Source organism: Pseudonocardia sp. (assembly GCF_029263155.1).
Classification (GTDB): domain Bacteria; phylum Actinomycetota; class Actinomycetes; order Mycobacteriales; family Pseudonocardiaceae; genus Pseudonocardia.
The window spans coordinates 1-49897 of sequence record NZ_JAJCYB010000121.1 but is presented as its reverse complement, the minus strand read 5'-3'; the positions used below and the strand labels follow the sequence as shown (position 1 = coordinate 49897).

Genomic DNA, 49897 nt, shown 5'->3' with positions numbered 1-49897 from the left:
AGGCGGACACGGCAGTGCTCCAGGTGATCGTGCAGGCGTAGGAACCCGCGATGATCACCCGTGCTGCCGTGTCCGCCCTACACCATCACCGGCGTGTCACCCCGCAGACATGCCGTCGAGCGCGACCTTGCCGGGCCCCTGGCTTCGGTACCTCATCGGATGCGCCATGTCTTCTCGCCGGTCCGGGTCAGCGTGCGCCGCCCCTCTCCCATCTCCGCGTCGCGCTTGCCCTTTTGGTAGCCCTCGTGGCGGCCCTGCGCACGGCCCGCGTCGCGGCCCTTCTCGTAGTCGTTCCCGCACTTGCACTGCCGGTACAAGTGGCCGCACTCGGCGCATTCCTTCAGGTTGCCGCCGTACTTCTTGCCGCTGTCCCTAGGCATTCCGATCTCCCATCGGTTCTAGACCTTTCAGCCGCTCCGCAAGCCGAATCGCCACATCAGCGATTCGCACAAGAAGAGCGATAAGCACGCCGCGCATGACCCCCACCCCCTACGTGTTCACGGTCGGGCGTACCGAGAGGCACCCGACGCAGATCGACGCACACACGACGACGGCCGCGACGTTGAACGCGACGGTCCCGACGGCCGCGCGCTGGAAGTGCACGCCGCAGAAGTCGCAGGTCACCGTCGGCAGCTTCGCGCCGCGCCCGAGTTCCGCCGCGCGGCGATGCGCGCACGCATGGCAGTGCGCCCGGTTCGGCTCGCACCCGAAGATCGTCAACACTTGCGAGTTGTTGCCGTGGGGACACTTCCGCAGAAAATCCCGCTCCATCGCGTACCGGAACCGCCACTGCTGGACGCTCTCCGGCGCCGGTTCCTCATCGGTAAACGCGAGAGCCGACCACTCCGCGCCTGCGGCCTGCACGATGGACCGTGCCTCGCTGATCGCTGCCTCGTACTGCTCTTCGCGCGGGTTCATGGTTCCTCCAAGTTCGATCGGTGGGGTGCCCCGGCCCGCCCGTAGCCGAGGACGGGCGGACCGGAGCGGTTGGCCGCCGCACCGACCGGCGACGCGCGAACCGGTCGGAGCGGGGGTCAGTGCGCGCTACCGCGCGATCTTGCGGGGAGGGGGTGGCCTGTATCCGACGATGCCCTTCACGAGCACCCCCGAGCCGTTCCGGAAGTCGAACTCCGCACCCGTCTTCACCCCGACGTAGTTGCCGCCGCGCCCGACTACCGTGTGCCGTGCGACGGAGCCCCGGACGTACTTCGGCCGGAACCGCCCCCGCGCGTCACGCGGGTGCTTCCCGGGGCTCCACCTCCGCCGACCCACGGCTACAGCACCACGCCGGCCAACTCGGCGGGCGGCGTGTAGAGCGCGGACGGCGTGATCTGGAGGACGGCCGCCGCGCCCCGGTGCCGCACTCCGACGCCGAACGCCCGTGCGTAGAAGCTCTCCACGAGCGGGTAGCCGTTCTGGTTGCCCGGCATGAGGCGCAGCCCCTGGAAGGCGGGGGTGGGGTGTTCCCTGAACCCGACGGCGTTGAGCGAGCCGTTCGGGCCGTCCGTCGCCGCCATGATCAGGTAGCCCGGCGGCAGCATCTCGACGGGTGCGATCCACACGTCCCCGTAGGAGCCCGCGATGCGGAGGCCGTTGAACTCCCCGGGCGGCCGGTCGCCCACGAGCGTGTCCGTCGCCAAGTAGGCAGGCGCCCCTTCCGACGTGATGAAGTCGTAGGTGGCCCCGTTGTCCCCGGCCCGGATCGACGCCACGGCGGGCAGATCCTCCGGGTTCACGAACAGCAGCAGCCGCGTCCCCGGCAGCGAGCCGTAGCCGTGGTGCGAGACGTGCCGAGCCAGGTCGTCCAGATCCTTGCCGTCCAGCGTGTCGCTCTCCGATGTCAGGTAGTGGTCGTGTCCGGCGGTGAACGTCTGGAACCCGGAGCGCGGCGGGGCCATGTCATCGCCGTTGTACAGCCCGAACGCCGGCACGCCGTCTTCGTTCTCGCCCGGCGTCGGGTTGAGCACCCGCGCCAGGATCGCCTCTGTGGTGAGCTTGTTGTCGGCCGAGAGCGCCGCCCGGTGCGTCGCCTGGACCTGCTCCGTCGTCGCGTCACGTAAGAACCTCCACGTGGCGCGCGACGCCTTGTCGTAGTCGCGGAAGCTGAAGCCGACCTTGATCAGCGGGTGCTCCGGACGGAGCGCAGTCGGGACACCGAACTCGGACGCAAGGTCGAAGCCGCTGTCCTCAGTGGACTGAGCGACGAGATCGGCGGAGCGGGTGGTGCGGAAGGACAGCAGGTTGGTGATGGTCGTCCGCTGCGAGTTGACGATCTGCAAGACCGCCTGGAACTCGTCCCAGAGGCCGTTGATGTCGCGGCCGTCGATCGTCTCGCGGACGATGTCCCCGGCGGTGTGGTAGCCGCCCTCCGCCCCGTAGATGGGCACGATCGGCGTTCCGTCCCGGAGGTATCCGAGGACACGGAAACGGCCGTCAGCGGCAGTCGTAGGACGCGGAGCGGGCGAACGGGTCGGACGCCCGTCGCCGTTGAACTCCGATTCGGGGAGCGTTGTCGTCTGCATCGCGTACTTCCTCTCAGCGCCCGGCCGTGGCACGGCGACGGCGCTTCTTGGTGGGTGAGGGAGCGGGGGCGGTCTCCATCTCGGACAACCACCGATCCAGGTCCGCCTTCTCGAACCAGAATGGTCCGAACTGTCCAGCCTTGAAGGAGCGCAGACGCGGCGGGTCGCACTTCGCTGCGTAGGAGATCGTCCCTGTGGGCATCCCCGTGTAGGCGCTCGCCTCCTTGATCGTGAGCTTCGGCTCAGCCATCTTGGTACCTCTCGGTCGCGTTCATCGGCATGATCAAGTTTACGCCGAAACGGTCAACTTCCGGTAGCTACTCGACTTACTAGACCGTCTCTGAGCTGCGCGAACTTGCTAATGCCGCGGAGAGCGTCTATTGCATGCCGCGCTCCGCGTCTATTCACCGCTCACCTAGCGTCACCGCTCTTTACGCCGCCGATCGGGGCGCGTACGGTAATGAGAGCGTCGCTCGACGGAGAGCGACCTACCGCTGTTCTCTCGCCCTGTCGGAGCGCGAGGGACGTAAGCGGCCGAGTGAGCCGGTCAAGGCGCAACGCGCCCCACTACACCGGCGCGGATCAGGCCGAGCAGCGACAGAACCCACCGCTGGGATATGTCGCGCTCGTGGCTATCCGTGTTCCGAGGAGAAGCAATGTCCCGCAGGCGTGAGATGCTGCCCGTAGAGGCAGTCCAGGAATACTCCGGCTACACACGCGACATTATCAAGGGCGCCTACAAGCGTGGCGAGTTGCGCGGCGAACGGCCGTCCGGCTTCGAGCGCGGGCGGGTCTACTTCGACCGCGCGGAAGTTGACCGCTGGCTCGCTTCGCTGACCGAGTCGGCATGAACGGCACGCTGACCAACTTCCGCCGATACGCCTTCGACTCCCCGGCCGGGAACCCCTCCGGCCGCGCGCCCCGCTTCTACGTCGTGCGCGCGGACGTCACCGGCGACCCGGACCGGCGCCGGACGTTCTACTGGGAGGTGCCGAACCCGGCACAGCCGTTCAACCGCCGCGCCAACCTCAGCGGCCACCCGTCCGAGTTCGGCGTGCCGTTTCGGGACTGCCTCTACAACGCCGGTCCCCTGCGCTACGCGCTCGACACCCTCCCCCCGGTGATCGTTTGGGCCGAGGGCGAGAAGGACGCGGACGCTGCCCGCCGCGCCTACGGGGTGCCGGCCACAACGCACTTCGCCGGAGCGGGCAAGGCCACCGACGAACAGGCCGCCCACTTCGCGCCGCTCGCAACTCGAAAGGCCCGCCGCGCGGGCACGCGGGTCCTGATCGTGGCGGACCGCGATGACGCCGGACTCGCGTGCGCCGCGCGCCGGTACCGGCTGCTCCGCGCGGTCGGCCTGAACCCCAGTCAGCTCCACGTCGTGCGCGCGGCGGATGCCGTGCTCGGTGGAGGGGGAGGGTGTGGACTCGACGTGCGGTGCGAGTGCGACGTGGCGTGCCTGCCGCCCTCCAAGCAGTGGATCGGGGCCGATCTCGCCGACCACGCCGCAGCGGGCTACGGGCTCCGGGACCTCGTGCGCGTCCCGAGGGCAGACCTCCGGGCCGCCGCAGCCGCAACGGCCGCGAGAGGCAAGCAGGGATGGGTCTACGGGGCTCCCGAGGAACCGCCCGCCGACCGCCGGTAGCGGGGCGCGAATGCATTCAAACCATTCACGCGCATTAGCGCATAAAGCTACGAACAATCTATAGTTGGTAGCTGATCTGAACGGGGCGATCGGAAGCGTTCCGTAGTGCGGGGAGCCGCGCCACCATTTCGGAAGAAGTGGCGCGGCCCTCGTAACCGCTGCTCGCTGCAGAGCTGAGACCGAAGGACGCCTCAACATGAATCCTACCCCCGAAAACCAACCGGCCGCTACTCCGCGTCGAAGGCGCCGGGCCGCCACTAATCGCAAGAAGCCGCGCCTCACCGAGTCGTTCGCCAACATCAAGCCAAAGTCCGTCCAGTTTCTATGGTGGCCGTGGATCCCGCTAGGCAAACTCACGATCCTGGAAGGCGAACCAGACGTAGGAAAGTCGACGATGACGTTGGAGTGGACCTGCTTCACGACGCTCGGTGAGCCGTTCCCCGCGACGACTATCCGAGGGACCCACGACCCGAGATCGGATCAACACCTGCCGCCGTCGGATGTGATTCTCGTTGGAATCGAAGATGACGCGGCCGACACGGTGGTGCCGCGGCTGATCGCCAACGGTGCGGATCTTGAACGCATCCACCGGATGCGTGTCGAGCGGGATGACGACGGGATCACGATTCCATGGATCGTCCCTGACGACGTCAACAGGCTCCGCGACGCGATCCGCGAGACGCAAGCCAAGCTCGTGATCATTGACCCGATCGCAGCGTTCATGTCGGAGCGCGTTCGAGCAGGCAGCGACAGCTCCAACCGTCGGGCGCTGGGCTATCTCGTCGAAGTCGCGGCGGAGACCGGCGCCGCGATCGTGCTGGTGCGCCACTTGAACAAGGCGGCCGGGATGGACGCGAAGAGTCGGGGCGGGGGCTCCATCGCCTTCACTGCGCTGACGCGGTCGGTAATCGTGGCCGGACGGCAGCCGCTGAGCATGCAGGACGAAGAAGACATAGACGAGTACCCGCGTCACGTTCTCGCGAGCACGAAAGGCAACCTTGGTCCCGATCCGGATGCGGTGAGCTACTCGCTCGAACCGGCGCCGTCCAACAACGACGTGGCCGTTGTCGCCTGGCACGGATCAGTGACGATATCGGCCGACCAAGTAGTCGGAGCGGATCGAGCGCGACCGGACGCCCGGAAGCGCGCTCCGGAGCGCGATGAGGCTGTGCGGGTGCTACTGGAGATTCTCGCCGATGGGCCGATGCCAAGCACGAAGGCCATCAAGCAGGTTCGCGAGGAGACAGGCGTCAGCGACAAGACGGTTCACGCGGCGCGACTGCACGCCAAGGTCGAGACCAAGCGGGTCTATGGCGAGAAAGGGATCACGAGTTACTGGGAGTGGGTGTTGCCAACGACGGCGCGACATAAGTAGAACTCCCTACCTCCCTCAATAGGTATATCTAGGGGTAAGTGGGGGGTTCTAGGGGGTTCTGGGGGAATCTGGGTCCGACCAGCCTAGGCACCCCCAGTTCCCCCAGAACCCCTCGGTTGAGAGAGCGGGGCACCTAGCCCCTGCGCCCGCCGCGACGAATCGACAAGGAGCACATCGGTGGATGAAAAGCTAAGGACAATGGTACCGATCAACAACCCCAAACACGCCAATATGCCGGAAGAGCGGAGGTGCCGGGGACACAAGAAGAACGGCGACCGATGCCAGCGGCCGTCGATCCTGGGCGCCACGGTCTGTCGACACCACGGCGGCGCGGCGGGACACGTGAAACGAGCCGCCAAGGCGCGACTGGAGAACGCGGCGGACCGCATGGCGGCGCTGCTCTTGGGTATCGCGGAGGACACGACGATGAAGCCTGAGACGCGCCTCGCAGCGATCCGTGATGCGCTCGACCGCGCGGGCCTGTCCCCGCGCCAGGCGCTCGACGTGGTCCACGACATGAAGAAGTACGAACAGATCTTCGACGGCATCGACCGTGGCGCGATCGACGGCCCGACGGTCGTGGAAGGGGAGATCGTCTCCACCGACTTCGCCGAGTGGGACGACGGGCGGACGGCATGAGTACGCCCTCCCCCCATGCGTGCGCCTCGTGCGGGCGCCGGTGCCGCGCGTGCGAGGACGGGGCGCCGTGTACCCGGGCCACGTGGTGCACCTGGTGCACGGAGGTCTACCGCGACAACGCGCCCGACCCGGAGACCGGCCGCGTCCACTGCGCCGAGTGCGACGGGTACCTGCCGAAGCTGGCCGTGCTGATCGAGCGCAAGTTGCCCCGGTACCCCCGGCACTGCGGCTCGTGCCGCCCGGCCGTCGAGCAACGGGAAGCCGAGGAAGCCGCCGCGCGCCGCGCCGAGGAAGCCGCCTTCCGGGAGTACCAGAACACCGCCGGGGCTGACTCCGTCGTGGCCGGCAACGGCGACAGTCCGAAGAGGACGCGGAAGGGACGCACCCCGAAGCTCCCGGCCGGACCTCCGCCCGCGTACCGCGAGGAACAGGAGCAGCGCGCGATGTCCCGGGCGGAGCAGGTCGCGGCCGCCTCCCGGGAGCAGGCCGCGCGCGACCCCGACGCACACGCCGTCCGGGGCGGGTTCGTGCCGCGCCCGGCCCCGGGGCAACGCGAGTTCCCCGACCACGGCGAGTTCGCCTATGGCAAGACGGAGTGGCCGGGGACGCGCATGGGAGACCTCTACAGCGGCTCCTAGCTGCGCTTGCTCCATGCTAGCGGGAGCAAGCATGATCAACTACGGTAGGCGTAATCCGCCCGCTACGCCTTACGCCTGACAGAGGAGACCTCCGATGAAGTCCACATTGGATGCCGAGACCGTGCGAGCCGAAGACCTCCGTCCCGGGGACCTCGTGCTGCGGGTCGGGCTGACCGGCCCGGCGTGGTGCGAGGTGACCGCCGTCGCCACCTACCCCGTGCCCGAGTTCCCCGGGGAGGTCGTCTGCGTCGAGTTCGCCGGAGCCGACGCGCGCCGCTACGTCGCGGGCTCGACGTTCGCCCGCCGCATCGAGACGGCGGACGCTCGATGACCGCCCGTACGGCTCGCTCCCTTCCCGGGGGTACCCGGGGCGCCTCCCGGCGCCGTTCGGCAGGGAGCGGCACGCAGGGGGCGCAGGACGGGGCCGCCCGGCCGGTGATGATCGGGTACGTCCGCGTCTCGACGGCGGGGCAGGCGGAGTCCGGGCTTGGTCTCGACGCGCAGGAGGCCGCGCTGCGCGAGGAAGCCAGCCGCCGGGGCTGGGACCTGGAGATCGTGGCCGACCGGGGCAAGTCCGGGAAGCGCGTCAACCCGGCGCTGCGGTCCGCGCTCGACGACCTGTCGGCCGGGCTCGCTGACGGGCTCGTGGTTGCGAAGCTGGACCGGCTCGCGCGCTCCGTCGTCCACGCCGCCGACATCATGGAAGCCGCCCGCGCGCAGGGCTGGAACCTGGTCGTGCTCGACCTGGGCATGGACCTCTCGACCCCGCAGGGCCGCGCCCTCGCACAGACGATGGCCGTGTTCGCGGAGTTGGAGCGGGAGCTGATCTCGATCCGCACCTGCGAAGCGATGGGCGCCGCGAAGGCGCGCGGCGTGAAGCTTGGCCGGCCACGGCTCGTGCCGACGTCGGTCGCCCGCCGGATCGTCCGCGCCCGCGACGCAGGCGAGAGCTTCGGCGCCATCGCCCGGGACCTCACCGAACGTGGCGTGCTTTCCCCGTCCGGCCGCCCCTCGTGGCAGGAGTCGACGGTCCGCCGCATCTACACGTCGGCACGACAGACCACCCCCACCCCTCGCACCCGGAAGGCGTCGGCATGAAGATCCACACCACGACCCACAGGACGGCCCGCCGCGAGGGGAAGCCGCTGAAGACGTTCAAGCTCCGGTGGGAGGAGACGTTGCGCGACCCGCACACGGGGCAGCCCGAGCGCACCGCCGACGGCGCCATACGCAAGCGCTCCCGGTCGGAGACGTACCCGACGTTCGACGCGGCCGACGCCCGGCGCCGGGAGATCGAGAACCAGCGCGCCGCCACCGGCACGGTCGTCGGGCGGGAGGCGAAGTTGGAGCCGTTCGGGACGTTCGCGGCGGCGTGGCTGGACTCGCTGACGGGGATGGTGAAGGCGCGGACGCTCGCCGAGTACGGGCGGCTGTACCGGACGTACGTGGCCCCCGAGTTCGGGACGCGCCCGATCGGCTCCGTCACGACCGCCGACGCCCGGAGGTTCCGCGCCGGGCTCGTGAAGCGGGGGCTCGCCCGGTCGACCGTGAAGCAGGTGTTCGACGTGTTCCGGCGCGTCCTCGACGTCGCGCTCACCGACGGCGCGATCCCGGCCAACCCCGCCGCGTCGGTCCCGAACCTCCGCCGCTCCGCCACCGGCGACGACGAACCGTTCACCCCGCACCCGCTGTCCGGCGACCAGGTCGGCGCCGTCGCCGAGTCCATCCGCGCGCGCGTCCCGCTCTACGGGCTCGTGGTGCTGTTCCTCGCGTACACCGGGCTCCGCGCCGCAGAGCTGGCCGGCTTGGAGATCAGGGACGTCACTCTGGAGACCCCCTCCCCCTCCATCTCCGTCCGCCGCACGAAGCGGAAGGTGCGCGGCGGGTGGGAGACGGGGACGCCGAAGAGCCGCAAGAGTCGCCGGGTGGTGCCGCTCGACGGATGGTTGGCGGACGACCTCCGGGCGTACCTCGACACCCACGCACGCGCCGACGAACCGACGGCCCCGCTGTTCCCGGCGCGCTACGGCCGCAACGCGGTCGGGATGCTGCGGAAGGTGGCGGAGGCACCCGACACGTTCAACTGGGCCGCGCCGCTCGAACCGGGGACGTTCTACGCCCACTACCTGATGCCTGCGTTCGCGGCGGCCGGGCTCCCGGTCTCGACGCCCGCGCGGTCCGAAGAGGACGGAACGGAGGTAGCCGCCGTGCGCGGCGTCCGGCTCCACGACCTCCGCCACACCTTCGCCGTGCTCTCCCTGACCTCCGGGGCGCACTACATGCAGGTGTCGAAGTGGCTCGGACACGAGAGCTTCGTGACGACGCTGACGATCTACGGCGACTACATCCCCGAGGACGAAGGCGGCAAGGCCGTCCCGCTCGCCCGGCCGTCCGCCCCGGCGCCCACGCCGACCGCCGCACCGAACGGGAACGTGATCGCGTTCCGGCGGAGGTCTGCGGGGTAGCGGGGGCGCCCCGCCATCGGAGGGGGTTTGACGGCGGGGCGCCACGTGAAGTCGCAGCCCGACTGCACCCCGTTACCGACGCCCGCCCGCCCACGGAGCATGCCGCTCCCGGCCCGAGAGCCCCGGCCCGTCGAGAAGGCGGTCACCGGGGCTCTCGCGCGTCTACGGCAGTCCTACGCGGTGTCCGTGTCGTAGTCGTCGTACCCGTTGCTCCGCTCGACTTCGTTGATCTTGCGGCGGACCCACGGCTGATCGACCAGGCGCAGCGTTTCGCAGTCCCGCCGACGACAAGAACACCCGTTCCGGGTCGGTTCGTGGTGCTTGGCGATCTGCGCGAGAACACGGATGTACCCGTCACGGGAACGGAACGCCGCGATCATCTTCTCCTTGGCGTCGCCGTTTCGAACCTTGATCTCCTCCACCTGCCGCAGGGCCGATTTGGCCTGCTCGTCCTTCTCCTCCGCGAACTCCCAGAACCACTTCGCGTGATCCTCAGCGCGGCGGACACGAGATTCGTCGTCGTCGCCCCGGTGGGCGGCGCAACGGCTACAACGCTTCGGAACGGTATTCGACTGATGCATTCGATCTTCGACGTTCGCGCTCGGAGGGCGCACGATCGGATACATCAAGCCGCAGCACTTGTCGCAGACGTAGTACCCGCTAGGCACGTCGATCGCCAAGACGACCTCCTGTCGCTCGTGTGCGAATCATCGAAGCACAGGGGTCCGACAGTCTCGGGTCGGCACGCGTCGGCGTCGCCCTACACGCCGATCATCGCGCGTACGCCCGCCGAGATCACTCCGCCGAGCAACGCCTTACCGGCCGCGTCGAACAGCCCCGGCGCGCGCTTCTTCACGCCCAACCAGATGTCCTTCTGCTGCTTGTCGGTCATGGTCCCGTCGTCGGCGCGGAGCCGGTCCATCTGCTCATCGATCCACAGCCGGTCGACGTCGTCGATCTCCTCCTGGTCCAGGATGTTCTGGAGTTCGTAGAGGCGTTGATCTCGCGTCGCCCACGGGTGCGCTGCGCCGCATCCGTCGCAGAACGGGGGCGGGGAGAACCCGGACGCCGACACCACTCGCGGTCGGTACTTCCGGCCCCGAATCCGAAGGCCGCAGTTCGTGCACCGCGAGCGCACGTCCGCGCCGCAGCGCGAGCACTTCCCGAGATCATCGGGCTCTGGTTCCTCCTTGAGGGAGTACGCCTGGACGTGGCCGCGTCGACACACCGTCGCCGCCTGCCAACCGGGCGTGTAGTCGCCCCCAGGCTCTCCCGGTCGCCAGAACGGCCGGTCCGCTTCGACTGACATGGACAGCAAGGTATTCGGCCCGCTCGACAGCGATGGCAGTTACTCGGGTCGTGGCGCGAGGACACCGCCCACGGCCGCCACCGCGCGCTCCACCGCGTCGGGCTCCGTCAGCATTCGCAAGCACCAGCCGGCCAACTCCGGGCCGGGCTCGCCGTGCAAGAGCATCAGCACGCAGACCTCCCGCAGCAGGGCCGCCACCTCCCCCTCCCTCACGAGTCGCGCGGCTTCCGACGCTTCCCCGAGCGCGCGCCCCGGGCGGTGCCCCGGAGATCGACGCTGCCCGCCGCGTCGGGGCCGTGGCGTCCGCGACGGCGGAGCGCCTGGAACCACCTCCTGAGAAAGTTGATCATGCGCCGGACGCTACCGGCGGCCGTCACGCTCCGTGGTCGCCCTGCACGCTCTGTCGCCGAGCGGTCAGGCGCCCCACCGGTACGCGACCGGTACGCGGACCGCACCACCGACGGGCGGATGATCGCTCTACGGGGCCGCTACCAGCGGGAAGAGGGGGGGGCGACCGGCGCCAGCGCTACGGACGTCCCGGTTATGAGTCCGCTGCTCTGACCAGCTGAGCTACCGCCCCGGGCAGCACGGGACCCTACCGGAGCAACCAAGCCCGCTGGCCGCGTCGGCTTCGTACTTCACCTGCCCTGCATCCACACAGGTGGCGGAGCACTCGACCAGACCGGGAGGGCGGGCCGCACCCCGGCGTCGACCTCGGGCCGGGAGGCAGCCGTTCCCCGACGATGGCCGTCACCATCGACGCGCCCCGAGCAGGTGTGGGCCTGCGGCGGACCGGCGGCGATCAGCGCGGCGCCATGCGGATCGCGCCGTCGAGGCGGATCGTCTCGCCGTTGAGCATCGGGTTGGCGACGATGTGGGCGGCCAGTGCGCCGAACTCGGCCGGGGCGCCGAGGCGGGAGGGGTGCGGGACCTGCGCGCCGAGGGAGTCACGGGCCTCCTGCGGCAGGCCGGCGAGCAGCGGGGTGTCGAACAGGCCCGGCGCGATGGTGACCACGCGGATCTGGTGACGGGCCAGGTCGCGGGCGACCGGCAGCGTCATGCCCACCACCCCGCCCTTGGACGCGGAGTAGGCGGCCTGGCCGATCTGGCCGTCGAACGCCGCCACCGACGCGGTGTTGACGATGACCCCGCGCTCGCCGTCGATCTCGTCGGTGGCGGCGATGCGCTCGGCGGCCAGCCGGATCACGTTGAACGTGCCGATCAGGATGATCTCGACGATCCGGCGGAACTCGTCGAGCGGGTACGGGCCGTCCTTGCCGATGGTGCGGAACGCGTTGCCGGTACCGGCGCAGTTGACCGCGGCACGGATCGGGCCCATCCCGGCGGCGACGTCGAGGGCCGCGGTGACGTCGTCCGCGCTGCGGACATCGCCCGCCGCGTACGCCACGCGGTCGCCGAGCTGCGCGGCGACGGCCGTGCCGTCGGAGCCGGGCAGGTCGAGGATCACGACGCTCGCGCCCGCGTCGAGCAGAGCGGTGGCGGTGGCCAGCCCGAGGCCGGAGGCGCCGCCGGTGACCAGGGCGACGGAACCGTTGATGTCCATGGGGCCGGACCCTAGCCAACCGGCCTGATCGGGTGGTCCCGACTCCGAGCGGTGGAAGACCCTTGCATTCCGTCACCCCGACAGGCGACCATTTCCGGGCACCGTCCGAAGTTCATCGGTCACGGAGCGTCAACGTGTCAACTGGGTTCGGGACCTGAGGAGACGACCATGCCGGTCAACGATGATGCCAGCGGTGACTATGGATACGACCTGGCGCACGAGTTGAGGTCCGTGCTCGCGATGCCCCTGCGCCGGCGCCCGCCGCTCGCGCCGTCCGGTCGCATGGGCCGGGAGTCCGACCACGACGGCGACTTCGGCTACGACCAGGCCCACGAGTCCTGAGCCCGAACGAACGTTGCTCGCCGGGGCGACGGCGGGCGGATCGTGCAGGATGGACCCATGAGCACCCCGACGAGAAGCGGTCTGGATCTGCGGTGGGTCGATCCCGCCGTCCGACCGCAGGACGATCTGTTCGCCCACGTCAACGGCGTGTGGCTGCGCACCCACGAGATCCCCGACGACCGCGCGCAGGACGGCGCGTTCCGGGTGCTGCGCGACCGCGCCGAGGACGACGTCCGCGCGATCGTCGAGGACGCGGGTCCCGGGCAGATCGGTGACCTCTACGCCTCGTTCATGGACGTCGACCGCATCGAGGCCGCCGGTGCCCAGCCGCTGCGCCCGCTGCTCGACGAGGTCTCCGCGGCCGACGACCGGGCCACGCTCGCCGCGGTGCTGGGGCGGCGGCAGCGCGAGGGGCTGGTGTCGCTGCTGGGTGCGTTCGTCTCCACCGACGCGAAGGACTCCACGCGCTACCTCGTGCACCTGAGCCAGTCCGGGCTCGGACTGCCCGACGAGTCGTACTACCGCGACGACGCGAACGCCGAGATCCGCACCGCCTACGTCGAGCACCTGCGCCGGCTGGCCGAGCTGGTCGGGCTGCCCGCGGCGCACGCCGACACCGTCATGGAGCTGGAGACGGCGCTCGCCGCCGAGTCGTGGGACCGCGTCACCAACCGCGACGCCGAGAAGACCTACACGCTGATGACGCTGGGCGAGCTACGCGCGCACGCGCCGGAGTTCGACTGGGACCCGTTCCTCGACGCGCTCGGCGCGCCGGAGGGCGCGTTCGACGAGGTCGTCGTGCGCCAGCCGAGCTTCGTGGCGGCCGCGGCGAAGCTCTGGGCCGAGCGTCCGCTTCCGCAGTGGCAGGCGTGGCTGGCGGTCCACACCGCGTCGGCGTGTGCGGAGTACCTGCACGACGCCGTGGTGGAGGAGGACTTCGCGTTCCACGGCCGCACCCTGTCCGGCACGCCCGCACTGCGCGAGCGGTGGAAGCGCGGCGTGTCGCTCGTCGAGGGGGCGCTGGGCGAGGCGGTCGGGCAGATCTACGTGGAGCGGCACTTCCCGGCGGCGGCCAAGGAGCGGATGGTCGAGCTCGTCGCGAACCTCGTGGAGGCCTACCGGGAGTCGATCACGGACCTGGACTGGATGAGCCCCGCCACCCGCGGGCACGCGCTGGAGAAGCTGGAGCGGTTCACGCCGAAGATCGGCTACCCGGACGCCTGGAAGGACTACTCCGACCTGGAGATCCGCGCCGACGACCTGCTCGGCAACGTGCGGCGCGCCGGCGCGTGGGGCACCGACTTCCAGCTGGCGAAGATCGGACAACCGGTGGACCACGACGAGTGGTTCATGACGCCCCAGACCGTGAACGCCTACTACCACCCGCGGATGAACGAGATCGTCTTCCCGGCCGCGATCCTGCAGCCGCCGTTCTTCGACGCCGAGGCCGACGACGCCGCCAACTACGGCGGCATCGGTGCCGTCATCGGTCACGAGATCGGCCACGGCTTCGACGACCAGGGCTCCCGCTACGACGGCGACGGCAACATGACCGACTGGTGGACCCCGCAGGACCGCGCCGAGTTCGACCGCCGATCGCAGGCGCTGATCGCGCAGTACGACGCGCTCTCCCCGATGGGGCTGCCCGAGCACAAGGTCAACGGTGCCCTGACCGTCGGGGAGAACATCGGCGACCTCGGTGGCCTCACCATCGCGCTCAAGGCCTACCGGATCGCCACCGAGGGCACCGAACCGCCGGAGCTCGACGGGCTCAGCGGTGAGGCGCGGGTGCTGTTCGGCTGGGCTCAGGTGTGGCGGGCCGTGACCCGCGACGCCGAGGCGATCCGGCGGCTGGCGATCGACCCGCACTCGCCCCCGGACCTGCGCTGCAACGCGGTGGTGACCAACCTCGACGCCTTCCACGAGGTGTTCGACGTGCGCCCCGAGGACGCCCTCTACACCGATCCGGAGCGCCGCGTCCGCATCTGGTGAGCCGCACCTGATCGGAGAACCGTTCCCGCACGGCACCCGTCGGGCGAGGTCGTTCGCGCAACCGGTCCACGCACGAAGGAGCCGGGCATCCGCTACGGATGCCCGGCTCCCGGGACGATCAGCTGCTGAGCGCGTGTGCCCGCTTGCGGGCGTCCTTGGCCGCCAGCTCCGCCTGGTGGGCGACCTCGGTGCCCGCGGCCGTCGCGCGGACCGCGACGTCGTGGCCGAACCGGGCAGCCTGCGTGGTGACCGAGTCGATGACGCCGGGAGCCTTCTTCTCCAGCTCGGCGCGCCTCGCGGCGGCCGCGTCGGCCCACGCCGAGCCCTTCTTCGCCGCCTGCTTCGCGAGGCGCTTGCGCTGCTTCTCCGTACGCTTGAGCAGTTCGGCGCGGCGCTTGTCGGCCTGCTTCTGCAGTACCGCTCCCCGCTTCTCCGCCTTCTTGGCGGCCTTGGCGGCGCGCGCGGACCAGTCCTCGGACAGCTCGCCTGCACGCACCGACAGGTCCGATCCCCTGCGCGACGCCAGGTCGGCGGCCTTCGTGGCCCGGGCCGAGATCGCGGCACCGGCGCCGGGCGCCATCCCGACGACACCGGCCGCGAGACCACCGACCGCACCGGAGGCGTCGTGGGCGGCGCCGCTGACCCGCTCGCCGAGGGCGGGGCCCGATGTGCCGGTGAGGTCGGAGAGGGTCGCGGACGCCTGGCGGGCCGCGCGCCTGCCCCGCCACGCGACCGACGGCTTGCCGTGGGTGTCGGCCGCGGCGATGAGCAGCCCGCCCAGCATGCCGACGTTCTTGAGGAAGTGGATCTGCTGTTCGGCCTTCTTGGCCTCGTCGGTCTCCTCCCAGAACCGGTGCGCCGCGAGGGTGGTGGGGACGAGCGAGGCCGCGAGGGCGGTGGAGGCCAGGCGCGGGAACTTGCCCAGCGCCAGCATCGAGCCGGCCACGATCTTCACCCCGGCGTCGATCTTCACCAGCATCTCGTCGTCGGGCCGCTGGTCGATCGGGGCCACCTCGACGGCCTTGTCGACGGCGGGTGAGACCGCGTCGAGGACGGGCCTGGCCGCCTCCACGTGTCCCTGCGGCGCCTTGAGCGCGGCGATCCCGCCCTGGATGAACAGGGCGGCCAGCATCGGTCGTGCGACTCGTCGAAGGAGCATGTCGTGCAGTTCCCCGTCCTGCGGCCGACGAAACCCCGTCCGGTGCCATCATTCCCGGGTGATCACACAGCGGGCGATCGGACTGGACATCGGCGGCACCAAGATCGCCGGGGGGGTCGTCGACGGCGACGGCACCGTACTGGTCGAGATCGTGGAGCCCACCCCCGAGGAGTCCGACGCACCCGCCGTCACCGCGGTGCTGCTCGACGTCATCGCCCGGCTCCGGGCCGAGCACGACGACGTCGCGGCGATCGGGGTCGGCGCGGCCGGGATCGTCGAGTGGCCCGCGGGCCGGCTGGTGTGGGCCCCCAACAACGCCTACCGCGACTGGGCCGTGCGCGAGGAGCTGGAGGCCGCCACCGGGCTCCCCACCGTGGTCGACAACGACGCCAACGTGGCCGCGCTCGCCGAGGCCCGGCTGGGCGAGCGGCGCTACCGGGAGCTGGTGCTCATCACCGTCGGCACCGGGATCGGCGGCGGTCTCGTGCTGGACGGGCAGATCTACCGCGGGCCCACCGGCCGCGGTGCGGAGCTCGGCCACATCGTCCTCAACCCGGACGGCCCGCGGTGCGGGTGCGGCAACCACGGCTGCTTCGAGGCCTACGCCTCGGGGACCGCGCTCACCCGGATGGGCCGCGAGGCCGCCGACGACGACCCCACCGGCCTGATCGCGCGACTCGGGGCGGAGCACGGCGAGGTCACCGGGCAGACCGTGACGGCCGCGGCCGCGCAGGGCGACGCGGTCGCCGAGGTGCTGTTCGGGCGGCTCGGCCGCTGGCTCGGGGTCGGGATCGCGTCGCTGGCCAACATCTTCGAGCTGGAGGCCGTGGCCGTCGGGGGCGGGCTGGTCGAGACCGGCGAGCTCCTGCTCGGGCCCGCACGCATCGCGGCCCGCGAGTTCGCCTACGCCCCGCAGGCCCGCGCGACCGTGCCCATCGTCCCCGCCACCCACCGGGGCGACGCCGGGATGATCGGTGCGGCGCTGCTCGCGCTGGACGGCAACCCCGCTCAGTAGGGTGATGGGGTGCTCGTACTCGGACCCGTCCTGCGCCACGTCGGCGAGACCACCGCGCAGGTCTGGGTGCAGACCGACCGCTCCGCCACCGTCCGCGTGCTGGGCTGCGAGACCCGCACGTTCGAGGTCGCGGGCCACCACTTCGCGCTGGTGCCCGTCACCGGGCTGCCGCCGGACAGCCGCACCCCCTACGAGGTGCACGTCGACGGCCAGCGGGTCTGGCCGCTGCCGACGAGCCCGTTCCCGCCGAGCCTGATCCGCACCCGCGGGCCCGGCTGCGACGAGCACAACCGGATCATCTTCGGGTCCTGCCGCTACTCGAAGGTGACCGACCGCAAGCTCGCCGCGAAGTTGGGTGTGGACGCCCTCGACGCCTACGCCGCGCGGATGGCGACCCGGCCGCCGCAGGAGTGGCCCGATGCGCTGCTGCTGCTCGGTGACCAGGTCTACGCCGACGAGCTGACGCCCGCGAACCGGCGCCACATCGCCGCCAACTCCGCGCGGCGTCCGGACTGGCCCGACGACGAGATCGTCGACTTCACCGAGTACGTGGGCCTCTACCGGGACTCCTGGTCCGACCCGGAGATCCGCTGGCTGATGTCCACCGTCCCCACCGCGATGATCTTCGATGACCACGACGTCCGCGACGACTGGAACACCTCGGAGCCGTGGCGCGACGAGATGCGCGCGACCACGTGGTGGCGCGACCGCATCCGCGCGGGCCTCGCCTCGTACTGGGTGTTCCAGCACATCGGCAACCTCCCGCCCGGGGAGCTGGCGGGCGAGTCCGACTACCAGCAGGTGATCGCTGCCGACGGCGACACCTGGCCGCTGCTGGTCGCCATGGCCGACCGCGCCGACGCCGAGACCGACGGGGCTAAGGGCGTGCGCTTCAGCTTCCGCTGGGACCTGGGCCGCAGCCGCTTCGTCATGATGGACTGCCGCAACGGCCGGATCCTCGACGACGGACAGCACCTCATGCTCGGCGACCCCGAGTTCGACTGGATCGAGGCCGCCGTGCACGCCCCGGGCGAGGTCGACCACCTCGTGCTGGGCACGTCGCTGCCCTGGCTGATGCCGCACGCGATCGGCGAGCTGGAGACCGTCAACGAGATCGCGGCGGCCCGGCCCGGATGGCGCGGTCGGCTCGGCGAGGCGATCCGCCAGGCCGCCGACCTGGAGCACTGGGCCGCGTTCCGCGAGTCGTTCGACCGGCTCACCGCCATGATCGATCGGGCCGCCCGCAGCGGCGTGGCGTCGGTGAACGTGCTCTCCGGCGACGTCCACCACAGCTACGCGGCGCGCGCCGACCTCGGGCCCGGTCGGGGGGACCGCACGCAGCCCCCGGCCGCGGTCCACCAGCTCACCTGCTCGCCCGTGCACAACAAGGTCGACTGGTTCGTGAAACCCGGGTTCCGGCTCGGCTGGTCGCGGGCCATGCGCCGGCTCACCGAGAGCTGGTCGGTACGGGCCGGGGCGCCACCCAAGGCCGTCGACTGGGAACGGCTCGCCGGACCGTTCTTCGGCAACACCATCGCGACGCTGGAGATCGACGGGCGGCACGCGCAGGTGCTGTTCGAGCAGCCCGTCTCGGCCGCCTCGCTCGCCGGGCGCGCGCGCCTGGACCTGACCGCACCCGCTCCCGTGGAGGTTGTCCCGTGACCCCGTCGGCCATCGCCGGGCAGACCGTCGTGCTGCGGCCCACCACCGCGGCCCACGTCCCCGCGTTCCTGGACATCCTCTCCCAACCCGAGGTGGCCAAGTGGTGGGGCGGCTACGACCTCGAGCGCGTGCGCCGCGAACTGCTCGGCCCGCAGGGCTACGCGGTGGAGCTGCACGGCGAGGTCGTCGGCCTGATCATCTACTACGAGGAGGACGACGCCGACCACCGCCACGCCGGCATCGACCTGGCCCTGCACCCCGACGCGCACGGCCAGGGCCTGGGCGCCGACGCGATGCGGACGATGGCCCGGCACCTGTTCGACGCGCGCGGCCACCATCGCATCGTCATCGACCCCGCCGCCCACAACGAGCGCGCGATCCGCAGCTACACCCGCGTCGGGTTCCGGCCGGTCGGGATCATGCGCAGCTACGAGCGACGGCTCGACGGCAGCTGGCACGACGGCCTGCTGATGGACCTGCTCCCCGACGACCTGCACTGAACCCGATCCTCTGACCGCACTCCGGAGCCACAGCGCTGTTTCCGCGACGCCACAACAGCAGTACGGCTCCGAAGTGCGGATCCGGCGAGCTGTTGGGCTAGAAGCCGGTGCGGTCCAGCCAGGTGTCGAACGCCGACGCGTCGCCGAGCACCTGCACCCGGTCGGCCGGGATGCGGCGGGTGAGGGCGAGCAGCAGGTCGGTGGCCGGGCCGCGGACCGCCGTGGTGCCCTTGGCGTGGCCGTGCTCCCAGGACACCCGCCCGTCCGCCGTGCGGATCATCCACTCCCCCGCCTCGCCGAGCCCGTCGTCGGTGGCGTGCAGGTGCAGGGTGCTCCCGTCCTCGAGCGGCGGCGGTCCGGCCGCGGCGGGGCGGGCGGCCAGGAGCGTCAGCCACTCGGAGACGCCGTCGGCGGCCTGCTCGGGCTCGGGCGTGTAGGGCTCGCCGAGCGCGAGTGCGGTGTCGGCGCGGTGCACGGCACACTCGTGCAGCCGCCGCCTGATCCACCAGGAGGCGGGCTGCGGGCCGGTGAAGGTCCACACCGGCGTGTCCGGCCCCGCCGACGCGACGCCGTCGAGCAGCAGCCGCGCGCCGTCGGCCAGCCACTGCGCCGCGTCCGCGGGCGGCTTGCCGTCCGCGACGGTGCGGATGTCGACGGGCCCGGTCGAGCGCTCGCGAGCGATCGTGGCGGCCCAGCGGTCGCCCCGACCGACGTGGGTGACCAGGTTCCGCAGCGTCCAACCCGGGCAGGTGGGCACCGGGGTGTCGGACGGCGCGTCCCGGATGAGCGTGACGAGGCGGTCGTTCTCCCGCAGCAGGGCGGCGGAGTGGTCCATGGGCGAACGGTAGCGACGCATGGATGCACGCTCCTCGGGTACCGCACCGGCATGGCGCCGGATTCACCCGACTGGACCGTCCCCGCGCCCGTGCGCGCACTGGCGTGGTGGCCCGGTGTCGCCTTCGTCCTCGTGCTGATCGCGCCGGACGTCGCGGCGGCGTCGATCGCCTCCGCCGGGCTCGTCCTGGTCGTGCTCGGCGCGCTCCTGGAGGCCGTCGGCGGGCGGGTCTCGCCTGCGGTGGCCGATCCGCGGGAACGGGAGCGGGACCCGGAGCGGGTCGCGTAGGTCGCCGCACGGCGGTCCACATCACTCCCGCTTCACTTGTACGTCCGATACTCGGATGTCAAACTAAATCCGTCGGACGGTGTTCGCCCGAACACCGGAGGCTCCCGGCGAGAGGACGTCCAGTGACGAACACCCAGGCGAGCGACCTGCACGTGCCCACCCACCCGGTCCGGTTCGTCACGGCGGCGAGCCTGTTCGACGGGCACGACGCCGCGATCAACATCATGCGGCGGATCCTGCAGCGCCAGGGCGCCGAGGTGGTCCACCTGGGACACAACCGCTCGGTCGACGAGGTCGTGGCCGCCGCCATCCAGGAGGACGCGCACGGCATCGCCATCAGCTCCTACCAGGGCGGGCACGTCGAGTACTTCTCCTACCTCGTGGAGCTGCTGCGCGAGCGCGGCGCCGGCCACGTCAGGGTCTACGGCGGTGGCGGCGGCGTCATCGTCCCGGCCGAGATCGAGCTGCTGAACGGCCGCGGGGTGGCGCGCATCTTCTCCCCCGAGGACGGCCAGCAGCTCGGCCTCCCCGGCATGATCAACCTGATGATCCGCGAGTGCGACGTCGATCTCGCCGCGCAGCCCCCGACGTCCCTCGACGGCCTGCGCACCGGCGACCACACCACGCTCGCCCGCGTGCTCACCCTCGCCGAGGCCGGGAAGCTCCCCGCCGACCTCGACCTGGAGCCCCGCCGTCCCGTCCCCGTGCTGGGGATCACCGGCACCGGCGGCTCGGGCAAGTCCAGCCTCACCGACGAGATCGTGCGCCGCTTCCGCCTCGACCAGGAGGACAAGCTCCGCATCGCCGTGCTCGCCGTCGACCCGACCCGGCGCAAGGGGGGCGGCGCGCTGCTCGGCGACCGGATCCGGATGAACTCCCTGGCCGGCGAGCAGGTGTTCTTCCGTTCGATGGCGACGCGGGGGGCCGACGCGAGCCTGCCCGAGCACCTCACCGACGCCATCGCGGTGCTGCGTGCGGCCGAGTTCGACCTGGTGATCGTCGAGACGCCGGGGATCGGCCAGGGCGACGCCGGCATCGCCGGGCTCGTCGACCGCTCGCTGTACGTGATGACGCCCGAGTTCGGCGCGGCGTCGCAGCTGGAGAAGATCGACATGCTGGACTTCGCCGACGCCGTCGCGATCAACAAGTTCGAGCGCCGCGGCGCCGAGGACGCCCGCCGCGACGTCGGCCGCCAGCTCGTGCGCAACCGCGAGGCGTTCGGCAGCACGTGGGAGGACATGCCGGTCTACGGCACCAGCGCCGCCACCTTCAACGACGACGGCGTCACCGCGCTCTACCAGCACCTCGTCGAGCTGCTCGTCGACAACGGGCTCACCGCGGGCGAGGGCCGCCTGCCGCACACCGACCGCAAGACCTCCTCGGAGTACGCCGCGGTGATCCCCCCGCAGCGCACCCGCTACCTCTCCGAGATCGCCGAGACCGTGCGCGGCTACCACGCCGACACCGAGAAGGCCGTCGACGCCGCACGCGTCCGCCAGCACCTGCGCACCGCGCGCGAGCTGGTCGGCGAGGCCGTCGACGCCGAGCTGGCCAAGGCCGAGAAGGCCCTGCCCGCCGACGCCGCGGAGCTGCTCGACACGTGGCCCCAGGTCGTCGAGGACTACTCGGGCGACGAGATGGTCGTGAAGATCCGCGACAAGGAGCTGCGCACCCAGCTCACCCGCGAGACGCTCTCGGGCTCGAAGGTGCGCCGGGTGGCGCTGCCGAGCGTCACCGAGGACGCCGACCTGCTGCGCTTCCTGCGCCGGGAGAACCTGCCCGGGCGCTTCCCGTTCACCGCCGGGGTGTTCCCGTTCAAGCGCGAGGGCGAGGACCCCGCCCGGATGTTCGCCGGCGAGGGCGACGCGTTCCGCACCAACCGCCGCTTCAAGATCCTCTCCGACGACTCCGACGCCAAGCGGCTGTCCACCGCGTTCGACTCCGTCACCCTCTACGGGCGCGACCCCGACACCCGTCCCGACGTCTACGGCAAGGTCGGCACCTCCGGCGTCTCGATCGCCACGCTCGAGGACATGAAGGTCCTCTACGGCGGGTTCGACCTCACCTCGCCGACCACCTCGGTGTCGATGACGATCAACGGCCCGGCGCCGACGATCCTGGCCTTCTACCTCAACACCGCGATCGACCAGACGCTGGAGCGGTTCCGCGAGGAGGAGGGCCGCGAGCCCGACGAGGCCGAGCGCGAGGAGCTCACCGCGTTCACACTCGCCAACGTCCGCGGCACGGTGCAGGCCGACATCCTCAAGGAGGACCAGGGCCAGAACACCTGCATCTTCTCCACCGAGTTCTCCCTGCGGATGATGGCCGACATCCAGGCCTGGTTCATCGAGCACAAGGTGCGCAACTTCTACTCGGTCTCGATCTCCGGCTACCACATCGCCGAGGCCGGGGCCAACCCGATCAGCCAGCTCGCGTTCACGCTGTCCAACGGGTTCACCTTCGTCGAGAGCTACCTCGCCCGCGGCATGTCGATCGACGACTTCGCCCACAACCTGTCGTTCTTCTTCTCCAACGGGATGGACGCGGAGTACACGGTGATCGGGCGGGTCGCGCGCCGGATCTGGGCCGTGGCGATGCGGGAGAAGTACGGGGCGAGCGAGCGCAGCCAGAAGCTCAAGTACCACGTGCAGACCTCCGGGCGCTCGCTGCACGCGCAGGAGATGAACTTCAACGACATCCGCACCACCCTGCAGGCCCTGTGCGCGCTCTACGACAATGCGAACTCGTTGCACACCAACGCCTACGACGAGGCGGTCACCACCCCCACCGAGGAGTCGGTGCGGCGCGCGATGGCCATCCAGATGATCATCAACAAGGAGTGGGGCCTCTCGCTCAACGAGAACCCGCTGCAGGGCTCGCACGTCGTCGACGAGCTCACCGACCTCGTCGAGGAGGCCGTCCTGGCCGAGTTCGACCGGATCTCCGAGCGCGGCGGCGTGCTCGGCGCGATGGAGACCGGGTACCAGCGCGGTCGCATCCAGGACGAGTCGATGCTCTACGAGCACCGCAAGCACGACGGCACGCTGCCCCTGGTCGGCGTCAACACCTTCCTCAAGCCCGACGACCCCGACGCCGGCCCGGTGGAGATCGAGCTGATGCGCGCCACCGAGGCGGAGAAGGAGAGCCAGCTCAAGCGGCTCGCCGACTTCCAGGGCCGGCACGCGACCGAGGCGAGCGAGGCGATCCGCCGGCTGCAGGACGTGGCCACGGGCGAGGGCAACGTGTTCGACGAGCTCATGCGCGCGGCCCGCGTCTGCTCGCTGGGCCAGCTCACCGAGGCGTTCTTCGAGGTGGGCGGCCAGTACCGCCGCAACATGTGAGTGATCCCGACGGCCCGGCCGGACGAGTGGGCGAGGCCCCGGGCGGGACGCGCCGGCCACCAGCGTCGTCGACCCCGGCCCGGCGAGGGCCGCGAGGTCACGCCAGGCGCCCGCGATGCGCGGGAGCGCGGTCCACGGCGAGACGTCCGGCGGTGCGGCCCGGTCAGCGACGCCCGCACGGGATCGTCCAGCCGGTGCGCGTGCACTCCTCGCTCCGCCGCCCGGCGGCGACCCGCGCCGGACAACCCCGCCGCGCCGCGCACGCTTCCCATCCCCACACCGAGTTGCAGCAAGGTGGCTTTGCTGCAGCCTGATTGCGGCAAGGTGGCTTTGCTGCAATGCGTACGGGCGGGCGCGCGGCGTCAGGCGGCCTTGCCCGCAGCCGCGGCGTGCTCGTGCGCCTGCGCCCGCGACGCCTCGGCCAGCGGCACCAGCTCGGCCATCGCCGGGGTCACCGGGGCCAGCGTGAGCTCGGCCTCCACCACCGTGAGGTCGGCCCCCCAGACGTCGGCCAGGATGCGCCGCAGGTAGGGGGTGGCGTGGTCCCAGCCCTCGCGCGGGGTGCCCGCGCCGTACCCGCCGCCGCGGGCGACGACGAGCGTGACCGGGCGCCCCGCCAGCGGGGAGGTCCCCGGGCCGAACCGCGGGTCGGTGATCAGCAGGTCGATCCAGGCCTTCAGGTGGGACGGGACGCCGAAGTTGTACAGCGGGGTGGCGACGACGACGACGTCGGCCCGGAGCACCTCGTCGGCGAGCCCGGCGGTGACGGCGAGCGCCGCCCGCTGCTCGTCGGTGCGCTGCTCCTCCGGGACGAACCCGGCGCCGGCCGCCACCGGCCAGAGGCCCGGCAGCGGGTCGGCCACCAGGTCGCGGCGGGTGACGGTGGCGTTCGGGTGCTGCTCGGTGTAGTGGCGCTGCACCGTGTCGGCGACCTCGCGGCTGACGGAGCCCTCGGTGCGGATGCTGGCGTCGAGTCGGAACATGCTCATCGCGATCTCCTCATTCACTCTTTCCTGACGATGCTCTGCCTAACAGACGATCGCCCAAACAGACAATATGCGGCCGCGCGTTCCGCGTAGACTGGGACGAATGACCACACCGCCGCGGCTCGAGTCCGACCTGGGCTGGGCGCTGGGTACGGTCATGCGCACCTACCTGCGCGCGATCGACGAGGTCGTCGCGGAGGTGCCGGGTGGACCACGCGGCTACCAGGTGCTCGCCGCCGCGGGCCGCGGTGAGGCCGGAAGCCAGCTCGCGCTCGCCCAGCACCTGGGCGTCGACCGCACGGTGATGACCTACCTCCTCGACGACCTGGAGTCGGCCGGTCTCGTCGAGCGCCGCCCCGACCCGGCCGACCGCCGGGCCCGGCGCATCGCGCTCACCACCGACGGCGGCGCGCGGTTGTGCGCGCTGGAACGCGCCCTGCGCGGCGCCGAGGACGCCGTGCTCGCGCCGCTGGCCGACGGGGAGCGCACGGTACTGCGCGAGCTGCTGCAGCGCATCGCGATGCGGGCCGCCCCGGTCAACCCGTGTCAGGTGGCGGAGGAACTCGGGGCGCAGGACATGGTGGTCAGCGCCCCCCGCAGCCGGTCCACGCGGCGCTCCGCCGCCGCACCGGCGCGCGGCTCGTCCCCCGCGGCGACGCCGGGGTCACGGCGCTGAGGACCGCCGGGCCCGCGAGGTCGACGGCCGGGACACGACCGGCGACGCTCATGTCCCGCTCCGACCGATCGCCTCAGCGCCGACCGGACCAGTAGGCGTGGTGGGCGTCGTGGGCCAGCAGGAACGCCCCCTGCACGACGATCCCCGCGCTCGCCCCCGCCGGACCCGGTGTCCCGCGCCGCCGCCGCCACAGCGCGGCCCCGCCGACCACGTACCCGGCGTCGAGCAGCACGTTCACCAGCAGCGCCCGGCGGAGCTTGCGCGACTCGGCGGCCACGGCGGCAGGTGCGTACGGATCGGTCAGGCGAGCCATCCGGCCGGCCTTCAGCCGCTGGGCGACCACCACGATGGCGAGGTCCACCGCGCCCCAGCCCGCGTTCTGCAGCCCGAACGCCGTCGCGAAGGGGCCTCGCCGGCACGCGGCGAGACCGAGCCCGCCCACGACGCTCGCCGCCCCCCACGCCGTGGTGGAGCGGGCGAGCGCGTCCTGGCGGGACCACGGATCGGTTCCGGGGAGGTCAGGCACGGAGCAGATCAGCCGCCTTCTCCCCCACCATCATGCAGGTGATGTTGGGGTTGATCGCCGGGAGGAACGGCAGGATCGACGCGTCCGCGACGCGCAGCCCCGCTACCCCGCGCACCCGCAGCTGCGGGTCGACCACCGCCATCGGGTCCGACGCCGGTCCCATCTTCGCCGTGCAGGCCGGGTGGTAGACGGTGTTGTGGGTCCGGGTGACGTAGTCGACGAGGTCGTCGTCGGTGACCGCGTCGGGCCCCGGTGTCAGTTCCCGGGCGATCCAGCCCTCCAGCGCGGGCTGCGCGGCGATGCGCCGCGCGAGCTTCACGCCGTGCAGCATCACGGCCATGTCGTGGCCTTCCGCGTCGGTGAAGTACCGGGGATCGACCCGCGCCCGGTCGCGGAAGTCGCGCGACCGCAGCCGCACCGTGCCCCGCGACCGGCCGCGCGTCACGTTCGGGGTGAGGCTGAAGCCGTTGTCGGTGGTCGGGTAGCCCCAGCGCACCGTGTTGAGGTCGAAGGGCACCGAGCCGTAGTGCATCATCAGGTCCGGCCGGTCGAGGTCGGGCCGCGTGCGGGTGAACAGCCCGATCTCCCACCACTGCGTGGAGCGGGTGACCATCGGCCGCGCGGCCTCCCACATGACCAGGCCCTCGACGTGGTCGTCCAGGTTCTCCCCGACTCCCGGAGCGTCGACGAGCACGTCGATGCCGAAGTCGCGCAGGTGTTCCCCCGGCCCGATGCCCGAGAGCATGAGCAGCTTCGGGGTGTCGATCGCGCCCGCCGAGAGGATCACCTCGCGCCGCGCGGTGACCGTGCGCCGTCCCGGGCCGATGTCCTGCTGGTACTCGACGCCCGTGGCCCGCAGGCCGTCGAAGAGCACCCGCGACGCCCACGCCCCGGTGATCACCGTCAGGTTGGTGCGCGTGCCGAGGATCGGGTGCAGGTAGCTCACCGACGCCGACGCGCGCGTGCCGTCGGGGAAGGAGTTGATCTGGAAGAACCCGGCGCCGTCGGTGACGGTGGTGCCCTCGTTGAACCGCACGGTGGGCATCCCGACGGCGGCCGCGGCCTCCAGCACGGCGACGCCGCACGGGTCGTCGGGCGGGATCTGCATGAGGTTCACCGGCCCGGTCCGGCCGTGGCCCTCCCACTCCCCGTCGTTGGTCTCCAGGCGCGCCAGCAGCGGCCGGCACTCGTCGGCCGACCAGCCCTCGCAGCCGCCTGCCGCCCACTCGTCGAGGTCCTCGCGCGGGGTCCAGAACGCGATGCACGAGTTGTGCGACGAGCACCCGCCCAGCACCTTCGCCCGGGCATGGCGCAGGAAGGAGTTGCCGCGTTCCTGCGGCTCGACGGGGTAGTCCCAGTCGTAGCCGGAGTCGAGCAGCCCCATCCAGTCGGTCAGCCGCAGTATCGCCGGGTCGCCGACGTCGGACGGCCCCGCCTCGAGCAGCGCGACGGTGACGCCCGGGTCCTCGGACAGCCGCGCCGCGAGCGCGCAGCCCGACGACCCGCCACCGACGACGACGTAGTCGACTGTCTCGGTCACGGGGCTGCCTCCGGGTTCCTCGCCGCGCGCGCGGGCCACGCGGCGCTCATCGCCTGCCGCCGGTGAACCAGCCCGCGGGCTCCGGTGCGGTGTTGTGCCACACGTGCTTGTGCTCCTGGTACTCGGCCAGCCCGGTCGGTCCCAGCTCCCGGCCGTTGCCGGAGGACTTCATCCCGCCCCACTCCGCCCCCGGGACGTAGGGGTGGAAGTCGTTGATCCACACCGTGCCGTGGCGCAGCGCTCCCGCGACCCGGTGCGCCCGGGCCATGTCGGCGGTCCAGACCCCACCGGCGAGCCCGTACTCGGTGTCGTTGCCCAGCGCGATCGCCTCGGCCTCGGTGCCGAACCGCTCGACGGTGAGGATCGGCCCGAACGTCTCCTCGCGGATCACGCGCATGTCCCGGGTGACGTCGGCGAGCACGGTGGGCCGGTAGAAGAACCCGTCGGCCAGCTCCGGCTCGTCGGGTCGGCGCCCGCCCGCGACGAGCCGCGCACCGTCGGCGAGGGCGTCGGCCACGAACCGCTCGATCTTGTCGCGCTGCGCGGCGGAGACCAGCGGCCCGCTCTCGGTGCCCTCCACCAGCCCGCCCCCGAGCCGGATCAGCTCGGCCCGGCGCCCGATCTCGGCGAGCAGCTCGTCGTGCACCGAGTCCTCGACGATCAGCCGCGCCCCCGCCGAGCAGACCTGCCCGGCGTGCAGGAACACGGCCGTGAGCGCCCAGTCGGCGGCCAGGTCGAGCGGGGTGTCGGCGAAGACGATGTTGGGGTTCTTGCCGCCCAGCTCCACGGCCACCCGCTTCACGGTGGCGGCACTCGCGCGGATGATCGCCTGGCCGGTGGTCAGCCCGCCGGTGAAGCTGACCATGTCCACGGACGGGTGCTCGGTGAGCGGGGCGCCGACGCTGCGGCCGTCGCCCAGCACGATGTTGACCACGCCCGGCGGCACCCCGGCCTCCTCGCACAGCCGCACCAGCAGCACGCTGGTCAGCGGCGTGACCTCGCTGGGCTTGATCACGCAGGTGTTGCCGGCGGCGAGCGCGGGCGCGAGCTTCCAGGACAGCTGCAGCAGCGGGTAGTTCCACGGCGTGATCAGCACGCACACGCCGACCGGCTCGTGCACGACGCGGGAGAGCACGTGGGCCTGACCCACGTCGACGATCCGGCCGGCGTCCTTGTCGGCGAGGTCGGCGTAGTAGCGGAACACCGCGACCACGTCGTCGACGTCGATGCGGGACTCGCCGATCGTCTTGCCGGTGTCGAGGGTCTCGGTGTGGGCGATCGACTCCTTGTCCCGCACGAGCAGGTCGGCGACGCGGCGCAGCAGCGCCCCGCGCTCGGGCGCCGGGGTGCTCCGCCACGGGCCGGTGTCGAAGGCGGTGCGCGCCGCGGCGACCGCGCGCGCCACGTCGTCGGGCCCGGCCAGACCGACCGTCTCGACCACGCTCCCGTCGAACGGGTTGATCACGTCGTCGGTGCCGCCGGCTCCGGCGGCCCACTGTCCGTCGATGAAGAGGCTGTGCTGCACAGGTCTGGGCACGCCGCTGATCGTCCTCATCGGAGCGGCCACGTCAAGCGCCGGGTGCGTACTGTTTCGCCGCCACCGTGCCGGCGCCCGACCGGATCGGGCGCGTCGTAGGGTGCGGACGTGGTTGCGGACGATCTCGGGAACGTCGTGGAGGTACCGCTGCGGGTCCGGCGGGTGGTGTCGATCGTGCCCTCGCTGACCGAGGCCGTGGCCGCCGGCGCACCCGGGCTGCTCGTGGGCGCCACGGACTGGTGCACCCATCCCGCCGATCTCGACGTCGCGCGGGTCCGCGGCACCAAGAACCCCGACGTCGACGCGATCGTGTCGCTGGCGCCGGACCTCGTCGTGGCCAACCAGGAGGAGAACCGGGTTCCCGATCTCGACGCCCTGCGCGCCGCGGGGATCGCGGTGTACGTCACCGACATCCGCACGCTCGACGACGCGTTCGGGTCGCTGGCCCGGATGCTCGCCGCCTGCGGCCTCGACCGCCCGTCCTGGCTCGACGACGCCGAGACCGCGTGGCGGGAACGGCCCGAGCCGGCCACGCGGCGCCGCGCGGTGATCCCGATCTGGCGCAAGCCGTGGATGGCGGTGGGCCGCGACACGTTCACCGGTGCGCTGCTGGCGCGCCTGGGCGTCGACAACGTGCTCGCCGACGACCCCGAGCGCTACCCGCGGTTCGACCCGGCCGACCTCCCGCCGCACGATCTCGCGGTGCTGCCCGACGAGCCCTACCTGTTCACCGCCGACGACGGGCCCGAGGCGTTCCCCGACGTGCCGTCGGTGCTGGTCAGCGGCCGGCTGCTGACGTGGTACGGCCCCAGCCTCGCCGCCGCCGCCCGCGAGCTGCCGGAGGCGCTCGGATAGCTCCCGGCCCGCTGCCCCGGCGGCCGCTGCGCGATCGTCGCGGCCGGGACGTCGGTCGTGGGCGACCGGGCACCGGTCTCGGCGATCACGCCGACCGGCGGCGCCCTACGCTGACTCGGTGCTGGTCGTCCTCGATCTCCTCGGCGTGGCCGTGTTCGCCGCGTCCGGCGCGTTGGCCGCCGTGCACGCCCGGCTCGACCTGTTCGGGGTCATGCTGCTCGCGGCCGTGACCGGGCTGGGCGGCGGGGTCGTGCGCGACGTCCTGCTCGGCGTCACCCCGCCCAGCACGCTGCGGCAATGGCCCTACCTGGTCGTGCCGGCGGTGGTGGCGCTGCTGGTGCTCCGCTGGCACCCGGCCGTCAGCCGGCTGCGACGCGCCGTGCAGCTCGCCGACGCGTTCGGGCTGGCGCTGTTCGTCACCACGGGCACGGCGGTCGCGCTGGCCGCGGGCGCGCCCGCCGTCACCGCCGGGCTCGTCGGGGTGATCACCGGTGTGGGCGGCGGGGTGCTGCGCGACGTGCTGCTCAATGAGATCCCGACGATCCTGCGCCGCGAGATCTACGCGGTGGCCGCGGCAGGCGGGGCGGCGGTGGTCGTGGCGGGCGACGCGGCGGGGCTCCCCGAACTCCCGGTGGCCCTGGGCGCGGCGCTGCTGGTGGCCGGCACCCGCGTGCTCGCCCTGTGGCGCCGCTGGAACACCCCGGTGGCGCCGTGACCGGCGCTGCCGTCGGCGGCACCGGGTCGCCCCGGGCAGCGGCCGGGCCGGACGTGACCTAGGGTCGCGTCAGGTGGGGGAATCACCGGGCAGGGCACGGGCGTGGGCACTCGTGGTGGCGGCGCTGCTGGTCGCGGGGTGTACGGCGCAGGCTCCGGACCCGCCGGTGTCACCGCAGGTCAGCACGCCGGCCGAGGCCGTCACGGTGCTCGGGACCGACGATCCGGCCGCGCTGGCGGTGGCCGTGTCGGGTGCGCTGTTCGCGTCGTCCCCGGTGGTGGCGCTCGCCGGGGCGGACGACCCGCCCGCCCAGGACGAGGCGAGCGGGTCGGGGCTGCCGCTGCTCCTCACGCCCGCCGACGGGGACCCCGCAGGTGTCGCCGCCGAGCTGGACCGCCTGGGCGCCACCGCCGTCCTGCCGTTCGGGAGCGCCGCGGCGGCCTGGGCGGGTGACCGGCCCGTCGCCGACGCCCCGGTGGTGGCCCCGCCGACGCCCCGACCCGGGGTGCTGGTGCTCGCGACCCACGCCGCCTCCGCGGCGACGGCCACGGCGCGGGCGGCGGGTGCCCGGGTGGAGCGGGTCACCGACCCGGACCCCCGCGTCGCGGCCCCGCCCGGCCTGGACCCGCGCCCGGCCCACGTGATCGCCCTGGGCTCCGCGTTCGGCGACGCGGACACCCTCGCCACCCGCCTCGACGTCGCGGCCGCCGGCCGGCAGCTCCCCGGCGGCGGGCAGGTGCTGTTCCCCGGGCGCCGGATGGTGGCGCTCTACGGCCACCCGGGCGTGCCCGCGCTGGGCGTGCTCGGCGAGCAGGACATCCCGGCCTCGATCGCGCGGGCCCGGGAGCTGGCCGCCGAGTACGACGCCGTCTCCGACCAGCCGGTCGTCCCGGCGTTCGAGCTCATCAGCACGATCGCCGACAGCGGCCCCGGCCCCGACGGCGACTACAGCTCCGAGGCCGAGGTCGAGTTCCTGCGCCCGTGGGTGGACGCGGCCCGCGAGGCGGGCGTCTACGTCGTGCTGGACCTGCAGCCCGGCCGCACCGACTTCCTGACCCAGGCGCAGCGCTACACCGAGCTGCTCGCCCAGCCGCACGTCGGGCTCGCCCTGGATCCGGAGTGGCGCCTGGGTCCCGACCAGCGGCCGCTGGAGCAGATCGGCACGGTCGGCGTCGACGAGGTGAACTCGGTGATCACCTGGCTGGCCGATCTGACCGCCGAGAACGCGCTGCCGCAGAAGCTGTTGATGGTCCACCAGTTCCGGCTGTCGATGATCCGCGAGCGGGAGCGGCTCGACACCTCCCGCGACGAACTCGCCGTGGTGCTGCACGCCGACGGCTTCGGCACCCCCGACCTCAAGCTCGGCACCTGGAACGCCCTGCACGAGGGCGAGCCGCCCGGCGTGGGTTGGGGCTGGAAGAACTTCTTCGACGAGGACACCCCGACGTTCACGCCTGCGCAGACGCTGGACGTCGGCCCGGTCCCGCCGGTGTTCGTGTCGTTCCAGTAGCGCCGGCCGCGCGGCGCCCGCCGCCGCCAGCCCCAGCACGAGTGCCCCCAGCACCACGAGCAGCGCGGGGAGGATCCCCACGCGGTCGCCGAGCAGGCCGATCAGCGGTGGCCCCGCCAGGAACGCGGTGTAGCCCACGGAGCTGACGACGGACACCCGTGCCGCGGCCCGTGCGGGATCGTCGGCGGCCGCGCTCATCCCGACCGGGAACCCGAGCGCCGCGCCGACGCCCCAGAACAGCGCGCCCACCAGCGCGATCGGCGCCGACCCGCCCCGCACGACCAGCAGCAGCCCGACCAGCGCCACCGCCGCGGCGGCCCGCAGCACCGCCACCCGCCCGAAGCGCTCCAGCAGAGACCCGCCGAAGAACCGCCCGGCCGTCATCGCGCTGACGAAGCACCCGAACGCGACGGCGCCCACCGTCTCGCTCGCGCCGTGCCCGTTGACCAGCGCGTAGGCGATCCAGTCGTTGGCCGTGCCCTCGGTGAACGCGAACGCGAGCACCAGCAGCCCCACGAGCAGCGTGCGCGGCTCCCGCCAGGCGGCCAGCACGCCACCCCCCGAACCGGGCTCCCGCGGCGCGGGAGGGGCCGCGAAGAACCGCACCGTGACGATCATGAGGGGCGGGACCAGCACCACGACGCCGAGCACCTGGGCGGCGAGCGGCACCCCGAGGGCGGCACAGAGCGCGCCGACACCGGCGCCGCCGACCGTGCCGAGGCTGAACGCCCCGTGCAGGCGCGGCATGAGCGGCCGGCCGAGGCGGCGTTCGACGTCGGCACCCTCGACGTTCATCGCGACGTCCCACACGCCCATCCCGAGCCCGGTGACGAGCAGGCCGGCCGCCGCGGGCGGCACCGCGCCGGCGAGCAGGCCGGTCGAGAGCCCGGCGAGACCGAGGGTGACGGTGAGGGCGCCGGCAAGCACGGCCCGGCCCGGCCCGAAGCGCGCGACGAGCGGCCCGGACAGCGGCAGCCCGATCACCGCACCGACGGACAGGCACAGCAGCAGCAGCGCGAACTCCGCCGTGGACAGCCCGAGCGTGTCGCCGACGGCCGGAGCACGGCTCATGAACGACGCGAACGCGAGGCCGTTGGCGGCGAAGGCCACCACCACCGCGGTGCGGGTGCGCAGCAGCGTGGTCACGTCGGACTCCGATCGAATCGATTCGATGCGACGGTACGCGGTCCGCCCGTCCCGGCTCAACCGGTTCCGGTGTGATGCGAGGATCACCGCTACCGTTCGGGCCGTGAGCGCACGCCCGACCCTGGCCGCCGTGGCCGCGCACGCCGGCGTGTCCCCGTCCACGGCCTCGCTGGCGTTCTCCGGCAGCCCGCGCGTCGCGGCGCCCACCCGTGAGCGCGTGCTCACCGCCGCCGCCGAGCTGGGCTACGCGGGCCCCGACCCGCGCGCCGCCTCGCTGCGCCGGGGACGCAGCGGCGTCATCGGAGCGTTCGTCGGGGAGCGGCTGCTCTACGCCTTCCGCGACCCCGTCGCCGTCGCACTGCTCGACGGCATCGCCGAGGTGCTCGGCCCGCACGGGGTCGGGCTGCTCCTGCTCGCGGGCGACACCGGCCGCCCGTCCACCGAGCAGATCGCCCGCATCCCGCTCGACGCCGCGATCTTCGCGACCTGCGGCCTCGAGGACGACCCGGCGATCGACGCGCTGCGGGCCCGCGGCGTCCCCATCGTGGGGGTCGAGGGGCCGGTCGCCGACGGCGTCGTGCTGGTCGACATCGACGACCGCGGCGGCACCGCCTCCTTGGCCCGCCACCTGCACGGGCTGGGCCACCGTCGGGTCGAGATCGTCGCGATGCCGCTGCGCCTGGACGGCCGCCGCGGCCCGGTCGACGCCGCCCGCCGGGCCCGCACCCACTACCGCGACGTGCGGCACCGCCTGCTGGGCGTCGAGGACGTGTTCGGGCCGGTACCGGTGTACGAGACGGCCAGCAACGCCGTCGCCGACGGCATCCACGCCGGCCGCGCGATCCTCGACGTGCCCGCCCACCGCAGGCCCACGGCGGTGATCGCGCAGAGCGACGTCCTCGCCGCCGGCGTGCTGGCGGCCGCGGCCGAGCTGGGGCTGGCGGTACCCGGCGAGGTGAGCGTGGCCGGTTTCGACGGCGCCGACCTGCACTGGCTCGGCGCCACCCGCCTCACCACGGTCGTGCAGCCGACCGACGAGAAGGGCCGCCGCGCGGCGCAGATCGCGATGGACCTGGTGGCGGGCGGGCACCCGGGCGACGTCGAGCTCCCGGTGTCCCTGCGCGTCGGCACCACGACCGGCCCGCCACCCTGACCGGTCCCGGCCGCTCGCCCCGTGGCTGCGTCGCCCGGACGGCGGTCGCGACCGGTGTGCGGCGCCCGGACCCCGGGGCCGTGCGGGACCGCCGCGGTCGGGTCAGGCCGGCTCGGTCCCGTGCGGCACCGGGCAGCCGCCCGCCCGCGGGAAGGTGCCGAGTGCGGCGACGTCGTAGCCGTTCGGGTAGCTGCGGATGTTGGGCAGGTGGCGCGCGTACTTGGGCTCGGCGCGCGGCGTCATCCGCCGCACCATCGCACTGCGGGCCTGGACGACCCCGCGGGCCAGGCGCTGCTCGAACGCCGAGATCCGCGGGTACCGGAACGCGGCGCGCAGCGGGTCGTCCATCAGGCCGTAGGAGAAGCGCGTGACCAGCTTCGCGGGCGCGAGGTGGTTGGGCGGGAACGTGGTGAACAGCGCGAGCGTGGAGTCGGCGACGGCGCGGGCACCCGGGTCGAAGGCGAAGTGCTCGCGCTCGTAGTCGTCGAGGTAGGCGGCGAACTCCTGGTGGGTGGCCGGGATGTCCTTCATGCCCATCAGCTTCCCGAGCTCGCGGTAGTTGTTGGCCCCCGCGATCCGCTCGTGCTCGGACAGCCGCCGCCACCCCATCTCGTCGATCCAGCGGATCGGCACCACGACGAAGGTGGACAGCACGTAGAGGAAATCGGCGTTCGAGATGTCGTAGGCGCCGTGCATCTGGTTCATCCGGCGGATCGCGGCGCGGCCCTGCGGGCTGTGGTGGCCGTGCTCCTGGACCGCGTCGAGGATCAGCGCGGTGTCGTCGTAGCGCTTCTGCGTGGCCTGCGTGAACTCGCCGGTCTCGGCGAGCAGGCGCCCGATGCTCGGCACCGCGTAGGTGCGGAACAGCGCGAAGGACAGCGACTGGTTGTAGTCCCACGGGAACTCGTGGGTGGCGCTGATCCGGTAGATCTCGAAAGCGTCGACCACGGGATCGAGCTGCTCGATCCGCAGCAGCCAGTCGAAGCGGCCCATGCCGGGAGGTTACGGGCGAGCACAAGAAAGAGTCAACGCTGACCGTCTACGCTTTCGGGTGTGGCCAGCCGCGAGGAGCGCACCGCCGAGAGCCGGACCCGGATCCTCGACGCCGCCGTCGCCTGCCTGGTCGAGTCGGGCTACGCCGGCGCCACGACGCTGCGCATCCAGGCCCGGGCCGGGGTGTCCCGGGGCCGGCTGCTGCACCACTTCCCGTCGCGGGAGGTGCTGCTGGTGGCCGCATCGCACCATCTCGCGAACCGGCGGCTGGCGGCGGCGATCGAGCGGGTCGACGACGACGCTGCGCTGACCGGCACGGCACGGCTCGACCGCGGCGTGGAGCTGATGTGGCGCACGTTCGCCGAGCCGTACTTCTGGGCGGCCGTCGAGCTGTGGACCGCCGCCCGGACCGACGCCGACCTCCGCGGCGTGCTGCTGCCCCAGGAGCGCGAGCTGGGCACGGCGATCCGCGCCGCGCTCGACCGCTTCTTCGGCCCGGACCTCACCGCGCACCCCCGCTACCCGCAGGTCAGGGACCTGCTGTTCACGAGCATGCGCGGCGTCGGCCTGACCTACGCGATCGACCCCCGCGACCCCGCCACCGACCCGCACCTGCCGCTGTGGAAGCAGACGGCACGAGCCCTGCTGGCCTGACTCCCCCTCCGACTTGCAGGAAGGCCACCTTCACGCAATCCCGTTGCATGAAGGTGGCCTTCCTGCAACGGAGCGCGAGCCGACGACCCGGGGCATCATGCGCGCATGAGCGCATCCCGCGCGGGCTCGCGGGTCGGCAGCGGCACCACGTGCGACACGAACCACTCCTGCATGCAGGCCGTCGACGCGGCCGGGGTCGCCGGACGCTCCCGGCCGGTCCACCCGCACGCGCACCTCGGCACGAAGCGGACGAACGTGCCCGGGGCGCAGCGCAGCACGTCGGTCCAGGCGTCGCTGAGCGAGCCGTCGCGGTAACGGCCGGCGACGTACCCGCCGTGGTCGTCATCGGTGATCGGCATCCGACCACTGTGCCTACACAAGGTGTCACGTCGGTTAACTCAGCGTGGTTCCACCGGTTCGGGTGAGGGGGCCCCGTCCGGGCGGCCGGACCGCCGGGGAGGATCGGGCCCGTGACCCCCGACCCGTTCGCCGACTCCGTCGCCGCGGCAGCCGTCCGGCTGTCCGGCGTCGCCCGCACCACCCCGCTGCAGCGCAACTCCCGCCTCAGCGACGCCACCGGAGCGCACGTGTGGCTCAAACGCGAGGACCTGCAGGTCGGGCGCTCCTACAAGCTCCGGGGCGCCTACAACCTGCTCGCCGGCCTCGGCCCGGCCGAGCGGGCGGCCGGTGCGGTGTGCGCGAGCGCGGGCAACCACGGGCAGGGAGTGGCCTACGCCTGCGCGCGCCTGGGGATCCGGGGCCGGGTGCACGTGCCGAGCACCACGCCACGGCAGAAGCGGGAGCGGATCGTCGCGCTGGGCGGGAGCGCGGTGGACCTGGTCGTCGGCGGCGACACCTACGACGAGGCCGCGGCCGCCGCCGCCGAGCACGCCGCGGACACCGGCGCCACCGTCGTCCCCGCCTTCGACGACGTGCGCACGATCGCCGGGCAGGGCACGGTCGCCGTCGAGGTGCTCGACCAGCTCGCCCACCCGCCCGACGTCGTCGTGGTCCCGGTCGGGGGCGGTGGACTGCTGGCCGGGGTCGGCGGCTGGCTGGCGGCACGGCACCCCGGGGTGCGGGTCGTCGGCGTGGAGCCGGCCGGCGCGGCCAGCATGACGGCCGCGCTGGCGGCCGGGGAGCCCGTGACGCTGGCCGAGCTGGACACCTTCGTCGACGGGGCCGCCGTGCGCCGCGTCGGTGACGCCGGGTTCGGCCTGATCCGCGACTGCGGCGCCGAGCTCGTGACCGTCGACGAGGGCCGCGTCTGCACCGAGATGCTCGACCTCTACCAGACCGACGGGATCATCGCCGAACCTGCGGGCGCGCTGGCCGCGGCCGCCCTGGACGCCTTCGACCTCGCCCCCGGGTCCACCGTCGTGTGCCTGCTGTCCGGTGGCAACAACGACGTCAGCCGCTACGCCGAGGTCGTCGAGCGCTCGCTCGTGCACCGCGGCCTCAAGCACTATTTCCTCGTGGAGTTCCCGCAGGAGCCCGGCGCGCTGCGCCGCTTCCTCGACGAGGTGCTGGGCCCCGACGACGACATCGTGCTGTTCGAGTACGTCAAGCGCGACAACCGCGAGACCGGCGCGGCCCTGTGCGGCATCGAGCTCGCCGATCGGGACGGCTACGAGCCGCTGTGGAAGCGGATGGAGGCGAGCCCGCTGAAGATCCAGCTGGTGGCCCCGGGCAGCACGGCGTACCGGTTCCTGATCTGAACCGCCGGGCCGCCCACGTCCGAACAGCCGGATGGACCGGCGGCCGCCGGGGGTGGAGGGGACAACCACGCGGCGGCCGCCGGTGCGCAACCGGCAGGGGGCACCCTCACCGGCACGCGCTACCGAGCGTAGCGATCACCCACCGTGATGGCCCGGTGTGGGGGGATCACGCCCGACATACGCTTCGCCCATGGTCCGGTTCGCGGTGGCGGTACGCCCGCCCGCCGAGGTGCTCAGCAGGCTCGCTGCCTGGGAGCGCCCCGATCTCGCCGGGGTCCACTGGTCGGTGCCCGAGCAGTGGATCGTGAAGGTCCGGCCGCTCGGGCACGTGCCCGACCAGGTGGTGAGCCCCCTGCTCGACGCGCTGGACGCCGAGCTCGACGGTGCTCCCGCCGCACGCTGCGTGCTGGGCCCGCGGACCGTGCGCCTGGGCGGGCAGTGGCTCGGAGCACCGGTGTCGGGCCTCAACGCGCTCGGCGCCGCGGTGTTCGACGCCACCCGCGAGCTCGTGCCCGTCACCCACCCGCAGCCGTTCCGCGCCGACCTCGTGCTCGCTCGCGGGAAGGTGCCGCGCGAGCTGGCCGGCCTCCCCGTCGACGCGCGGTGGACGGCCCGGGAGGTCGTGCTCGTCGCCGACCGGTCCGCTCCCGGCCGACCGCGGTTCGACGACCTGGGCGGGATCTCATTCGGCGGGTGAGGGCGGCTTGCTGCTGGTCCGGACGTTGCGGACGATGTCGCGCCCGAACGTGACGTCGAGGCGCTCGGCCACGGCCAGCTCCAGCACCGCGAGCATGGCGTCGCCGGAGACCCTGCGCAGGTTGCCGATCACCTCGTAGAGCCGCGGCCACTGGTCGTCGGGGCGCCCCTCGGCGTCGAAGGGCTGCCAGATCTCGCCGAGGAACAGGTCGACGTAGACCTTCGCGATGCCGTCGGCGTGCTGGCGCAGCTGCTCCACGACGTCGAGCGAGCGGGTCATCGGGACACCCATCTCGGTCATCGCCTGCGCGGCCGCCATCAGCCGCGGGCTCGTCTCCTCGTACTGGCCCTCGCTGATCTCGGTCAGCAGCCCCATCTTCTGCGCCCGCTTGACCAGGTTCGGGTCGGTCTCGGAGAACCGCTCCACCAGCTCGGCCAGGGTGACGATCTGCCGGTCCTCCACCGCGAACAGGCTGCGGACGGTGCGGATGAAGCGCACGACCTGCTCGGTCGAGCCCCCGGTGGTGTCGAGCAGCTTCTTGATGACGTCGAGCTTGACGCCCTCGCCCTGCAGCTCCTTAATCAGGTCCAGGCGCGCCTCGTGACCCGGCCCGTAGTAGCCGGTACGGGCCCTGACCTGGGGCGGAGGAAGCAGCCCGCGGGCCTGGTAGGCGCGGATGTTGCGGACGGTGACGCCGCTGACGCGGGCCAGCTCGTCGATGGTCCGCCATTCGACATCGTCTTCGCCCTCGAACATGTGACACACGATAACAGGCCCCTCGTGTTGCTATGTGACATCGCACTGTGCTGCACTGATGTCATGTTCAAGGCGATGGCCGCGCTCACCACCCCGTTGCTCCCCGAGGACTACCTGTCACTGGTCGACCCGCTGTGGTCCACCACCGAACTGCGTGGCCGGGTCGTCGGGATCCGCCGGGAGACCGCCCGCGCCACCACGCTCACCATCCGCCCCGGCCGCGCGTGGACCGGCCACCGCGCCGGCCAGTACGTGCGCATCGGCGTCGACATCGACGGGGTGCGGCACTGGCGCACCTACTCGCTGTCCGGACCCGAGGGCGACGAGAACATCACCATCACCGTGCAGGCGCTGCCCGACGGGCTCGTCTCGCGGCACCTCGTCGACGACACCGCGGTCGGCGCGATCGTGCGGCTGGAGCAGGCGGCGGGCGACTTCGTCCTGCCCTCCCCCGTGCCGGCGAAGCTGCTGATGGTCACCGCCGGCAGCGGCATCACGCCCGTCATGAGCATGCTGCGGACGCTCGGCGCGCACCCGGACGTGGTCGTCCTGCACAGCGCCCCGACCCCCGCCGAGGTCGTCTTCGGCGACGAGCTGCGCGCGCGGCCCGGCACCACCGTCCGGCACACCACGGAGCACGGCCGCCTCGACCTCGCCGAGCTCGACACGCTGTGTCCCGACTGGCGCGACCGCGAGGCCTACGTCTGCGGCCCGGCCGGGCTGCTCGACGCGGCCACCGAGCACTGGGCGGCCGAGAACGACGGACGCGGCCTGGACCGCCTGCACGTCGAGCGCTTCACCCCGCCCGTACGCAGCACGGGCGGCACCGGCGGCACCGTCACGTTCGGTGATCGGGACGTCGACGTCGATCCCGGTGCCAGCCTCCTCGAGGCCGGAGAGGACGCCGGCGTGCTCCTGCCCAGCGGCTGCCGCATGGGCATCTGCTTGCGCTGCGTCGTCCCGCTGCGCGACGGCCAGGTGCGCGACCTGCGCACCGGCGAGATCCACGGCGAGCCCGGCGACCTGGTCCAGACCTGCATCACCGGGGCGACCGGCCCGGCCCGCCTCGACATCTCCTGAGAGGAGCTCCCGATGACCAGCACCCTCGACACTCCCACCGGCACCCCCGGCCCGCCGGTCCGCACCGTCGCCTCGCGCCCCTCCCCGGTGGCCGCCGGGCTGAGCGCCGCGCAGGTGGAGGAGCTGGGCAGGCGCCTGGACGCGATCCGCGACCGGGTCGTCGCCTCCCGGGGCGCCGACGACGCCGCCTACATCCACTCCGTGATCCGGACGCAGCGCTACCTGGAGATCGGCGGCCGCGCGCTGCTGTTCACCGGGGTCCTGCCGCCCGCGTGGATCGCCGGCACCGCGATGCTCTCGGCGTCGAAGATCCTGGAGAACATGGAGCTGGGCCACAACGTCATGCACGGCCAGTGGGACTGGATGCGCGACCCGAAGATCCACTCCAGCACGTGGGAGTGGGACAACACCAGCCCGGCCGCGGCGTGGAAGTACACCCACAACTACGAACACCACACTTACACCAACGTCGTCGGCCGCGACCGCGACGTGGGGTACGGGATCCTGCGCATGTCCGACGAGCAGCCCTGGCGGCCCTACTACCTGGGCAACCCGCTGTGGAACGCGCTGCTGGCGACGTTCTTCCAGTGGGGCGTCGCACTGCACGACCTGGAGGCGGAGAAGATCGCCTCGGGCGAGAAGAGCCTGCGGTCGGTCTGGCCGCAGCTCAAGGCGATCGGGCGCAAGGTGCGCCGGCAGTTCACCAAGGACTACATGGTCTTCCCGGCCCTGGCGGGCCCCTTCTTCCTGCCCGTGCTGGCCGGCAACGCCACGGCCAACCTGGTGCGCAACCTCTGGTCGCACGCGATCATCTTCTGCGGGCACTTCCCCGACGGCGCCGTCCAGTTCTCCGAGGAGCAGCTGGAGGACGAGACGCGGGGCCAGTGGTACCTGCGGCAGATGCTGGGCTCGGCCAACCTCGACGGCGGCCCCCTGTTCCACCTGATGACGGGCAACCTCAGCTTCCAGATCGAGCACCACCTGTTCCCCGACCTGCCCAGCAACCGCTACGCCGAGATCGCCCCGGAGATCCGGGCGATCTGCGCGGAGTACGGCCTGGAGTACACCTCCGGCCCGCTGTGGACGCAGTACGCCCAGGTCCTGCGCACGATCAACCGCCTGGCCCTGCCCCCGAGGAGGGCGGCGCCCGCGCCGTCGGCCGTCCCCCCGGTGCCGACCCCCGCGCCGCGGCCGGCCGCCTGATCCACGTTGCAGCAAGGCCACCTTCATGCAGTCTGGTTGCGTGAAGGTGGCCTTGCTGCAATCGGGCCGGGCCCCCTCGCGAGCGGCACGCGGCGGGTCGGGTGAGACGCGCGTCGCGCCGCACGGGCGCGCCGTGACCGCGGCGGGCCGGGATACTGGGAGCCATGCCCGCACCGACCACGCCTCCGACCTCCACCGATGTGCTCGTGGTGGGGGCCGGGCCGGCCGGGTCCGCGGCCGCGGCGTGGGCGGCCCGGCACGGGCGCGACGTCGTGCTCGCCGACTCCGCCACGTTCCCGCGCGACAAGCCGTGCGGCGACGGCCTCACCCCGCGGGCCATCGCGGAGCTGCAGAAGCTCGACCTCGGAGACTGGGTGCGCACCCACGGCACCAACCGCGGCCTGCGCGCCACCGGCTTCGGGCAGGTGCTGGAGCTGCCGTGGCCCGGCGGGTCGCTGCCCGACCACGGCGGTGCCGTCCCCCGCGTGGAGCTCGACGCCCGCATCCGCGACGCCGCACTGAAGGATGGCGCCGTCCCGGTCGAGGGGGCGAAGGCGGTCGACGTGGTCCGCGACGGCGACCGCGTCACCGGCGTCGTGTTCGAGAACGGCGCCACGATCGGCTGCGAGCGACTGGTCGTCGCCGACGGGGCGCGCTCCACGCTGGGCCGCGTGCTGGGCCGGGAGTGGCACAAGGACACCGCGTACGGCGTGGCCGCGCGCGGGTACGTGAGATCGGGCCGCAGCGACGACCCGTGGATCTCCTCGCACCTGGAGCTGCGCGGCGAGCAGGACGAGGTGCTGGCCGGCTACGGATGGGTGTTCCCGCTCTCCGACGGGGAGGTCAACATCGGCGTCGGCACGCTCGCCACCGCGAAGCGTCCGGCCCAGATCCGGCTGCGTTCCCTGATCGAGCACTACACCGACGCCCGCCGCGAGGACTGGCAGCTCGACGGCCCGGTGCGCGCCCCGATGTCGGCGTTGCTGCCGATGGGTGGCGCGGTGTCGGGCGTCGCGGGCCGCAACTGGGCGCTGATCGGCGACGCCGCGGGTTGCGTCAACCCGCTCAACGGCGAGGGGATCGACTACGGCCTGGAGACCGGGCGCCTGGCCGCCGAGCTGATCGCGGACGAACGGGATCTCGGCAGCGCCTGGCCCGCCACCCTGCGCACGCACTACGGCCAGGCGTTCTCCATCGCCCGCCGCCTGGCCGGGCTGCTGACCGTTCCGAAGCTGCTCCCCCTGGCCGGCCCGGTCGGCATGCGCTCGCGCGCCCTGATGACGGTGGCGCTCCGCGTCATGGGCAACCTGGTCACCGACGAGGACCGCGACCTGACCGCGCGGGCCTGGCGCGCGGCCGGCAGGCTCAGCCTGCGCCTGGACCCCAGGCCCCCCTTCCCAGCAGCCGACCTCCTCCGCTGAGCCCACCCGCCGCACTTCGGAGCCATACTGCTGGTCCAGGCGCCCCAGAACAGCACTGTGGCTCCGACGTGCGGCGGTGGGGGTGGGGACACATGCGTGCGGACGCGATCGCCGCGGAGCGGGCGGCCACGGCCGAGCGGATCGCCTCGCTCGCCGCGCAGGTCGCGGCGCTGGCCGAGCAGCAGGCGCTCACCACCCACGACGACGAGCACGATCCCGAGGGCGTCACCATCGGCTACGAGCGCGCTCAGCTGCAGGGCCTGCTGGCGGGCGCCCGCGCCGACCTCGACGCCCTCGACCGCGCCGCCGCCCGACTGTCCGCGGGCACCTACGGCCGGTGCCTGCGCTGCGGGCGCCCGATCGCGCCCGAGCGCCTCGACGCCCTGCCCGCCGCGGAGACGTGCATCGCCTGCGCGGGGTCCCGGCGGCCCGGTCGGTGAGACCGTCCCGGCGACCACGTATTTTCCGGCCACCCCGATGGCTCCTGGAGTGCATGCCCCGCACATTCCTCGTTTGCTCCCTGCTCGTGCTGCTCGCCGCCACCGGCTGCGGCGCCCCCGCCCCGGCGGCTCCCGCCTCCGGCACGCCCGAGGTGATCTCGGCGGCCGAGGAGGCCCGCGGGGAACCGGCGGCCGACGCGGTCGACGCCTGCGCCCTGCTCTCCGAGGCCGAGGTCGAGGCGCTGATCGGCCCGAACGGCGGCGCGTCCCCGACCACCGGGGGCGGGGACGGAGGCGGGTGCACCTGGGAGAACCCCGAGAACTACCACTCGGTCACCCTGGACGTGGGCAGCTCCGGCACCGCGGCAGCCGGCGTGCTGCCCCCGCTGGACCCCGCATTCGGCCCGGAGCAGCCACTCGGTGACGGCATGCGCGCGCTGGCGGGCGCGGTCGAGTTCGTGGCGGCCGACCGGCTGTGCCTGGTGCAGGTCGCCACGAACGACACCACCGCCGAGGGCGACGAGCAGGCGGCGGTCCGGCTGGCCCGCCAGGTGCGCGACCTGCTCTGATCGGGCGCCTCGGCCCGCGCCTCGCGCGCCGGACAGGGTCTCGCGCGCTGCCGGCAGCGCGCGAGACGCAGGTCGGCGCGCGAACCGCGTCGCGCGCGCGGGATCCTCGCCGCGGGCGGTCCTAGGTTCCCTGCAGGTGCGCCCGGATGTCGGTCTTGAGCACCTTGCCCACCTTCGACCGGGGCAGGTCGGGCCAGAACTCCACCTGCTTGGGCGCCTTCACGCCGCCGATCCGTTCCTTGACGAACGCGCGCAGCTCCGGTTCCGTCGCCGCCGCCCCGGGTCGGAGCTGCACCACCGCGGTGACCCGCTCGCCCCACTTCTCGTCCGGAAGCCCCACCACCGCACAGTCGCGCACGGCCGGGTGCTCCATCAGCGCCTGCTCCACCTCCGCGGAGAACACGTTGAACCCGCCGGTGATGACCATGTCCTTGGCGCGGTCGACGATGTAGAGGTAGCCGTCGTCGTCGAGGTAGCCGATGTCGCCGGTGTGGTGCCAGCCGTGCGCCGACGCCTCCGCCGTGGCCTGCGGGTCCTTGTAGTACCCGGCCATCACCAGCGAGCTGCGTACGACGATCTCGCCGCGCTCGCCCGTGCCCAGCAGCGTGCCGTCCGACGCCATGATCGCGACGGTGACCAGGGGTGCGGGCTTCCCGGCCGACGACAGCCGCTCGACGGCGACGGATCCGTCGGGCCGGAAGTGGGCGGACGGCGCCATCATCGACACCATCATCGGCGCCTCGGACTGGCCGAACAGCTGCGCCATCACCGGCCCGATCGCGGTGAGCGCCTGCTCCAGCCGGGCCGGCGACATGGGCGCGGCGCCGTACCAGAAGCACTGCAACGAGGAGAGATCCGCTGCCGCCAGCTTCTCGTGGGCGAGCAGCATGTAGATCACCGTCGGCGGCAGGAACGTGTGCGTCACACGCCGGCGCGGCACGACGTCGAGGAACGCGTCGAGATCCGGCCCGGGCAGGATCACGACCTGCCCGCCGAGCGCCATCACCGGGAAGCAGAGCACGCCGGCGGCGTGCGTGAGCGGCGCCATCGCCAGGTAGACCGGTCGCCCCTCGTAGGGGTAGCCCATCAGCGTCAGCGCCGTCATCGTCTCGATGTTGCGGTCGGTGAGCTGCACGCCCTTCGGCCGGCCGGTCGTGCCCCCGGTACCGACGATCATGACGGTGTCGTCGGTCGTGCCCGCGTCGAAGTCGACGCCGTCTGCGAGCCACGCGTCGAGATCGTCCAGGCACACCTGCACCGTGGTCGAGGGCAGCTCCATCTCCGCGACCAGCGGCGCGTACGCCGCCGCGTAGATCAGGCAGGTGCAGTCGAACAGCTCCAGCAGCTCGGCGTTCTCGGCCGCGGAGTTGCGCGGGTTGATCGGGCACCACACCGCGCCGCGGCGGGCGATGCCGAACACCGTCGCGAACGCGACCGGGTCGTTGCCGGACAGGATGCCGACCTTGTCCCCCGCCGCCACGCCCGAGCGCGCGAGCGCCCGGGCGACGGCGTGGCTGTGGTCCTGCACGTCGCCGTAGGTCAGCGCCACGGAGTCGGTGACCAGACAGGGGGCGTCGCGGCCGAGCGACGCCCCCTTGTCCAGGTACTGGGTGAGACTCACATCCCCATACCGCCGTCGACCGGCAGGCCGATCCCGTTGACGAACCTCGAGGCGTCGGAGGCGAGGAACACCACGGCGTCGGCCATGTCGGCGACCTCGCCGAGGCGACCCGACGGCGTGAGCTCGATGACCGCACCGACGGCGGCCTCGGGGCTCTCGAACAGCCCCAGCCCCGAGGTCTCGACCGCGAGCTTCATGCCCATGTCGGTGGCGACCAGGCCCGGGTAGACGCAGTTGACGCGCACGCCGTAGCCGAGCTTGCCGGCCTCCATCGCGGCGACGCGGGTGAGCCGGTCGACACCCGCCTTGGTGGCGGAGTACCCCGCGATGGCGGGGAACGCGATGGTGGCGGCCACCGACGAGATGTTGATGATCGAGCCGCCGTTGCCGGCCGCGCCGCCGGGTCGCATGGCGCGCAGGCCGTGCTTGATGCCCAGCATGGTGCCGACGATGTTGACGTCGAGCATCTTGCGGACGTCGTCGGGATCGGTGTCGACGATGAGCTGCGTGACCTCGATGCCCGCGTTGTTGACGACGATGTCGAGCCCGCCGAACTCGGCGACGGTATGCGCGATCGCGGCCTCCCAGGCCGCGTCGTCGGTGACGTCGAGGGGCACGAAACCGGCCCCCTCCATACCGGCCGCGGTCTGCTCACCGGTGTCCTTGAGCACGTCGGCGAGCATCACCCGCGCTCCCGCCGCGGTCAGCGCCTGCGCCATCCCGGCGCCCAGCCCCCGGGCGCCGCCGGTGACCAGCGCGCGCCTCCCGGTCAGATCGAACTGCGTCATGCGCTCGCCTCTCGTCATCCTCGATGATGCGGATCACAACGTAGAAGTGGTGTTTGACGACTGTCAAGACTTTCTTGGACATCCGTCCAGACGACCGCCGGTTCGGGTAGGGTCCACTCGCCATGGCCACAGCCGTTCGTGCCTCCGACAAGTTCGAGGAACGCCGCCGCGAGCTCGCGGACGCGGCGCTCACCACGCTGTCCGAGCTCGGCTACGCCCGCACGAGCCTGCGCGAGATCGCCCAGAACTCGGCGTTCAGCCACGGCGTGCTGCACTACTACTTCCGCGACAAGGTCGACCTGATCACCTACTGCGTGCGGCAGTACAAGGCGACCTGCGTGCTGCGCTACGACCAGATCGTCACCACCGCCACCACGCCCGAGGACCTCGCCGGGGGCTTCGCGGACGGCCTCGTCGCCACGCTCGTCGAGGACGCCCGGATGCACCGCCTCTGGTACGACCTGCGCTCGCAGGCCCTGTTCGAGGAGTCGTTCCGCGCCGACGTCCTCGACATCGACGCCACGCTGGAGCGCATGGTCTGGCGTATCGTCAGCCGCTACGGCGAGCTACGGGGCGAGCCGGTGCCCACCCCGCCCGCCATGACCTACGCGATGTTCGACGGACTGTTCCAGCAGGCCCTGCTCCAGCACTTCGCCGGCTCGCCGACGGCCGCCACCGACCTGCACGACCGGGCGCTCGACCTCCTCGGCCGCCTGCTGCCGTGATCGGCGACCCGCTGGTCCCGGACCGGATCTCGCTGCGGTACGTGTTCCCGGACGGGATCGCCGCCGGCCGGCCGTAGAGTGCCCGCATGGCGCGGACGATCAGGTTCCACGAGACCGGCGGGCCGGAGGTGCTGCGCATCGAGGACCTGCCGGTCCGGACACCCGGTCCGGGCGAGGTGCGGATCCGGGTCGACGCCATCGGGCTCAACCGCGCGGAGGTCAACTTCCGGCGCGGCACCTACCTGGAGGAGCCGGTCCTGCCCGCCGGGCTCGGGTCCGAGGCGGCGGGCGAGGTGCTGGAGACCGGCCCGGACGTGCAGCGCTGGCGACCGGGCGACCCCGTCTGCGTCGTCCCGGCGTTCTCGCAGAACGACTACCCGGTCTACGCGGAGGAGGCCGTGGTCCCGGCCGCGGCGCTGCTGGCCAGGCCGCCCGGGATGGACGCGGTGACGGGTGCGGCGATCTGGATGCCCTACGTCACCGTGTACGGGATGGTGCAGGAGACCGTGCGGGTGCGCCCGGGCGACCACGTCGTCGTCACCGCGGCGGCCAACAGCATCGGGCTCGCGGCGGTGCAGGTGCTGCGCCACCTCGGGGCGCTCCCGATCGCCACCGTCACCGCGGCGACCGGCCGGGACGCCCTGCGCGACGCCGGTGCGGCGGCCGTCCTCGTCGACGACGGGTCCGACCTGGCCCCCGTGCTGCGCGACGCCACCGGAGGGGCGGGCGCCGATCTCGTCCTCGACGCCGTCGGCGGCCCCCGGGTCGCGGAGCTCGTGCGGGCGTGCGCGCGCGGGGCCACCGTGATCGTGCACGGCGGGCTCTCCGGCGAGCCCACTCCGCTGCCCGGCGGCCGCCACGCGCCGGTGTGGATGCGCCGCTACACCGTCTTCGAGATCACCGGGGACCCCGCCGCCCTGCGGCGCGCCGAGCACTTCGTGCGCGCCGGACTGGCGTCGGGCGCGCTGACGCCGTCGGTCGACCGGGTCTTCGCGTTCGACGACGTCGCCACCGCGCACGCCTACGTCGACTCACCGGACCGGACGCCGGGCAAGCCGGTGCTGCGGGTGGGCCCTACTTCCCGGTGATGATGCCGCCGGAGCCGCCGTCCTTCTTGTCCCTCTTCTCGGCGCGCTTCTCCTTGATGGACTTGCCGGACTTCTTGCTCGCGGACTGGCGGGGCGACTTGTCGGACATCGGAACTCCCTGACGCGCCGGGCGCGGTAGGCCGAGCGGGGCCGCCGGGATACCGGTCCGGGCGCACATCCGTCTCAGGTGCCGGACACGGCGTGCGGGACGGGAGGAGTCCCGGGCGGCCGAGGGGCCGACGCTACGCGCGGGACCGCTCCGGGTCCAGGCGCTCGGGTTGGAGGATCCCCATTCGCGGCGTCGCGGTAGCGGCCGTCGGCGCCGCGATGGATGTGGTCGATCGTGCGGCGGCGCGAGTGAGAACCCTGCCGCGCCCGGGTACCCGGTGCCATGACGTCCACAGGTGATGAGCACGGCCGGGCCGATCCCCCCGTACCGGGGGTCGGAGGCGCGCCGGAGAGTTCGGCGGACGGGCAGCAGGGCCTGAAGCTGCACGCCGGGATCGCCGCGATCGCCACCGTGCTCTGCGTGCTGGTGACGGTGGTGTTCGTCGGGCTCGGGTCCTGGGTGCTGGCGGTCCTGTTCGCGCTGGTCGCGCTGGCCTCGGCCGGGGCGTTCGGGCTGGCGGTGGCGCACCGGCGCCGCGGGCGCCGGCTCGGCGGGACCCGCGGCCGCCGGTAGCGCGGCACCGCCTGCGCCACGGCGGATGGAGCCACCGGGCTGTCGGGCGGGCTGTTCGCCGACCTGGGCCGCGCCCAGCATCACGAGTCCGCCCTCCGGTTGGACCACAGCATCGCCGCGATCACCAGCGCGGCACCACCCACCCACGGCCCGAGCGTCCACAGCATCATCCCGGCGAGCACCACGATCCCGCTCCACAGCGGGAACGTGGTCGTCGCCGCATGTCGCTGCTCGCCCTCGACGATCGCCTGCCAGTCGTCGTCCGGCGGGACCGAGCCCCCGGATCCGGTGGGGAACGGCCGTGACCGGTCGTACCGCTCGTCGCGCTCTGGCATCTGATCCTCCTGGTTCTCCGTTGCCGTTGTCGGCTCGTCCGAGCTACGCGCTAGACGAGGAAGACCTCGTGGGTCGCCACCGCGCAGGCCGAGCCGCCCGGATGCCGTGGCAGGGCGGACTGCTTCGCGAGCCGGACCCGGTCGGGCAGCCGCAACCGCCGGACCCGGTCCCAGGGCAGGTCCGGGCACCGGTCCCCCGCGGTGACGAGGTAGCGGACCAGCCGCACCCGGTAGGCGTGGCAGACCAGCTCGGCCGCGCGCCCGACGATGTCGTGATCGGGATGCCCGTCGTGCTGCCACGGCGCCACGCAGATCAGCCGGCCCGGATCTGGATCGTGCCCGATCAGCTCGCTCAGGGCGGCGACCACGTCCGTCTCCCCGTGGCCGTGATGGGGCGCGGTGAGCGCCAGCCGGGAACGGCGTACCGGCCCCAGCCCCAGCAGCCGCAACCGTCGGTCCTGTCCGGAGCGGCGGCGGGCCAGCTCCCGCGCGGTGGTGTCGTCGACCGCTCCGTGCGGGGCGCCGTCGTGCCCGGTCACCTCCAGCACGTCCACGGTCGGGCCGGCCGCGGCCAGGCGGACCAGCAGCCCGCCCGCCGCGCACAGCTCCTCGTCCAGGTGCGCGGACACGACGACCACCCGCGGGCCGCGCCGGATCCGGATCGGCGCGACGTCCGGCAGGCGCTCGGCCCACGGCCCGTCCGCCCCGTCGACGACGGACGCGGCCCGCCACACGTCGCAGGGCGGCGGCCCGGTCGGGCCCCAGGTGATCGCGTGCATCCGTCCGGCTACCCGGTGGTGGGCCCGGTATGCGGCCGTCAGGCCATCGTCAGGCGGGCCGGGTCCGTCGTCAGACGTGGTCGCGCGGGATCGTCTCGCGCCAGCTGTGCGCGAAGACCCGCTGCGCTCCCTCGTACGCGTCGAGCTGGGCGTAGAGGTGGAAGTCGGTGGGGGTCGAGGTGAGCACGGTCCGCCCGACGGTCTCGACCCGCCAGTCGGCGCGGCCGAAACCCATCGTCCAGGTGGTCTCCCCGCGCACCGAGCCGACGTCGTCATTGGTAGTCAGGGGCGCAGGGACCGCGTAGCGGTCCTGTTTCCCCATCCCCCTTTCAATCCGTACGTGCGGTTTTCCCGCATACGGCTTACCGACGATCTTCTGGACATGGTTACGCCGCCCTCGGGTATCGGAT

55 protein-coding genes and 1 pseudogene are annotated in these 49897 nt (G+C 72.6%); 32 read left to right on the top strand and 24 right to left on the bottom strand.

Annotated features, from left to right (window positions below; all coding sequences use genetic code 11):
- Positions 1 to 152: 152 nt before the first annotated feature.
- From Q1K26_RS26115 to Q1K26_RS26100, 4 genes are all read right to left on the bottom strand, one after another.
- Positions 153 to 380 carry a hypothetical protein gene (locus tag Q1K26_RS26115; RefSeq protein WP_300018621.1) on the bottom strand — a complete coding sequence of 76 codons (228 nt, stop codon included), beginning with the start codon at positions 378 to 380 and terminating at the stop codon, positions 153 to 155.
- Positions 381 to 489: 109 nt separating this feature from the next.
- Positions 490 to 918, bottom strand: a complete 429-nt coding sequence (locus Q1K26_RS26110) for a hypothetical protein (RefSeq protein WP_300018619.1) — start codon at positions 916 to 918, stop codon at positions 490 to 492.
- A gap of 356 nt (positions 919 to 1274) precedes the next feature.
- On the bottom strand, positions 1275 to 2387 hold the full coding sequence (locus Q1K26_RS26105; protein WP_300018617.1) for a hypothetical protein: 1113 nt from the start codon (positions 2385 to 2387) through the stop codon (positions 1275 to 1277).
- A gap of 148 nt (positions 2388 to 2535) precedes the next feature.
- Positions 2536 to 2772 carry a hypothetical protein gene (locus tag Q1K26_RS26100; protein ID WP_300018615.1) on the bottom strand — a complete coding sequence of 79 codons (237 nt, stop codon included), beginning with the start codon at positions 2770 to 2772 and terminating at the stop codon, positions 2536 to 2538.
- A 406-nt stretch (positions 2773 to 3178) separates the two neighbouring features.
- On the opposite strand from Q1K26_RS26100, the gene Q1K26_RS26095 reads away from it, so the two are divergent.
- The 8 genes from Q1K26_RS26095 (at position 3179) to Q1K26_RS26060 (ending at position 9287) form a co-directional block, all read left to right on the top strand.
- On the top strand, positions 3179 to 3373 hold the full coding sequence (locus Q1K26_RS26095) for a DNA-binding protein (protein WP_300018612.1): 195 nt from the start codon (positions 3179 to 3181) through the stop codon (positions 3371 to 3373).
- A complete protein-coding gene (locus tag Q1K26_RS26090) occupies positions 3370 to 4170 on the top strand; it encodes a toprim domain-containing protein (RefSeq protein ID WP_300018610.1) in 801 nt (266 codons plus the stop codon). The genes Q1K26_RS26095 and Q1K26_RS26090 overlap by 4 nt, the downstream gene beginning before the upstream one ends.
- A 196-nt stretch (positions 4171 to 4366) precedes the next feature.
- Positions 4367 to 5545: an AAA family ATPase gene (locus Q1K26_RS26085; RefSeq protein WP_300018607.1), complete on the top strand. Its 1179-nt coding sequence runs from the start codon at positions 4367 to 4369 to the stop codon at positions 5543 to 5545.
- 177 nt (positions 5546 to 5722) lie between these two features.
- Complete coding sequence (locus Q1K26_RS26080) at positions 5723 to 6184, top strand: hypothetical protein (RefSeq protein ID WP_300018604.1); 462 nt, start codon at positions 5723 to 5725, stop codon at positions 6182 to 6184.
- Entirely contained in the window at positions 6181 to 6822 is a 642-nt protein-coding gene (locus tag Q1K26_RS26075) for a hypothetical protein (RefSeq protein WP_300018601.1), read from the top strand. Before Q1K26_RS26080 ends, Q1K26_RS26075 begins: the two co-directional genes overlap by 4 nt.
- 94 nt (positions 6823 to 6916) lie before the next feature.
- Positions 6917 to 7153: a hypothetical protein gene (locus Q1K26_RS26070; protein ID WP_300018598.1), complete on the top strand. Its 237-nt coding sequence runs from the start codon at positions 6917 to 6919 to the stop codon at positions 7151 to 7153.
- Positions 7150 to 7920 (top strand): recombinase family protein, encoded by a 771-nt coding sequence (locus Q1K26_RS26065; protein WP_300018595.1) that lies wholly within the window; start codon positions 7150 to 7152, stop codon positions 7918 to 7920. Before Q1K26_RS26070 ends, Q1K26_RS26065 begins: the two co-directional genes overlap by 4 nt.
- A complete protein-coding gene (locus tag Q1K26_RS26060) occupies positions 7917 to 9287 on the top strand; it encodes a site-specific integrase (protein ID WP_300018592.1) in 1371 nt (456 codons plus the stop codon). The genes Q1K26_RS26065 and Q1K26_RS26060 overlap by 4 nt, the downstream gene beginning before the upstream one ends.
- A 173-nt stretch (positions 9288 to 9460) precedes the next feature.
- Here the strand turns inward: Q1K26_RS26060 and Q1K26_RS26055 are convergent, their stop codons facing one another.
- From Q1K26_RS26055 to Q1K26_RS26040, 4 genes are all read right to left on the bottom strand, one after another.
- On the bottom strand, positions 9461 to 9967 hold the full coding sequence (locus Q1K26_RS26055) for a hypothetical protein (protein ID WP_300018589.1): 507 nt from the start codon (positions 9965 to 9967) through the stop codon (positions 9461 to 9463).
- Between the two features lie 80 nt (positions 9968 to 10047).
- Positions 10048 to 10596: a DUF2321 domain-containing protein gene (locus tag Q1K26_RS26050; protein ID WP_300018586.1), complete on the bottom strand. Its 549-nt coding sequence runs from the start codon at positions 10594 to 10596 to the stop codon at positions 10048 to 10050.
- A 39-nt stretch (positions 10597 to 10635) separates the two neighbouring features.
- Positions 10636 to 10809, bottom strand: a complete 174-nt coding sequence (locus tag Q1K26_RS26045) for a hypothetical protein (RefSeq protein WP_300018583.1) — start codon at positions 10807 to 10809, stop codon at positions 10636 to 10638.
- Positions 10810 to 11398: 589 nt separating this feature from the next.
- Positions 11399 to 12160 carry a 3-hydroxyacyl-CoA dehydrogenase gene (locus Q1K26_RS26040; protein ID WP_300018580.1) on the bottom strand — a complete coding sequence of 254 codons (762 nt, stop codon included), beginning with the start codon at positions 12158 to 12160 and terminating at the stop codon, positions 11399 to 11401.
- A gap of 168 nt (positions 12161 to 12328) precedes the next feature.
- Here Q1K26_RS26040 and Q1K26_RS26035 point away from each other — a divergent pair, with 168 nt between their 5' ends.
- Both Q1K26_RS26035 and Q1K26_RS26030 read left to right on the top strand, forming a co-directional pair.
- The gene (locus tag Q1K26_RS26035) at positions 12329 to 12502 is read left to right on the top strand and encodes a hypothetical protein (protein ID WP_300018577.1); all 174 of its coding nucleotides are present in this window, start codon (positions 12329 to 12331) and stop codon (positions 12500 to 12502) included.
- A 57-nt stretch (positions 12503 to 12559) separates the two neighbouring features.
- Entirely contained in the window at positions 12560 to 14494 is a 1935-nt protein-coding gene (locus Q1K26_RS26030) for a M13-type metalloendopeptidase (protein WP_300018574.1), read from the top strand.
- 118 nt (positions 14495 to 14612) lie between these two features.
- Here the strand turns inward: Q1K26_RS26030 and Q1K26_RS26025 are convergent, their stop codons facing one another.
- Positions 14613 to 15626 carry a DoxX family protein gene (locus tag Q1K26_RS26025; protein ID WP_300018571.1) on the bottom strand — a complete coding sequence of 338 codons (1014 nt, stop codon included), beginning with the start codon at positions 15624 to 15626 and terminating at the stop codon, positions 14613 to 14615.
- Positions 15627 to 15711: 85 nt separating this feature from the next.
- Between Q1K26_RS26025 and Q1K26_RS26020 the strand changes: the two genes are divergently transcribed.
- The 3 genes from Q1K26_RS26020 to Q1K26_RS26010 are packed head-to-tail and all read left to right on the top strand — an operon-like array spanning position 15712 to position 18830.
- Entirely contained in the window at positions 15712 to 16668 is a 957-nt protein-coding gene (locus Q1K26_RS26020) for an ROK family protein (protein ID WP_300018568.1), read from the top strand.
- A gap of 9 nt (positions 16669 to 16677) precedes the next feature.
- A complete protein-coding gene (locus Q1K26_RS26015) occupies positions 16678 to 18330 on the top strand; it encodes an alkaline phosphatase D family protein (protein ID WP_300018565.1) in 1653 nt (550 codons plus the stop codon).
- A gap of 11 nt (positions 18331 to 18341) precedes the next feature.
- The gene (locus tag Q1K26_RS26010) at positions 18342 to 18830 is read left to right on the top strand and encodes a GNAT family N-acetyltransferase (protein WP_300018623.1); all 489 of its coding nucleotides are present in this window, start codon (positions 18342 to 18344) and stop codon (positions 18828 to 18830) included.
- 97 nt (positions 18831 to 18927) lie between these two features.
- Here Q1K26_RS26010 and Q1K26_RS26005 read toward each other — a convergent pair whose 3' ends face one another.
- Positions 18928 to 19665 (bottom strand): maleylpyruvate isomerase family mycothiol-dependent enzyme, encoded by a 738-nt coding sequence (locus Q1K26_RS26005; protein ID WP_300018562.1) that lies wholly within the window; start codon positions 19663 to 19665, stop codon positions 18928 to 18930.
- Between the two features lie 51 nt (positions 19666 to 19716).
- Between Q1K26_RS26005 and Q1K26_RS26000 the strand changes: the two genes are divergently transcribed.
- Complete coding sequence (locus tag Q1K26_RS26000; protein WP_300018559.1) at positions 19717 to 19953, top strand: hypothetical protein; 237 nt, start codon at positions 19717 to 19719, stop codon at positions 19951 to 19953.
- A 122-nt stretch (positions 19954 to 20075) separates the two neighbouring features.
- A complete protein-coding gene (gene icmF / locus Q1K26_RS25995; protein WP_300018556.1) occupies positions 20076 to 23294 on the top strand; it encodes a fused isobutyryl-CoA mutase/GTPase IcmF in 3219 nt (1072 codons plus the stop codon).
- 362 nt (positions 23295 to 23656) lie between these two features.
- Here the strand turns inward: icmF and Q1K26_RS25990 are convergent, their stop codons facing one another.
- Positions 23657 to 24283, bottom strand: coding sequence for an NAD(P)H-dependent oxidoreductase (locus tag Q1K26_RS25990; RefSeq protein ID WP_300018553.1), 627 nt, complete (start codon positions 24281 to 24283; stop codon positions 23657 to 23659).
- A 100-nt stretch (positions 24284 to 24383) separates the two neighbouring features.
- On the opposite strand from Q1K26_RS25990, the gene Q1K26_RS25985 reads away from it, so the two are divergent.
- Entirely contained in the window at positions 24384 to 24956 is a 573-nt protein-coding gene (locus Q1K26_RS25985; protein WP_300018550.1) for a MarR family winged helix-turn-helix transcriptional regulator, read from the top strand.
- 73 nt (positions 24957 to 25029) lie between these two features.
- On the opposite strand, the gene Q1K26_RS25980 is transcribed toward Q1K26_RS25985, so the two are convergent.
- The 3 genes from Q1K26_RS25980 to Q1K26_RS25970 are packed head-to-tail and all read right to left on the bottom strand — an operon-like array spanning position 25030 to position 28577.
- Positions 25030 to 25482 carry a hypothetical protein gene (locus tag Q1K26_RS25980; protein WP_300018547.1) on the bottom strand — a complete coding sequence of 151 codons (453 nt, stop codon included), beginning with the start codon at positions 25480 to 25482 and terminating at the stop codon, positions 25030 to 25032.
- A complete protein-coding gene (locus tag Q1K26_RS25975; protein ID WP_300018544.1) occupies positions 25475 to 27022 on the bottom strand; it encodes a GMC family oxidoreductase N-terminal domain-containing protein in 1548 nt (515 codons plus the stop codon). Before Q1K26_RS25975 ends, Q1K26_RS25980 begins: the two co-directional genes overlap by 8 nt.
- A gap of 46 nt (positions 27023 to 27068) precedes the next feature.
- Positions 27069 to 28577: an aldehyde dehydrogenase family protein gene (locus Q1K26_RS25970; protein ID WP_300018541.1), complete on the bottom strand. Its 1509-nt coding sequence runs from the start codon at positions 28575 to 28577 to the stop codon at positions 27069 to 27071.
- A gap of 90 nt (positions 28578 to 28667) precedes the next feature.
- Here Q1K26_RS25970 and Q1K26_RS25965 point away from each other — a divergent pair, with 90 nt between their 5' ends.
- The 3 genes from Q1K26_RS25965 (at position 28668) to Q1K26_RS25955 (ending at position 31639) form a co-directional block, all read left to right on the top strand.
- Entirely contained in the window at positions 28668 to 29414 is a 747-nt protein-coding gene (locus tag Q1K26_RS25965) for a helical backbone metal receptor (protein WP_300018538.1), read from the top strand.
- 118 nt (positions 29415 to 29532) lie between these two features.
- Positions 29533 to 30129: a TRIC cation channel family protein gene (locus tag Q1K26_RS25960; RefSeq protein ID WP_300018535.1), complete on the top strand. Its 597-nt coding sequence runs from the start codon at positions 29533 to 29535 to the stop codon at positions 30127 to 30129.
- Positions 30130 to 30202: 73 nt separating this feature from the next.
- Positions 30203 to 31639, top strand: a complete 1437-nt coding sequence (locus Q1K26_RS25955) for a hypothetical protein (protein WP_300018532.1) — start codon at positions 30203 to 30205, stop codon at positions 31637 to 31639.
- A gap of 60 nt (positions 31640 to 31699) precedes the next feature.
- On the opposite strand, the pseudogene Q1K26_RS28925 reads toward Q1K26_RS25955, so the two are convergent.
- Positions 31700 to 32059 (bottom strand): annotated as a pseudogene (locus tag Q1K26_RS28925) (MFS transporter); the annotation flags it as partial.
- Positions 32060 to 32074: 15 nt separating this feature from the next.
- Between Q1K26_RS28925 and Q1K26_RS25950 the strand changes: the two are divergent.
- Together Q1K26_RS25950 and Q1K26_RS25945 are read left to right on the top strand one after the other, a co-directional pair.
- Entirely contained in the window at positions 32075 to 32860 is a 786-nt protein-coding gene (locus tag Q1K26_RS25950; protein WP_300018529.1) for a hypothetical protein, read from the top strand.
- Between the two features lie 28 nt (positions 32861 to 32888).
- The gene (locus tag Q1K26_RS25945; RefSeq protein ID WP_300018526.1) at positions 32889 to 33938 is read left to right on the top strand and encodes a LacI family DNA-binding transcriptional regulator; all 1050 of its coding nucleotides are present in this window, start codon (positions 32889 to 32891) and stop codon (positions 33936 to 33938) included.
- Between the two features lie 102 nt (positions 33939 to 34040).
- Here the strand turns inward: Q1K26_RS25945 and Q1K26_RS25940 are convergent, their stop codons facing one another.
- Positions 34041 to 34931, bottom strand: coding sequence for an oxygenase MpaB family protein (locus Q1K26_RS25940; protein ID WP_300018523.1), 891 nt, complete (start codon positions 34929 to 34931; stop codon positions 34041 to 34043).
- Between the two features lie 60 nt (positions 34932 to 34991).
- Between Q1K26_RS25940 and Q1K26_RS25935 the strand changes: the two genes are divergently transcribed.
- The gene (locus Q1K26_RS25935) at positions 34992 to 35585 is read left to right on the top strand and encodes a TetR/AcrR family transcriptional regulator (RefSeq protein WP_300018520.1); all 594 of its coding nucleotides are present in this window, start codon (positions 34992 to 34994) and stop codon (positions 35583 to 35585) included.
- Between the two features lie 95 nt (positions 35586 to 35680).
- Here the strand turns inward: Q1K26_RS25935 and Q1K26_RS25930 are convergent, their stop codons facing one another.
- Entirely contained in the window at positions 35681 to 35944 is a 264-nt protein-coding gene (locus Q1K26_RS25930; RefSeq protein WP_300018517.1) for a hypothetical protein, read from the bottom strand.
- 111 nt (positions 35945 to 36055) lie between these two features.
- On the opposite strand from Q1K26_RS25930, the gene ilvA reads away from it, so the two are divergent.
- Both ilvA and Q1K26_RS25920 read left to right on the top strand, forming a co-directional pair.
- Entirely contained in the window at positions 36056 to 37303 is a 1248-nt protein-coding gene (gene ilvA / locus Q1K26_RS25925) for a threonine ammonia-lyase IlvA (protein ID WP_300018515.1), read from the top strand.
- A 190-nt stretch (positions 37304 to 37493) separates the two neighbouring features.
- Complete coding sequence (locus Q1K26_RS25920) at positions 37494 to 38000, top strand: hypothetical protein (RefSeq protein WP_300018512.1); 507 nt, start codon at positions 37494 to 37496, stop codon at positions 37998 to 38000.
- Here Q1K26_RS25920 and Q1K26_RS25915 read toward each other — a convergent pair.
- Positions 37986 to 38756 carry a MerR family transcriptional regulator gene (locus Q1K26_RS25915; protein ID WP_300018509.1) on the bottom strand — a complete coding sequence of 257 codons (771 nt, stop codon included), beginning with the start codon at positions 38754 to 38756 and terminating at the stop codon, positions 37986 to 37988. The genes Q1K26_RS25920 and Q1K26_RS25915 overlap by 15 nt on opposite strands.
- A gap of 63 nt (positions 38757 to 38819) precedes the next feature.
- On the opposite strand from Q1K26_RS25915, the gene Q1K26_RS25910 reads away from it, so the two are divergent.
- The 5 genes from Q1K26_RS25910 (at position 38820) to Q1K26_RS25890 (ending at position 43469) form a co-directional block, all read left to right on the top strand.
- Positions 38820 to 39836, top strand: a complete 1017-nt coding sequence (locus Q1K26_RS25910) for a ferredoxin reductase (protein WP_300018506.1) — start codon at positions 38820 to 38822, stop codon at positions 39834 to 39836.
- 12 nt (positions 39837 to 39848) lie between these two features.
- Positions 39849 to 41039, top strand: a complete 1191-nt coding sequence (locus Q1K26_RS25905; RefSeq protein WP_300018503.1) for an acyl-CoA desaturase — start codon at positions 39849 to 39851, stop codon at positions 41037 to 41039.
- A 164-nt stretch (positions 41040 to 41203) separates the two neighbouring features.
- On the top strand, positions 41204 to 42460 hold the full coding sequence (locus Q1K26_RS25900; RefSeq protein ID WP_300018500.1) for a geranylgeranyl reductase family protein: 1257 nt from the start codon (positions 41204 to 41206) through the stop codon (positions 42458 to 42460).
- A 92-nt stretch (positions 42461 to 42552) separates the two neighbouring features.
- Positions 42553 to 42900 (top strand): TraR/DksA C4-type zinc finger protein, encoded by a 348-nt coding sequence (locus Q1K26_RS25895; RefSeq protein ID WP_300018497.1) that lies wholly within the window; start codon positions 42553 to 42555, stop codon positions 42898 to 42900.
- 53 nt (positions 42901 to 42953) lie between these two features.
- The gene (locus Q1K26_RS25890) at positions 42954 to 43469 is read left to right on the top strand and encodes a hypothetical protein (RefSeq protein ID WP_300018494.1); all 516 of its coding nucleotides are present in this window, start codon (positions 42954 to 42956) and stop codon (positions 43467 to 43469) included.
- A 121-nt stretch (positions 43470 to 43590) separates the two neighbouring features.
- On the opposite strand, the gene Q1K26_RS25885 is transcribed toward Q1K26_RS25890, so the two are convergent.
- A complete protein-coding gene (locus tag Q1K26_RS25885) occupies positions 43591 to 45090 on the bottom strand; it encodes a long-chain fatty acid--CoA ligase (protein ID WP_300018491.1) in 1500 nt (499 codons plus the stop codon).
- Complete coding sequence (locus tag Q1K26_RS25880; protein ID WP_300018488.1) at positions 45087 to 45878, bottom strand: SDR family oxidoreductase; 792 nt, start codon at positions 45876 to 45878, stop codon at positions 45087 to 45089. The genes Q1K26_RS25885 and Q1K26_RS25880 overlap by 4 nt, the downstream gene beginning before the upstream one ends.
- Before the next feature lie 122 nt (positions 45879 to 46000).
- Here Q1K26_RS25880 and Q1K26_RS25875 point away from each other — a divergent pair, with 122 nt between their 5' ends.
- Together Q1K26_RS25875 and Q1K26_RS25870 are read left to right on the top strand one after the other, a co-directional pair.
- Positions 46001 to 46603 (top strand): TetR/AcrR family transcriptional regulator, encoded by a 603-nt coding sequence (locus Q1K26_RS25875; RefSeq protein ID WP_300018485.1) that lies wholly within the window; start codon positions 46001 to 46003, stop codon positions 46601 to 46603.
- A gap of 86 nt (positions 46604 to 46689) precedes the next feature.
- Positions 46690 to 47691: a zinc-dependent alcohol dehydrogenase family protein gene (locus tag Q1K26_RS25870; protein WP_300018481.1), complete on the top strand. Its 1002-nt coding sequence runs from the start codon at positions 46690 to 46692 to the stop codon at positions 47689 to 47691.
- Here Q1K26_RS25870 and Q1K26_RS25865 read toward each other — a convergent pair.
- Positions 47678 to 47800, bottom strand: a complete 123-nt coding sequence (locus Q1K26_RS25865) for a hypothetical protein (protein ID WP_300018478.1) — start codon at positions 47798 to 47800, stop codon at positions 47678 to 47680. The genes Q1K26_RS25870 and Q1K26_RS25865 overlap by 14 nt on opposite strands.
- Positions 47801 to 48082: 282 nt before the next feature.
- On the opposite strand from Q1K26_RS25865, the gene Q1K26_RS25860 reads away from it, so the two are divergent.
- Complete coding sequence (locus tag Q1K26_RS25860) at positions 48083 to 48373, top strand: hypothetical protein (RefSeq protein ID WP_300018475.1); 291 nt, start codon at positions 48083 to 48085, stop codon at positions 48371 to 48373.
- Between the two features lie 80 nt (positions 48374 to 48453).
- On the opposite strand, the gene Q1K26_RS25855 is transcribed toward Q1K26_RS25860, so the two are convergent.
- The 3 genes from Q1K26_RS25855 to Q1K26_RS25845 all read right to left on the bottom strand — a co-directional run bounded on the left by Q1K26_RS25855 (position 48454) and on the right by Q1K26_RS25845 (position 49746).
- Positions 48454 to 48708 carry a hypothetical protein gene (locus Q1K26_RS25855; protein WP_300018472.1) on the bottom strand — a complete coding sequence of 85 codons (255 nt, stop codon included), beginning with the start codon at positions 48706 to 48708 and terminating at the stop codon, positions 48454 to 48456.
- Positions 48709 to 48758: 50 nt separating this feature from the next.
- On the bottom strand, positions 48759 to 49487 hold the full coding sequence (locus Q1K26_RS25850; RefSeq protein ID WP_300018469.1) for a PIG-L family deacetylase: 729 nt from the start codon (positions 49485 to 49487) through the stop codon (positions 48759 to 48761).
- A 70-nt stretch (positions 49488 to 49557) separates the two neighbouring features.
- Positions 49558 to 49746: a hypothetical protein gene (locus Q1K26_RS25845; RefSeq protein ID WP_300018466.1), complete on the bottom strand. Its 189-nt coding sequence runs from the start codon at positions 49744 to 49746 to the stop codon at positions 49558 to 49560.
- Positions 49747 to 49897 lie beyond the last annotated feature (151 nt).

Coding starts and splice junctions, on each gene's coding strand:
- Q1K26_RS26050 (WP_300018586.1), bottom strand. CDS start 10,596: ATGTCAGTCGAAGCGGACCGGCCGTTCTGGCGACCGGGAGAGCCTGGG.
- Q1K26_RS26110 (WP_300018619.1), bottom strand. CDS start 918: ATGAACCCGCGCGAAGAGCAGTACGAGGCAGCGATCAGCGAGGCACGG.
- Q1K26_RS26035 (WP_300018577.1), top strand. CDS start 12,329: ATGCCGGTCAACGATGATGCCAGCGGTGACTATGGATACGACCTGGCG.
- Q1K26_RS26090 (WP_300018610.1), top strand. CDS start 3,370: ATGAACGGCACGCTGACCAACTTCCGCCGATACGCCTTCGACTCCCCG.
- Q1K26_RS26030 (WP_300018574.1), top strand. CDS start 12,560: ATGAGCACCCCGACGAGAAGCGGTCTGGATCTGCGGTGGGTCGATCCC.
- Q1K26_RS25880 (WP_300018488.1), bottom strand. CDS start 45,878: ATGACGCAGTTCGATCTGACCGGGAGGCGCGCGCTGGTCACCGGCGGC.
- Q1K26_RS25855 (WP_300018472.1), bottom strand. CDS start 48,708: ATGCCAGAGCGCGACGAGCGGTACGACCGGTCACGGCCGTTCCCCACC.
- Q1K26_RS26075 (WP_300018601.1), top strand. CDS start 6,181: ATGAGTACGCCCTCCCCCCATGCGTGCGCCTCGTGCGGGCGCCGGTGC.
- Q1K26_RS26065 (WP_300018595.1), top strand. CDS start 7,150: ATGACCGCCCGTACGGCTCGCTCCCTTCCCGGGGGTACCCGGGGCGCC.
- Q1K26_RS25920 (WP_300018512.1), top strand. CDS start 37,494: ATGGTCCGGTTCGCGGTGGCGGTACGCCCGCCCGCCGAGGTGCTCAGC.
- Q1K26_RS26025 (WP_300018571.1), bottom strand. CDS start 15,626: ATGCTGGCCGCCCTGTTCATCCAGGGCGGGATCGCCGCGCTCAAGGCG.
- Q1K26_RS26085 (WP_300018607.1), top strand. CDS start 4,367: ATGAATCCTACCCCCGAAAACCAACCGGCCGCTACTCCGCGTCGAAGG.
- Q1K26_RS25910 (WP_300018506.1), top strand. CDS start 38,820: ATGTTCAAGGCGATGGCCGCGCTCACCACCCCGTTGCTCCCCGAGGAC.
- Q1K26_RS26005 (WP_300018562.1), bottom strand. CDS start 19,665: ATGGACCACTCCGCCGCCCTGCTGCGGGAGAACGACCGCCTCGTCACG.
- Q1K26_RS26060 (WP_300018592.1), top strand. CDS start 7,917: ATGAAGATCCACACCACGACCCACAGGACGGCCCGCCGCGAGGGGAAG.
- Q1K26_RS25870 (WP_300018481.1), top strand. CDS start 46,690: ATGGCGCGGACGATCAGGTTCCACGAGACCGGCGGGCCGGAGGTGCTG.
- Q1K26_RS25940 (WP_300018523.1), bottom strand. CDS start 34,931: ATGGGCCGCTTCGACTGGCTGCTGCGGATCGAGCAGCTCGATCCCGTG.
- Q1K26_RS25895 (WP_300018497.1), top strand. CDS start 42,553: ATGCGTGCGGACGCGATCGCCGCGGAGCGGGCGGCCACGGCCGAGCGG.
- Q1K26_RS25930 (WP_300018517.1), bottom strand. CDS start 35,944: ATGCCGATCACCGATGACGACCACGGCGGGTACGTCGCCGGCCGTTAC.
- Q1K26_RS26070 (WP_300018598.1), top strand. CDS start 6,917: ATGAAGTCCACATTGGATGCCGAGACCGTGCGAGCCGAAGACCTCCGT.
- Q1K26_RS25985 (WP_300018550.1), top strand. CDS start 24,384: ATGACCACACCGCCGCGGCTCGAGTCCGACCTGGGCTGGGCGCTGGGT.
- Q1K26_RS26000 (WP_300018559.1), top strand. CDS start 19,717: ATGGCGCCGGATTCACCCGACTGGACCGTCCCCGCGCCCGTGCGCGCA.
- Q1K26_RS25860 (WP_300018475.1), top strand. CDS start 48,083: ATGACGTCCACAGGTGATGAGCACGGCCGGGCCGATCCCCCCGTACCG.
- Q1K26_RS25890 (WP_300018494.1), top strand. CDS start 42,954: ATGCCCCGCACATTCCTCGTTTGCTCCCTGCTCGTGCTGCTCGCCGCC.
- Q1K26_RS25915 (WP_300018509.1), bottom strand. CDS start 38,756: ATGTTCGAGGGCGAAGACGATGTCGAATGGCGGACCATCGACGAGCTG.
- Q1K26_RS25905 (WP_300018503.1), top strand. CDS start 39,849: ATGACCAGCACCCTCGACACTCCCACCGGCACCCCCGGCCCGCCGGTC.
- Q1K26_RS25990 (WP_300018553.1), bottom strand. CDS start 24,283: ATGAGCATGTTCCGACTCGACGCCAGCATCCGCACCGAGGGCTCCGTC.
- Q1K26_RS26095 (WP_300018612.1), top strand. CDS start 3,179: ATGTCCCGCAGGCGTGAGATGCTGCCCGTAGAGGCAGTCCAGGAATAC.
- Q1K26_RS26100 (WP_300018615.1), bottom strand. CDS start 2,772: ATGGCTGAGCCGAAGCTCACGATCAAGGAGGCGAGCGCCTACACGGGG.
- Q1K26_RS26115 (WP_300018621.1), bottom strand. CDS start 380: ATGCCTAGGGACAGCGGCAAGAAGTACGGCGGCAACCTGAAGGAATGC.
- Q1K26_RS25900 (WP_300018500.1), top strand. CDS start 41,204: ATGCCCGCACCGACCACGCCTCCGACCTCCACCGATGTGCTCGTGGTG.
- Q1K26_RS25970 (WP_300018541.1), bottom strand. CDS start 28,577: ATGAGGACGATCAGCGGCGTGCCCAGACCTGTGCAGCACAGCCTCTTC.
- Q1K26_RS25875 (WP_300018485.1), top strand. CDS start 46,001: ATGGCCACAGCCGTTCGTGCCTCCGACAAGTTCGAGGAACGCCGCCGC.
- Q1K26_RS25850 (WP_300018469.1), bottom strand. CDS start 49,487: ATGCACGCGATCACCTGGGGCCCGACCGGGCCGCCGCCCTGCGACGTG.
- Q1K26_RS25865 (WP_300018478.1), bottom strand. CDS start 47,800: ATGTCCGACAAGTCGCCCCGCCAGTCCGCGAGCAAGAAGTCCGGCAAG.
- Q1K26_RS26040 (WP_300018580.1), bottom strand. CDS start 12,160: ATGGACATCAACGGTTCCGTCGCCCTGGTCACCGGCGGCGCCTCCGGC.